We start from the raw sequence: 41,315 nt of genomic DNA, 5'->3' as shown, positions 1-41,315 counted from the left end.
TCCTTCTGGAACAGGCCCTCCTGCAGGCCGACCAGCGGGGTGCCGTGGGTCAGGTTGGCGAAGTAACCGATCTTCACGGTGTCGGCGGACAGCTTGACGGCACCCGGAGAAACCGGGGCGGCCGGGGCGGCGTTCGGGCGCGGGACGGACTTCGAACCGTAGCCGCAGGCAGTCAGCAGACCGCTCAGGCTCAGCACGACCGCCGCGACGGCCACGGCACGTCCGGCGCCGGGCCGGGGGCGGTTACGGGTGACGGGCCGGGGGCGGCTGTGCGGTGTGAGAGCCATCTGGGGTGTCCTCTGCTGGAACGGTCACGGGCTCGGCCGCGGCTACGGTGTCGAAGGCCTCGCCCGCCATGCCGGCGGTGAGGGTGGTGCCGTCGGCCGGGTCGATCAGCAGGAACGATCCGGTCCGGCGGTTGGCGCGGTAGTCGTCGAGGGCCAGCGGCTCGGCGGTGCGCAGTACGACGTGGCCGATGTCGTTGACGTGGAGTCCGTCGGTGCCGGTGCGCTGCTCCAGCGAGTCGATGTCGATCCGGTAGGTGATCTCCTTGACCAGTGCGCGCACCGTGCGGGTGGTGTGCTTGAGCAGGACCTTGTCGCCGGCGCGCAGTGGGCGTTCGTCGAGGTGTGCGACGGTGGCGACCAGGTCTTTGGTGGGGACGGGGGCGGGGTGGGCGGCGATCAGGTCGCCGCGGGAGATGTCGATGTCGTGGGTGAGGCGGACGGTGACCGATTGGGGGGCCCAGGCGATGTCCGTCTCGCGGCCGAGTGCGTCGATGCCGGCGATGGTGGTGGTGTGGCCGGAGGGCAGTACGGTGACCGCGTCGCCGGTGCGCAGGACGCCGGAGGCGAGCTGGCCGGCGTAGCCGCGGTAGTCGCGGTGCTCCTCGCTCTGCGGGCGGATGACGTACTGGACGGGGAAGCGGGCGGGTTCGGCGTCGGGGTCGGTGCCGACCGGGACCGTCTCCAGGTGTTCCAGCAGGGTGGGGCCGCCGTACCAGTCCATGTGGGCGGACGGTTCGACGACGTTGTCGCCGGCCAGGGCGGAGATCGGCACGGCGACGATGTCGGTGACGCCCAGCGAGGCGGCGTAGGCGGTGAACTCGGCGGCGATGGCGGCGAAGACGGGTTCGGCGTAGTCGACGAGGTCCATCTTGTTGACCGCGAGGACCACGTGCGGCACCCGCAGCAGGGCGGCCACCGCGGCGTGGCGGCGGGTCTGCTCGACGACGCCGTTGCGGGCGTCGACCAGGACGACGGCGAGTTCGGCGGTGGACGCGCCGGTGACCATGTTGCGGGTGTACTGCACGTGCCCGGGGGTGTCGGCGAGGATGAACCGGCGCCGGGGGGTGGCGAAGTAGCGGTACGCCACGTCGATGGTGATGCCCTGCTCGCGTTCGGCGCGCAGGCCGTCGGTGAGCAGCGCCAGGTCGGGGGTGTCCTGGCCGCGGCGGCGGGAGGCGTGCTCGACGGCCTCCAGCTGGTCGGCCAGCACCGACTTGGAGTCGTGCAGCAGGCGGCCGACCAGGGTGGACTTGCCGTCGTCGACGGAGCCGGCGGTGGCGAAGCGCAGCAGTGCGGTGGCGGAGGCCTCGCCGAAGGGGTTGTCGGCCGTCGGTCCGGCCTGCAGGTGAGTCGACATGTCTAGAAGTACCCTTCGCGCTTGCGGTCTTCCATCGCAGCCTCGGAGAGCTTGTCGTCGGCCCTGGTGGCTCCGCGTTCGGTGAGGCGGCTGGCGGCGATCTCGGCGATCACGTCGGCGATGGTCGCGGCGTGGGAGTCGACGGCGCCGGTGCAGGACATGTCGCCGACCGTGCGGTAGCGCACCAGCCGCCGCTGGACGGGCTCGTGGTCCTTGGGGCCGCCCCACTCGCCGGCGGTCAGCCACATGCCGTCGCGGGCGAAGACGTCCCGCTGGTGGGCGTAGTAGATCTCCGGGAGTTCGATCTTCTCGCGCTCGATGTACTGCCAGACGTCCAGCTCGGTCCAGTTGGACAGCGGGAAGACCCGGACGTGCTCGCCGGCCGCGTGCCGCCCGTTGTACAGGCTCCACAGTTCGGGGCGCTGGCGGCGCGGGTCCCAGGCGCCGAACTCGTCGCGCAGCGAGAACACCCGCTCCTTGGCGCGGGCCTTCTCCTCGTCGCGGCGGCCGCCGCCGAAGACCGCGTCGAACCGGTTGGACTCGATGGCGTCCAGCAGCGGCACGGTCTGCAGCGGGTTGCGGGTGCCGTCCGGACGCTCGCGCAGCCGGCCGTCGTCGATGAAGTCCTGGACGTGGGCGACGTGCAGGCGCAGGGAGTGCTCGGCGACGACCCGGTCGCGGTAGGCGATCACCTCGGGGAAGTTGTGCCCGGTGTCGACGTGCAGCAGGGCGAACGGCACCGGCGCCGGGTGGAAGGCCTTCAGCGCCAGGTGCAGCATGACGATCGAGTCCTTGCCGCCGGAGAACAGGATCACCGGCCGCTCGAACTCGCCCGCCACCTCGCGGAAGATGTGCACCGACTCCGCCTCCAGGGCGTCCAGGTGCGACAGCGCGTAGGGGCTTTCGTGGGTGCCGGTCGGGCGGTGGGTCGCGGTCGTCATGCCAGGCCCCTCTGGGTCAGGAAGGCGTGCAGCTCGGCGGCGGAGTCGGCCACCTCGCGGCCGCGTGTCTGGATGCGCAGCTCCGGGTCGGCCGGAGCCTCGTACGGGTCGTCCACCCCGGTCAGGCCGGAGATCTCGCCGGCGGCCTGCCTGGCGTACAGGCCCTTGACGTCACGCTCGGCGCACAGCTCCACCGGGGTCGCGACGTGGACCTCCAGGAACTCGGTGCCCTTGGCGGCGTGCAGTTCGCGCACGGCCGCCCGGGAGTCGGCGTACGGGGCGATCACCGGGGCGAGCACCTTGACGCCGTGGCCGGCCAGCTTCTCGGCGACGAAGCCGATCCGGGTGACGTTGGTGTGCCGGTCCTCGCGGGTGAAGCCGAGACCCTTGGAGAGGAACTCGCGGATCTCGTCGCCGTCCAGGACCTCGACCTTGTGGCCCTCGGCGCGCAGCCGGTCGGCCAGGGCGAAGGCGAGGGTGGTCTTGCCGGCGCTGGGCAGCCCGGTCAGCCACACGGTGGCGCCGCGCTCGCAGCTGGCGGCCCGGGAGGCCGCCTCCGCGGTGCCCCCGGCGGCCAGGGTGTCGGCTGTCGTCACGGTGGAGTCTCCGTTGCGGGAAGGGCTTCGTGGGGGTTCAGGGGCATGCCGACGCCGAACCGCGCGCGCCAGGAGGAGACGCGCGTGCCCACGGTTCGACCGTTCGGTGCTCAGGTCCGGCGCCCGGCCCGACGGTCGGTGCGCACGGCGAACGCCGGTGGGCACGGCGGTGGGCCCCAGCCTCACGGCGGGGTCGGGATCGCGCCCATCGGGCCGCTCAGTACCGCCCTGAACGCAGGTGAGCGGCAGCGACGCTCCGTCTTCGCCCGTGCATGAGGAATCCCCGCCCGCAGATCTGGCGCATGGCGCTCCATCCGGTTCGAGCTGTCCCGAGCGGTGACGACCGCGATCGTCCGCCCGCACCGAATCCTGAGGCTGCGGTTGCTCCGGTCCGGTGCGTGGGGGCCGGACCAGGGGTCAGAGTTCGTCGTGGGGGCGGCCGAGCGTGGCTGCGACACCGAGTTCGTCGAGGTGAACTGCCGCCATGGGACTGCCAGTTCACTCTCACGAGTCGGGTGGCGACCAGCTCTCCTCAGATGCCAGGAGGGCACGCTACCGGATAGTACGATCGCGGAAAAGAGGGTGGACGCGCGGCCGGAGCGGACCGTGGACACAGCGGGAATCCGGGCGATTCCCCTTGCAGATCCATTGACATGTACGCGCGGTGCGGGTCTAACCTGACGTCCTTACTGCTCGGTAGTTTTCAGGTTGGACCGGATCGCGGGATGGCGCCATGCCCCTCCCCCCGCTGCTGAAGGAACACACCCTTGCCTGCCACCCCCCTCGCCCTCACCGTGGCCAATCTGCTGCTCCGGCCGGGCTTCGGCGCCCGTCGCAACCCCGACCGGGTCTTCGACCGGATCATCGCGGCAACCCCGCAGGCCGCCGGCGACCGGCCGTTCGCCGACGACTTCCGGCTGCTGCTGCGCGACTGGTCGAAGGACGCCGGCCTCACCCCGGTGGGCTGGGCGTCCGGGCAGGCCCACGTCCGCAGGCAGCTCCGCAACCGGGCCCGGATCCGCGCACTGCTGTCCCAGCACCCCGCGATCGAGCAGGAGCCCATCGAGCGGCCGGTGTTCGTGGTGGGCCTGCCGCGCACCGCCACCACGCTGACCCACGGCGTGCTGTCCCTCGCGGCCGAGCACCGCTGCCCCCTGCTCTGGGAACTGCTCACCCCCGGCCTGGAGCCCACGGCCGCCGACCGGGCGAAGGCCGTCACCGCCGCACGCCGGATGGTCGGCGCGATCGACCTGTTCGCCCCGGGCTTCCGCGACATCCACCCGCTCGACCCCGAGGGCCCCGACGAGTGCACCTTCGCCCTCCCGCACACCGTCATGCCGCTGTCCCAGGTCCGCATCGCCGGCTTCCCCGCCCGGCACCACGAGCGGGACTTCGTCCCCGACTACCGCTACCTCAAGCAGGTCTTCCAGGTGCTCCAGTACGGTCGCCCCCGCCGCCGCTGGGTGCTCAAGTCACCCATGCACCTGGAGAACCTGGACGCGCTGCGCACCGTCTTCCCGGATGCCACCGTCGTGTGGACGCACCGCGACCCGGTCACCGTCGTGGCGTCCTTCTGCAGCCTGGTCGAGCACGGCATGGCCATCACCGTCCGCCCCCTCGACCTGCACGGAATCGGCGCCACCTGGCTGGACGTGCTGAGTCGAGCCATGGCACGGGGCCTGGCGGCCCGAGCCTCGATCCCCCCGGAGGCACTGGTGGACGTCCCCTACTCCTGGCTCGGGTCCAACCCCGCCGACGGCGCCCCCAGACTCTACGAATCCATCGGCGCCCGCTGGACGAGTGCCACCGCAGCCCGGCTTCCCGAGATCACCGCCCGCCCGAAGGGCACCCGCGCGCACAGCTACGACCTCGCGCGCTACGGCCTCACCCGGGAAGGCGTCCAGGCCGCGTTCGCCGACTACAACAACTTGCGCACCGAGGTCGATCAGAACTGACGCCCGGGCCGCGGCTTGGCCGGCTCCGGGAAAAACCGGGTGACCCGGGGGCGGGTGAGGGGTCAGGATCGGCTTCCGGTCACGCCCGCGGCACAGCGCCGCGGGCGGTGACGAACGGTCCACGGGAGGGACGGGATCATCAGCAGCGGTATCGGACGGGCGGCCGCCCGGCAGCGCCCCGGCAGGGCGGCGGCGGCCGCGGACGGATTGAAGCTGCACCGGCGGGTGCTGCGCCTCGACGGCCGGGAGTACACGGTGCTCGGGCTGCGGCCCGGCACGACGGCGCGGTTCGCCACCAACCGCTACCACGGGACCTGGCACCTGCTGTCGGACCGGGCCGGCGCGCAGTTGCTGGCCCGGCTGCTGTGGGGGCTGTCGTACGAGCGGCATCCCGGGACCCTGGTGGTGATCGACCGGCCGTTCCTGGATCCGACCCCGTTCGAGGGGGAGGCGAGCGATCCCGTCGTCCTGGTGCCGCGCGGGCTGACCCCGCTGGCCGACGGCGCGGCCCGTGCGCTGCGGCGGGCCCTGCCGCTCGCCCCGCCGCCGGCGGGCACCGTACGGTGGCGGACCCACGGTCTGGACCTGGCGCTCGCCGACCCGGGCGGCTGGGACGAGCGGGTGCGCGCGCAGTTCCGGCGCGAGGGCGACGACGGCAGTACGGTGCTGCGGCGCGGCGGACTGGTCATGGTGTCGGCCTCGCCGCGGGCGCTGCGCGAGTGGGCCGTGGACGCGGCCCGGCTGGGCGACCGCGGCCCGTACGAGATGGACTACACGTTCCTGGGCGAGGGGTGCGATGCCCCCGGCGAGGTGCAGACCTTCCGGCGCTACCGTTCGATGGTGTCCAGCGCGGTGGTGGCCCGCCGCGAGATCCTGGCCGAGGACACCGGCCGCGACCTGCCGCAGTCGGTGCGCGAGCGGATCTGGCACCGCTCCGCGGAGGTCCGCCGGCGTACCCGCCGCCCGGCCCGACCGACCCGGCCCGCCCCCGCGCCGGTCGCCTGAACGCGCGGCCCGGGGGCGGGACCGGACGGGACGTCAGCCCGCGAGGCGGTACTTGGTGGACGGCACCCCGCTGGTGTAGCTGCAGTCGAAGGTGCTCATCGAGGCCGTGGTCGTCCAGCCCGAGGGGGCGAAGCAGGCCCACAGACCGTTCACCGGCTGCTTGATGCGGTACGTGGTGGACGGCACCCCGGCGTTCTGGCTGCACGCGGAGCCGTAGCTGATCAGGTCGTAGGTCCAGCCGGGCTTGACCGTACAGGCCATCATGCCGTCGACGGCGGTGCGCAGCCGGTAGCTCGCCGCCTGCGGGCCGATCTGGGCACAGGCGCTGCCGAGCGAGACGTAGTCGTAGACGAAGCCGTCGACCGGGGTGCAGGACATCACGCCGTCGGCGGGGGTGCGCAGGTGGAAGACGGTCGAGGTCCAGCTGGAGCCGCCGCTGCACTGGCGGGTCTGCTGGACCTGGTCGTAGGTGTAGCCGGCCGGGACGCTGCAGGCCCAGGTGTTGTCGAGGCCGGCGGCGCCGGCCTGGGTGGGCGCGACGGCCAGGTCGGCCAGCAGCAGCGCCGCCGCCGCGACGAACGCGAGGGCCAGCCTGGGGACGATACGGGTGATGCGGGTGAGGTTGCGGAGCGGGCGTATGGCGCGCATGGGTCTCCCCGGGACGTCCGATCGGTGTGGTGGCGATCGGAGTTGGCGGTGATCGTGAATCGATCTTCACGCAGTTGGCGTGATCGATTACATGTCTAGCAAGGGATGATCACTTACTGACAGATCGTCATCGGCCGTTCACGGCGGCGGTTTCCGGCCATCCGGGCCGACGAGGCCGCGCGACCCGGGTGTCCGACGGAGTGGGCGGACCCCTGGGTGCACGGGCCGCAGATGCCCGGCCGCGGCGCCCTGAAGGCGCGGTCGCAGCCGTCGCAGTTCTGCATCGGCACCACGACCGGGCGCGGGGCCGGTTCGGGGGCGACCGGGGCGTTCCAGTGCCCGAGCCGGTAGGCGAGGATCCGGGCCGGGCGGCGCTCGAACACCGCGGGCAGGCCCGCGGTCAGGGTCTCCGCGACGGCCTCGCCCGTCGCCCCGCGGTTCAGCCAGTCACCGACGGCCGGTGCGAGGGCTGCGATCTCCCCCTCCGACAGCAGCAGTCGCGGATCGCGTCGGCGCAGCCCGGTCAGGAGCGCCCGGACCTCGCCGCTCGGCCGCGGGAGCGCCGGGCGCGCGGCCACCGCCCGCGGGGCCGGAACGGCACGGGCGACCGGCTCGACCGGCTCGACCCGCTCGGCCGCCTCGCTCGGCGGCCGGGACTCGCAGTGGCCGGCCGGCCGCCAGGCGCCGGGAAGGTTGACCGGAGCGAGCGGGTGCTTGCGCCCCCCGCCCGAGCCGGACGGCGGCGGCCGGTCGGGGTCAGGATCGGGTCCGCGGTCGCGGTCGCGGTCGGGGTCCGGCCCGGTCGCGGGTCCAGGGACGGCGCCCGGGGCGGGAGTTGGGTCCGGTGCCGGCGCCGGGCGGAGGTCCGGCGCGGGCTGCACCGGCTCCGGCACTGACACCGGCACCGGCACCGGCTCCGGCACCGGCTCCGGGACTGACACCGGCACCGGCACATCGTGGAAGTAGGTCCGGGTACGGATCCGGCCGCCGCCGACGCGTTCGACCCGCCGCTCCAGATAGCCGTCCTGCACAAGCTCGTTGAGAGCCCGGGCGAGCAGGATCTCGCCCTCGCTGAAGTGCGCGGCGAGCGCCTTGATCGAGACCGGTGCGCCGTCCGGCAGCGAGAGGATGTAGGCGGCGACGCCCACCGTGACCGCACTGCCGCGCCGTTGGGCGAGGCAGTTCGCGAGGACGGTGAAATTCGCCGTCAGACGCGTGCGGACATGCACGACACCCGCCGCGGAAATGCCGTGGTGCGCGTTAGACTTTTCGTCAGCCATGGGGAAGGACTCGGTTCCTACGTGGTCAGGCCCTCGATCGGGAATGCCATCCCGGCCGAGGGCCGAATTGCGTTCCGGCCATGCATTCCGGGCGGTCGGCCAGAGCGTACCCGCACCGAACTCGCCCGCGCGCCCAACTCACCCGTTGGGGTGATCTGTTGAGATGATCTTCCGGGGTGGGGGGTGGGGTTGGGTGGGAGTTCTTACTTCCGGGTTCTTTGAACCAATGCGTCGTGCCGCACCGGGACGCGGCCGGCCACGCCCCGGCCGCTCCGGCGGCCGGGGCGCCGGGCTCAGGACAGCACCTTGGCCTTGGCTTGCTGATATTCCTGTTCCGTGATATCGCCGCGATTCTTGAGTTCGGCGAGTTTGGCCAACTCCTCGACATGGCCGCCCGTTCCGCCCGTTCCGCCCTCGGCGCCGGGCGTCGATCCGGCGGTTTCCCGGATGTAGCTGCGGAGTTGCTCCTCCTGCTTCTGGGCCTGCTTGAGGCTGCGCTCGCCCATGCCCTTTCCCCTGACGATGAGGTAGATGAAGATGCCCAGGAACGGCAGCAGGACGACCAGGATCGCCCAGGCGGCCTTGGCGCCACCGCTGAGCGAGTCGTCGCGGAACACATCGTCGAGGACCCGGATCAGCAGGAAGATCCACAACACCCAGAGGAAGATCTCCGCGATGGTCCAGAACAGATTGAGCAGGGGATAGTCACCTGCCAGCGATGTTGCGATCATGGTGTGCCTCCCTCGGACGGCGGCGGTAACCCCACTGGCACTGCCGGACCGTGGCGATCCGGACGCGTATCCACCGCGGAGCTGCGCGGTGCCCGCCTCCAGGCCGCACGTCCGCCCGGGGCGGGCCCGGGACGGTCAGGATCCCGCGCGGTGCCTGGGCCGTGGCACCGCCGTCTCCCGGCGTCCACCTCCGGCTCCTGGTCTCAACTCTGCGCCGACGCGGGCCGCACCGCACGGGAGAGCCGGAACGAAGGCGCCCGCACCCGCCCCGCGTACGGGCGCCCGCGGCCCGCGCATCACCGTGGACGGGGCGTGTGCGAGGCCCGCGCGCCGTACGATCGGGGCATGTCCAAGCTCGCTGACTCTCCGCTGTCGCTGTGGTCCAAGGACTCCGTGCTGTCGATCGGCTCGGTGGGTTCGGTGCTCTCGATCGGGTCGACCGGTTCGGTGCTCTCCGTCGGGTCGGTCGGCAGTGCGCTGTCGGTGGCCTCGATCGGGTCCGCGCTGTCGGTGCTCTCGGCCGGGTCCTGGCTGAGCGCCGGATCGGTGCTGTCCGCCCAGTCCTGCTGGTCGGTGCTGTCCTGGCGCTCGCGCGGCGGGTTGCTGGCGGCGGGCGCGGTCGCGGTCGTGGCCGGCGCGGCGCTGCTCGGGGAGCACCGCCGGGGCGGCCGGTAACGCGCCGTACACCCCGCCCTGCCCCGGACCCGGCGGCTCGGCGGTGCGGGCGCGGGCTCCCGGTCGTAGGCTGCCACGGGGGCTCCAGGCGGACCAGGGAGGCACCGGATGGCCGACGAACGGATCCCGGGGATCAACCCCGCCGCAGCGCCGAGCGGCGAGGGCTGCGCGCAGTGCCTGGCCGGTGACGGCCCGGGCTGGTGGCTGCACCTGCGGCGGTGCGCCGAGTGCGGCCAGGTCGGCTGCTGCGACTCCTCGCCGTCCCAGCACGGCACCCGGCACGCACGCGAGTCCGGCCACCCGTTCCTCGCCAGTTTCGAGCCCGGCGAGAGCTGGCTGTGGAACGTCGAGACCGAGGAGTACTACGACGGCCCCGAGCTGTCCGGCCCCGCCGCGCACCCGGGCTCCCAGCCCACCCCCGGCCCGGCCGGGCGGGTCCCCGAGGACTGGCGCGACCACCTGCACTGAGCCGCGGGGCCGCGGGGTGCACCCGGTCCCCCGGCGGCCCGGGCGGCCGGGCCGCACGGCACAATCGCTGGCATGCAGCACATCCTCGTCATCGGAATCGGCGCGGGCGACCCCGACCACCTGACCCTCCAGGCGGCCAAGGCGCTCGCTCGCACCGACGTCTTCTTCATCCTCGACAAGAACGAGGAACGCCAGGACATGATCCGGCTGCGCCGGCAGATCCTGGCCGAGCACGCCAAGCCCGGCCACCGGGTGGTCGGCGTCCCGGACGCGGAGCGGGACCGCACCACCCCGGCGTACACCGCCGCCGTGGACGACTGGCGCCACCGCCGCGCCGACCTGGTCGAGCGGCTGATCGCCGACCACCTCGGCCCCGACGAGACCGCCGCGTTCCTGGTCTGGGGCGACCCCAGCCTGTACGACAGTGTGATCGCGGTGGTGGACGAGGTGCTGGCGCGCGGCACCGCCGTCTTCGAGTACGAGGTGATCCCGGGCATCAGCAGCATCTCGGCGCTCGCCGCCCGGCACCGCACCACGCTGACCCGGGTCGGCCGCCCGGTCCAGGTCACCACCGGGCGCCGGCTCGCGGAGGGCTTCCCCGCCGAGGTCGACGACGTGGTGGTGATGCTGGACGGGCGCTCGGCGTTCGCCACGATCGACCCCGAGGGCCTGGAGATCTTCTACGGCGCCTACCTCGGTACCCCGGACGAGATCCTGGCCGCCGGCCCGCTCGCCGAGGCCGCGCCGCGGATCCGCGAACTGCGCGAGCAGGCCCGCGAGCGCAAGGGCTGGATCATGGACTCGTACCTGCTGCGCCGTACCACCGGGGAGCCGGGCGGAGCGGCGTAGCTCCCGCCGCAGCCCCGGCGGACGGCCCGGGCCACGGGCCTGACGGCCGGTCAACGGCACGCGGTGGCGGGCCGGACGGGGTCGGTACGTGCCCGGGACCGGACCCCGGTGCGGCCGGGGCCGCCGTCCGGCGCGGAAGGCGGGACGGCGGCCCCGGTGGGACCCGTCGGCGGGTCAGCCGCGCGGTGCGCCCGCCCCCGCCGGCACCGGCTCCGGCTCGGCCGCCGCCCGGGCGGCCACCGGCGCGGCCGTCGCGACCGGGCCGCGGCGGGCGGCCTCCAGCAGGCGGTCCGCCTCGGCCTGGATGGCGTCCTTGTCGCCGATCTCCGGGTCCGGCACCGCGTCCGGCAGCAGGTCCTCGATCAGCCGCAGCGGCCGGTAGGCCAGGCCCAGCAGGCCCCAGACCGCGAGCGCGAGGCCGACCAGGACCAGCAGCAGTCCGGCGCCGCGGCCGGGGCCGGTGCCGAGCAGCGGGCCGAGCGAGTCGGCGAGGGCGCCGCCGGGCCGCATCAGCGGTTCGAAGACGTGGTCGGAGACCGGGCCCGCGGTGAGGAAGCCGAGCGGCATCATCGACATCGCCAGCATCTGGTTGGTGGCCAGCACCCGGCCCTGGAGCTCCATCCCGACCTTGGTCTGGATCAGCGCCATCCAGTGCGAGTTGAGGATCATCAGGGCGGCCCAGAGGACGAACAGGCCGCAGGCGACGACCACCGGCTGCGGGCGCAGTCCGGCCAGGACGGCGGCCACGCCGACCACCGAGGTGAAGCCGATCATGCCGACCGCCCGGCGCCGGGTGCCGCCCCACAGCGCCATCACCAGGGCGCCGGTCATCGCGCCGACGCCGCCGACCGCGGTCACCACGCCGAGCCGCACCGACGAGCCGGAGGCCAGCACCATCGGGGTGACCAGCACGGTGGCGACCGCGAAGAGGTAGTTGAACACCACGAAGAAGGCCACCATGGCGACCAGGCTGTGCCGTCGGACGATGTACCGCCAGCCGCTCACCACCTCGCGCAGCAGCGGCTCCTCGCGCTTCTCGAACATCGCGTCCGGGAAGCGCACCAGCAGCAGCGCGCTCACCCCGGTCAGGAAGGTGGCCATGTCGAACAGCACCACGCCGTGCAGGCCGATCAGCGAGACCAGCACGCCTCCGGCCAGCACCGCCATCATGTCCCCGGCGCCGGCTCCGAGTTGGGTGAGGCCGTTGGCCTGGCCGAGGTAGCGCTTGGGCACCAGCTGGGTGATCGCGGCCAGGTAGGCGGGGCGCTGGAAGGCGGTGCAGGCCGAGCCGAGGCAGGCGACCACGTACACGTGCCAGAGCTGGAGTCCGCCGGTCCACAGCAGGACGCCGAGCGAGAGCATGCCGGCCGCCGCGACGGTGTCGGTGATGATCATGATCTTGCGGCGGTCGGCCCGGTCCGCCACCGCGCCCGCGATCGGCAGCAGCAGCACCGCGGGCAGCACCGCCACCACCGAGATCATCGCGAAGTCGAAGGCGGAGCCGGTCCGCTGGTAGACCCAGACGCCGAGGGCGAAGGTGGACAGCGCGGTGCCGATCATCGACACGAACTGGCCGATCGCGACCTTGGCGAAGGTGCCGAGGTCGGGACGGGCCGCGGCGGCGGCCGGCGGCCGCTGGTCCCGGGCCGGCGGCGCGTCCGCCCAGTCGGCCAGCACCCGGGCAAGTTCGCCGGCCTGGTGCTTGAGGAAGTAGTGCCCGGCGCGCGGGATCACCGCCAGGCCGACCCGCTCGCCGAAGTGCTCCCACTCGGCGTACCGCTCCTGGTAGAGCAGGGTGGCGCGGTCCTTCTCGCCGACCACGCACAGGATCGGCGCCGCGATCGGGGCCGGGCGCTGGTCGCCGTACGCCCGGGTGTAGAAGTCCTCCGCCTGCCGTACGTCGTGGCGCAGCGCGCGGACCAGGAAGTCCTGTTCGGCCGCGTCGTAGACGTCGGTGAAGCCGCCCATCGCGCGCAGGAAGTCGAGGTAGGCGCGGTTGGAGAGCATCCGGTCGCCGGGCAGCCGCCTGGCCACCCATTCGGCGAACCGCCCGGGGAGCCGGGCGGCCGGGAAGGTGCCGCCGAGGACCACGCCGCGCAGGTCGCCGCCGGCCGCCTCCACCCGGGAGCCGAGTGCGGTGGCCAGCGCGCCGCCGAGGCAGTGGCCGTAGAGCAGCACCGGTCCGTCGATCTGCTCGGCGATCTGCCCGGCCAGCAGGTCGGCCAGGGTGTCGAGGTCGACCAGCGGGTCGTCCGGGCGGCTCGGGTCGTGGCCGGGCAGTTCGACGGCGTACAGCCGGTGGCCGGCCGGCAGGGCGTCGGCCAGCGGCTGGAAGGTGACCGGGCTGCCGCCCCCGTACGGGACGCAGACCACCGTCAGGGTGGCCGGCGCGGCGGACCGGGTGAGCCGGTGCAGCAGGCTGCGCGGGCCGTCCTGGCCGGTGCCGGCGGCGCGGGCGTCGAGGAGGGCGGCGAGTTCGCGCACGGTGGGGTGCTGGAACAGGTCGATCACCGATAGGCCGTCGCCCAGCAGGCGGACGGTGTGCACCGCGCTGAACGAGTCGCCGCCGAGGGCGAAGAAGTCGTCGTCGGCGGCGACCGCGTCGACGGCCAGCACCTGGCGGTAGGCGCCGGCGACCCGGTGTTCGTTCTCGGTGGCGGGTTCGGCGCCGCCGGACGGCTGCTGGGCGGCGGCCGGTTCGGGCAGCGCGGCGCGGTCGACCTTGCCGTTGCCGGTGAGCGGGAGGGCGTCCAGGACGACGAGGGCGGCGGGCACCATGTAGTCGGGCAGCCGGGTGCGCAGCGCGGCCCGCAGCGCGGCGGGGTCGACCGGCCCGGCGGCGGGCACCACGTAGCCGGCCAGGGTGCGGGCCGCGCCCTCGCCGCGGGTGACCACCACGGCTTCGCGGATCTCCGGGCGGGCCGTCAGTTCGGCCTCCACCTCTCCGGTCTCGACCCGGAAGCCGCGGATCTTGACCTGGTGGTCGGCCCGGCCGAGGAACTCGATCGCGCCGTCGGGGCGGCGGCGGACCAGGTCGCCGGTGCGGTAGGCGCGGCCCTGCGGGAGCTCCACGAAGCGTTCGGCGGTGAGGTCGGCCCGGCCGTGGTAGCCGCGGGCCACGCCGCCGCCGGAGACGTACAGTTCGCCGGGCACGCCGACCGGTACCGGGCGGCGCCGGGCGTCCAGCACGTGGGCACCGACGTTGCCGAACGGCCGGCCGAGCGGCGCGCTCGCCGCGTCGCCGAGCTCGGCGGGGACGGGCGCGCCGAGCATCGAGACGGTGGTCTCGGTCGGCCCGTAGTGGTTGTGCAGGGTCAGCCCGGGCCGGGCGGACCGGATCCGGGCCACCAGGTCGGGGCGCAGCGGCTCGCCGGCGCAGATCAGCAGCCGGCCGGGCAGGACGTCGGCGAGCCGGTCGCCGTGGGCGGCGAGGCCCTCCAGGTGGCTGGGCACCAGCTTCACCGCGTCGATCGGGTGGGCGGCGAGGTAGGCGGCGAAGGCGTCCGGGTCGGTGGCCTGGTCGCGGGTGAGCAGGTGCAGGCAGCCGCCGGTGGTGAGCGCGGCGAAGACGTTGGTGGTGCCGAGGTCGGCGGCGAAGGTGGAGACCAGCGCCCAGTTCCACGGGCCCGTGCCGGGCCCGAGGCCGATCCGTTCGCGCAGGCCGTGCAGGTAGTTGCGGTAGTTGCGGTGCTCGACGGCGACGGCCTTGGGCGCACCGGTGGAGCCGGAGGTGAAGAGCAGGTAGCACAGGTGCTCGGGGCGGACCTCCACGGCGGGCGGCCCGGAGGGCGCCGCGGGCGCGGTGGCGAGGCCGGGCAGCACGGCGGTGGGCGCCGCGCCGTCGATCCGGGCGGCCAGGTCGGCGGTGGTGACCACGGCGGCGGCGCCGGCGGTCTCCAGCAGGGCGCGGATCCGTCCGTCCGGGTAGAGCGGGTCCAGCGGCAGGTAGCCGCCGCCGGCCTTGAGGATGCCGAGCATGCCGACCACCAGGGCGGCGGAGCGTTCGGCGAACAGGCCGACCGGCCGGTCGGGGCCGACGCCGAGCGCCACCAGGCGGTGGGCCAGCTCGTCCGCGCGGGCGTCGAGCTCGGCGTAGCTGAGGACGCCGTCGGCGCCGCGGACGGCGGGTGCCTGCGGGGTGCGGCGGGCCTGTTCCTCGATCAGCCCGTGCAGGGTGCCGGTGAGGTCCCAGTCGCGCGCGGTGTCGTCCCAGGCGGTGAGCAGGCGCTGTTCGGCCGCGGTGAGCAGTGGCAGCCCGGCCAGCGGCCGGTCGGGGCCGGCGGCCATCGCGTCCAGCACGGTGGTCAGGTGGCCGAGGACGCGGCGGACGGTCTGCTCCTCGTAGAGCTCGCTGCGCCAGAGCAGGTCGCCGGTGAGCTCGGCGCCGGTGTCGACCACCACCAGCGACAGGTCGAACTTGGCGGTGCCGGTGCCGATGTCCAGCCACTCCACCTCGACGCCGGGCAGCGCGGGCCGGGCGGCGGCCTGGTTCTGCACGTTGAGCATGACCTGGAAGAGCGGGGTGTGGGCGAGTTCGCGTTCCAGTCCGAGGGCGTCGATCAGCCGCTCGAAGGGCAGGTCCTGGTGGGCGAAGGCGCCGAGGGTGACGTCCTTGACCCGTTCCAGCAGTTCCCGGACGGTGGGGTCGCCGGACAGGTCGGTGCGCATCGCGAGGGTGTTGACGAAGCAGCCGACCAGCGGTTCGGTCTCGCTGCGGGTGCGGCCGGCCACCGGGCTGCCGACGACCACGTCCTCGGCGCCGGTGTAGCGGGACAGGACGGTCTGCAGCGCGGCCAGCAGCACCATGTAGACGGTGGTGCCGGTCTGTTCGGCCAGCGCCCGGATCCGGCGGGAGCGTTCGGCGCCGAGCTCGACGGCGATCCGCTCACCGCGGGTGCCGGCTACCGCGGGCCGCGGCCGGTCGGCGGGAACGGTGACGGTCGCGGTCGCGCCGCGCAGCCGCTCCTGCCACCAGGTCTGCTGCCGGGCGAGCTCCTCGGTCTGCGCGGTCTGCTGCCAGTGCGCGACGTCGGCGTACTGGACGGGCAGGGCCGGGAGTTCGGGCGTACGGCCGGCCAGCCGGGCGGCGTACGCCTGCGCCAGCTCGTCCCAGAGCACCCCGATGGACCAGCCGTCGGCGGCGATGTGGTGCACGACCAGGCTGAGCACCGATCCGTCCGGGGTGCGCAGCAGGGTGGCGCGCAGCGGCAGGCCGGCCGCCAGGTCGAACGGGCGGGCGGCCTCGGCCGCCAGCCAGGCCTCGGCCTCGGCGGCCGGCAGCTCGACGGTGGCGAGGGCGAAGCGTTCGGCGTCGTGGACCTCGGTCAGCACCTGGCCGTCGTGGGACGGGTAGCCGGTGCGCAGCACCTCGTGCCGGCGCACCACGTCGGTCAGCGCGGCGGCGAGTGCGGCCCGGTCGGGCTCGCCGGTGATCCGCAGGGTGAGCGGTATGTGGTAGGCGGCGCTGTCCGGTTCGTACTGCGCCAGGAACCACATCCGGCGCTGCGCGAAGGACAGCGGCGCGGCCGTTCCCGCCGGGCGCGGGGTGATGGCGCGGGCGGCGGGCTCGGCGGCCCGGGCCCGGGCCTGGGCCAGGCGTCTGCGCAGCAGTTCCTGGCGGCCGGGGGGCGCGGCGGGTGCCGGGCCGGGTACCCCGGTGGTCTCCTCGATGGTCATCGTGTCTCCCCCGTGTGTCCTGTGGTGCCGAGCTCGGCGTCGACCTCGCCGAGCAGGATGTCCTCGATCCGCCGGGCCAGCACGGTCAGCGTGCGGGCCTCGAAGACGGTGCGCAGCGGCAGGTCGATGCCGAGGATGTCGCGGACCCGGGCGACCAGCCGGGTGGCGAGCAGCGAGTGGCCGCCGAGGGCGAAGAAGTCGTCGCCGCGGGCGACCGTGTCCACCCCGAGGACCTCCTGCCAGAGTTCGGCGAGCAGTTCCTCGCACTCGCCCTCGGGGGGCGCCCCCGCGCCGCCGAACTCCGGGTCGGGCAGGGCGGCGCGGTCGATCTTCCCGGACGGGGTGGTCGGCAGGGCGTCCAGCACCATCACGACGGCGGGCACCAGGTGGTCGGGCAGCCGGGCGGCGAGGTCGGCGCGCAGCTGCTCGCCGGTGCGGCCGTCGGTGACGGCGTGCGCGACCAGCACCGGTCCGGCGCCCGACTCGCGGAGGGTCACCGCCGCGTCGGCGACCCCGGGCAGGCCGGTCAGCTGGGCCTCGATCTCGCCGAGCTCGATCCGGAAGCCGCGCAGCTTGACCTGCCGGTCGGCCCGGCCGTGGTAGTCCAGCCGGCCGTCTCGGCGGCGGCAGGCCAGGTCGCCGGTGCGGTACATCAGGGCGCCGACGGGGCCGCCGGGCTCGGGGACGAACCGGTCGGCGGTCAGCTCGGGGCGGCCGTGGTAGCCGAGTGCCACCCCGGCGCCGGCGATGCACAGTTCGCCGAGGCCGTTGACGGGGACCGGCCGGCCGGCCGCGTCCAGCAGGTGCAGCCGGGTGTTGTCGATCGGGTCGCCGAGCGGCATCCCCCCGCCGCGGGCGGCGAGTTCGGCGTCGATCCGCTGGGCGGTCGACCAGACGGTGGTCTCGGTCGGGCCGTACAGGTTCCACAGTTCGCGCGAGCGCCGGAGCAGGGCCCGGGCGAGGTCGGCGGTGAGCGCCTCGCCGCCGCACAGTGCGAGCAGGCCGGGCCGGCCGGGCCAGTCGGCCTCCAGCAGCAGCCGCCAGGTGGCGGGGGTGGCCTGCAGCACCGTCACGCCGCGGCGCTCCAGCCAGGCCGCCAGGGCGTGGCCGTCGGTGGCGGTCGCCCGGTCGGCGATCTCCACCCGGGCGCCGGTGACCAGGGGCAGCCACAGTTCGAGGCCGGCGATGTCGAAGGTGACGGTGGTGACCGCGGCGACCACGTCCCGGGCCGTGATGCCGGGTTCGCGGGCCATCGAGCGCAGGAAGTTGACGATCGCCCGGTGCGGGACCGACACGCCCTTGGGGGTGCCGGTGGAGCCCGAGGTGTAGAGCAGGTAGGCGGGGTCCTCGGGGCCGGCGGCCGTCGCCGGGGTGTCGGGTTCGGCGGTGTCCTGGTCGCCGTCCACCAGGACCAGGTCGTCCCGGCCGGCGAACAGTTCCTCGCCCGCGCTCGCCCGTTCGCCGACCAGCAGCGGCGCGCCGGCGTCGGCGAGCACCGCCCGGTTGCGGGCCGGCGGCTGGTCGGGGTCGAGCGGCAGGTAGGCCGCGCCGCTGCGCAGGACGCCGAGCAGGGCGAGCGGCAGGGCCCGGCCGCGCCGGACGGCGACCGCGACCAGGGTGCCGGGCCGGGCGCCGCGGGCGCGCAGCAGCCGGGCCAGCCGGTCGGCGGCGGTGTCGAGTTCGGCGTAGCTGAGTTCTCCGTCGGCGGCCGAGACGGCGGTCGCGTCCGGGGTCCGGGCGGCCTGGGCGGCGACCAGCTGCGGCAGGGTGTCGGCCGCCGGCTCCCGTTCGGCGCCGCGGGCGGTGGTGACCGCGAGCTCGGCCTCGGTGAGCAGGGCGAGTTCGGCGATCGGCCGGTCGGGTTCGGCGACGGCGTGGGCGACCAGGGTGAGCAGGTGGTCGACGGCGGCCAGCACGGAGGCCTCGTCGTAGCGGCCGGTGCGGTACTCGGCGGACAGCAGCGGTCCGTCGGCGGGGAACTCCAGGAACAGCGACAGGTCGCTCTTGGCCGTGCCGTTGCAGACCTCGGCGACGAAGTCGAGCCGCAGGTCGTCGAGTTCGGCGACGGCGGCGGGGTGGTTCTGCACCGCGAGCATGATCTGGCCGAACGGGGTGGCGGTCACCCCGCGCGGCGCCCCGGCGTAGCGGACCTGTTCGCCGGCCGGGTGGCCGCAGTGGTCGGCGGCGTCCAGCACCACCGGCCGTACCTTGCGGACCAGTTCGCGGAAGGTGTCGGTGCCGCGGACGTCGAGGCGCAGTGCCACGGTGTTGGTCAACGGGCCCAGCACCTGCTCCAGTTCGGGCAGCGGCCGGACCGCGAACGGGGTGAGGACCGCCACGTCGGTGCGCCCGGTGTAGCGGTGCACGACGGCGCCGAGCGCTGCCAGCAGCGTCATGTACAGGCTGGCGCCCTCCTCGGCGCCCCAGCGCTCGACGGTGCGCAGCAGGGCGGCGTCGAGGCGGCGGGCGGTGCGCAGGCCGGTCAGGTCGTGCGGATCGGGGTGCGGGCGGTCGCCGGGCAGGTGCTGGTCGGTGTCGAGTCCGGCGAGGCGGCCGGCCCAGCGTTCGGCCTCGGGGCGGCCCGCCTCGATGACCTGCCACTGCCAGCGGGCCACGTCGGAGAGCTGCAGCTCCGGGTCGCGGGCCTCGCCCCGGTAGGCGCGGCCGAGTTCGTCCAGCAGGACACCGTTGGCCCAGCCGTCGATGGCCGCGTGGTGCACTGTGATCAGCAGTTCGTGGTGGCGTTCGCCGATCCGCAGCGCCACGGCGCGCAGCATCCGGCCCTGGGCGAGGTCGATCGGGTGGGCGGCCTCGGCGCGCAGCGCGGTGTCGATCCGGTCCTCGTCGGCGCCGGGCAGGTCGAGCACCGGGACGTCCACCGGGTAGGCGGGGCGGACCTCGGCGGTGAGCTGCTCGCCGTGGCCGGTCAGGGCGGTGCGCAGGACCTCGTGGCGCCGTACCAGCTCGGTCAGGGCCCGGCCGAGCCGCTCCGGGTCGAGGGCGCCGGTGGCGCGGATCCGCAGCGGGACGTTGTAGACGGCGGTGCCGGGCGTCATGGCCTCGTGCAGCCACAGTTCGCGCTGGAAGGAGGTGGCGAGCGCGGGCAGTGCGGGTTCGCGGCGGGGCGGTTCGACCGCGGGGCCGGTGGCGGCGCCCTGGGCGGTCCGGACGGCGAGCGCGGCGACGGTCGGGGCGGCGAAGAATTCGCCGAGCGGCACCCGGACGCCGTACTCGCGCTCGATCCGGGCGAGGACCGACAGGGCGAGCAGCGAGTGGCCGCCGAGGTCGAGGAAGACGTCGTGGACGCCGACCTGCGGCACGCCGAGCACGGAGCTCCACAGTTCGGCGATCCGGGTCTCGGCCGGGGTCCTGGGGGCCACGTAGACGTCGCTCGCGGTGCGGGTGCGGGCGGCGAGCGGCATCGCCCGGCGGTCGGCCTTGCCGTTGGGGGTGAGCGGGAAGCGCTCCAGCACCTCGACGGCGGCGGGCACCATGTAGCCGGGCAGCGCGGCGGCGCAGCGCTCGCGCAGGGCGGCGACGGTGGGGCGGGCGCCCTGGTCGGGTTGGACGAAGGCGGCGAGGTAGTCGCCGGCCTCGTCGCGCTGGACCACGGCGACGGCGGCCTGGACGCCGGGGTGGCCGGAGAGCACGGCCTCGATCTCGGCGAGTTCGACCCGGAAGCCGCGGACCTTGACCTGGTGGTCGGTGCGGCCGTGGGTCTCCAGGTTGCCGTCGGGCCGCAGCCGGACCAGGTCGCCGGTGCGGTAGTGGCGCTCGCCGTGGAGGGTGACGAAGCTCTGTTCGGTGAGGTCGGGGCGGCCGTGGTAGCCGCGGGCCAGGCCGTCGCCGGCCAGGTAGAGCTCGCCGACGGTGCCGGCCGGGACGGGCCGGCGGTGCTCGTCAAGGATGAGGCCGGTGGTGCCGGGCAGGAAGTGTCCGAGCAGCGGCTCGAAGTCCTGGTCGCGGCCGACCAGCCACCAGGTGGAGTAGACGGTGTCCTCGGTCGGTCCGTACAGGTTGTACAGCCGCTCGACCTGCGGCTGGGCGTAGACCTGGTCGGCGAGCCGGCGGGACATCGGCTCGCCGGCGGTGTTCACCACCCGGACGCCGGGGGGCAGGCCGCGGCCGCCGCGCAGCAGCGCGCCCATCGCGCTGGGCACGGTGTTGACCAGGGTCACCGCGTCGCGGGCGGGCAGTTCGGGCAGTGCGAGGACGTTCTGGGCGAGGATGACGGTGCCGCCGACGGACAGCGGCAGGAAGATCTCGTACACCGAGAGGTCGAAGCAGATCGAGGTGCCGAACAGCACCCCGGCGACGTCCTCGGGGCCGAGCAGTCCGGCGGCCCAGCGCAGCAGGGCGTTGACGCCGTGCTGGGTGACGGCGACGCCCTTGGGGCGGCCGGTGGAGCCGGAGGTGTACAGCACGTTCGCGAGCGCGCCCGGTCCGGCGGGCGGGAAGGCGGGCGGCTCCCCGGCGGGGCGGGGGTCCTCGAGGTGGAGCAGTTTGGCCCCGGCGCCGGCCAGCAGGTGTTCGTGGGCGCGGTCGGTGATCACCACGGGGGCCTGCGCGTCGCCGATCACCAGCTCCAGCCGGTCGCGCGGGTAGGCCGGGTCCAGCGGTATGTAGGCTCCGCCGGCCCGCAGCACCGCCAGTACGGCGGCCACCAGGCCCGGGGTGCGGGGCAGGCAGACGCCGACCAGGGTGCCGGAGGTCACCCCGGCACCGGCCAGGGCGGCGGCCAGTTCCTGCACCTCGGACCAGAGTTCGCGGTAGGTCAGGCGGTGGTCGCCGTCGACCAGTGCGGTGCGGTCGGGGGTGCGACGGACCTGCGCTTCCACCAGGTCGGCCAGCGACATGGCCGGGTCAAGCGAAGGAAGTCCGATCGAACTCATCAACTCTCCTGAGGTGTGGCCCTGTTGCGGCTTGTGGCCGGATTCGGGGCGGTGCGCCATGGGAGATGGTGGGGGAAAGAGATGAAGATGACCAGTACATTGCCGTCACCTGTTCGATATGCCGGAAAGGTCACCCGGCTCAGCGGTTCAAAATGACGTGTCCACGGCTATTTCTCTGACGCAGCGTCAATATCCGCATACTGCCGGTCCTTCGCCAGCGACTCGGCGAGCCTGGTCAGCAGGTGGCGGAGGTTCGCGGCGTCCTGCTCGGCGGACTGTTCGGGTGCGGGGTTCGTCTGGGACATGCGCGAAGGCTAGGGGTCCACTCTCAACGGCCGATAAACGGGTCGGGTCGAGTTCTGGCATGGACCTTACATTTCCTCCATCGGTCGACGACCGGACTGACGAATCGTCCATTCCCCTACCGGATATCGGAGTTACCGGAACCGGTCGTTGACACCGGCCCGGGGCAGCCGGTCTAATGCGGTCGTGCCGCCGACCGGCCCGGACCCCGGAGCGGCCCGATCCCCAGGGAAGCGCAGGTGGCCATGGACCAGGACGGCGATCCGCTCGCCCTGAGCATCTCCCGGGCCAAGGCGCTCCACGACCAGGACCCGACCTGCCGGTCGCTCGGCATCTCGCTCGGCGACGTCGGCCCCGGCCGCGCCGTGGTGCGGCTGCGGCTGACCGCCGAGATGGTGAACGGACACGGGATCGCCCACGGCGGCTTCCTGTTCCTGCTGGCCGACGCCGCGTTCTCGTTCGCCTGCAACACCCACGGCCCGGTCACCGTCGCCCAGGGCGCCCAGGTGAGCTTCCTGCAGCCGGCCGCCGCCGGCGACGAACTGACCGCCGAAGCCGTCGAACGCACCCGGGTCGGCCGGCACGGCGTCTACGACGTCACGGTCCGCAAGGCCGACGGCACGGTGGTGGCCGAGTTCCGGGGCCAGAGCACCATGCTCTCCGGCCGGCCCGGGACCGCCGGCTAGTCCCGGCTCTGCTGCGGCCAGCGCGCCGAACGCCCCAGGGCGGCGAGCAGCCGCTCCAGCGGCGGCACGGTCCCCGGCACCGGCAGCGCCGGGCGGAACCCGGCACCCGGACGCAGCCGCCGCGGGGTGTCCGGGACCTCCCGCTCGGCGATCACCGCGACCTCCGCCACCAGTTCCGGCTCGAAGTCGACCGGCGCACCGATCGCCACCGCCACGTCCCAGCTGTGCACCAGGTAGTCCAGCAGGTGGTACGAGACCGCCTGCCGGGCCGGGAAGGTGCGGGCGTCGTTGATCCGCGGCAGCCAGAACCGCCCGTCCAGCACCCCCGGCGCACCGAACGCCTCCACCACCCGCTTCGCCGAGGCCCGGTAGTCGGCCACCGGCCCGGCCCCGGTCGCCCGGTACTCCCAGACGCCGCGGTCCTCGCGCTCCCCGTCGGCCGCCGCCGCGAAGCCCAGGTTCTCGGCCGTCATGTGCTCCACCAGCCGCCGCACGTCCCAGTCGGCGCACGGCGTGGGCAGCTCCCACTGGCCGTCCCGGATCCGGTCGACCGCCGCCACGCTGTGCCGCATCGCCAGCCGGTGGAGTTCGAGCATCGTTCAGGCCTTCCTGCCGGGCCGCTCCGTCCACCAGCGGCGGCCGGACGCGGGGAGGGTGGAGATCGGGTCGTAGCTCGGGTACCTGCGCCCCAGGACGTCGGACGCCGCCTCGGCGGCCCGGGCCTCGGGCTCGGTGCGGTAGTTCTTGGTCCAGTAGGAGATGCCGCGCTCACGGTCGTACTCGACGGCCTGGTGCACCCAGCGCTTGCCCACGTGCGGCACGTCGTTGACGATCCGGGGGGTGGCATACCCCGGCAGGTAGCCCATGATGCCCTCCTGGAGCCGCTGCGCCTCGTGGAGCGCGATCCGCCAGTGCTCGGCGTTGGGGATCATGTCGCACAGGTAGAAGTAGTACGGCAGGATGCCCGCCTCGCCCTGGAGCGCGAGGCACAGGTCCAGCAGGTCCTCCACCGAGGCGTTCACCCCGCGCATCAGCACGCCCTGGTTGCGGACGTCCCGCACGCCCGCGTCGAGCATCGCCCGGGCCGCCTCGGCCACCAGCGGGGTCACCGACTGCACGTGGTTGGCGTGGGTGTGCACCGCGAGGTTGACCGCCCGGCGGGCGGCGACCGCCGCCACCCTGGCCATCCCCTCGGTCATCTCGGGCTGCAGCCAGTGCTGCGGCAGCCCGACCAGCGCCTTGGTGGCGAGCCGGATGTCGCGGACCGAGGAGAGTTCCAGCAGCCGCATCAGGAAGCTCTCCAGCTGCCGCCAGGGCACGTTGGCGACGTCACCGCCGGACACCACCACGTCCCGGACGTGCGGCATCCGCTTGAGGTAGTCCAGCATCTGCTCCTGGCGGTCGGCCGGCCGCAGCACCAGCCGGGCCTTGGTGACCTGCGGCGTCGAGTTGCCGACCAGGTCCATCCGGGTGCAGTGCCCGCAGTACTGCGGGCAGGTGGAGACCAGTTCGGCGAGCACCTTGGTCGGGTAGCGGTGGGTGAGGCCCTCCACCACCCACATCTCGGCCTCGTGCAGCGAGTCGCGCTCGGCGAGCGGGTGGCTGGGCCACCGCGGGTCGCGGTCGCAGCGCACCGGCAGCAGGTAGCGGCGGACCGGGTCGGCCAGGAACGCCGCGGTGAACTCGGCCGGCCGCAGCGCCGCCGCGGGCGCCATGGTGTTCAGCATCTGCGGCGGCACCAGCATCGACATGGTCGCGAACTGCTCCCGGTCCGCGGCCAGTTCCTGGTAGAAGCGGTCGGTCAGCAGACCGCCCACGACGGCCCGCAGCTGCGCCGGGGTCTTGACGCAGTGCGCCCGCTGCCACTGGGCGTCGCGCCACTGCGCCGCGGTGACCTCGCGCCAGCCCGGCAGCCGACGCCAGTCCGGTTCGATCAGCGGGGTCCGGACGTACCGGTACGGCTGCCGGGCGGTGTGCTCGTTCATCGGTCGGGGCTGTCCGGAGCACCGGTGAACAGCGTCGCGAAGCGGGTGCGCAGCTCGCGCTTGAGCACCTTGCCGGTCGGCCCGAGCGGGAAGTCCGCGCCGTCCCGGGCGATGCTGACCGCGGCGAGGGCGGGCAGCCCGGCCACGCCGAGCGCCTTGTCGGCGGCCTCGTGCACGGTCCGCTCGTCCGCCCCGGCCGCGGCGGCCTGCAGCCGGACCACCGCGATCGGCACCTGGCCCCGGCCGTCCGGGCCGGGCACGCCCACCACCGAGCAGTCCTGGACCAGTTCGGCGCAGTCGGCGAGCAGCACCTCCTCGACCGGGAGGCTGTAGAGCGGCCCATCGGCGGTGTCGATGACGTCGACCGTCCGGTCCAGGTGGTAGAACCGGCCGTCGGCGTCGCGCCGGGCCACGTCCCCGGTCAGCCAGTAGCCGGCCAGCTCGAAACTGCTGGTCAGCCGCGGGTTGTTCCAGTAGCCGGGGGTACGCGACGGGGTGACCACCCCGAGCAGACCGACCTCGCCGTCGGGGAGTTCGGTGCCGTCGCCGGAGAGCACCGCGGCCTTCAGCACCACCTCCAGCGGCCGGCCGACGCAGCGGTCGTCGCGCTCCGTCTCCGGCGAGGTGACCTGCCCGAACAGCGCCATCCCCATCTCGGACGAGCCCAGCCCGTCGATGAACTGCGAGCCGGCCAGGGCCGGTTCCTCCTCGCGCTGCTGCGGCAGCAGCCAGGGCCTGATCAGCCCGGCCGGCCGCTCGCCGAGCGTCACCAGCCGGCGGATGTGCCCGTAGTGGGCGCTGTCGCCGGTGTTGAACCAGGAGTGCACCTTGGCGGCGCCGGCCACCGGCAGCTCCCCGGTGGCCAGTTCGACGAAGGTCCGCGGGAAGGAGGCGACCATGGTCGGCTGGAACGCCTCCATCACCGGCTCGACGACGGTGCGCCGCCAGTCCCCCATCACCACGGTCGGCAGGCCCAGCAGGGTCGCGGTCAGGAAGTAGCTCAGACCGCCCGCGTGAGTGTGCGGCATCAGCGACATCAGCCGGTCGTAGGGCTCCGCCGGAAAGCGCTCCATCCGGGGCTGCTTGCCGTCCCAGAACTGGCGGTGCGCCAGCATGGTGGACTTGGGGGTGCCGGTGGTGCCGGAGGAGTGGATCAGCGCCACCACGTCCTCGGGGGCGTGCCGGTACGGGTACTCCTCGGGCAGCGCGGCCGACTCCGCGTCGAAGGCCTGCACCTCGGCGGTGAGCGCGATGAACCGCGGCCGGCGCTGCGGGTCGGCGCGGTAGGCGGCGGCGAGCCGGGTGGGGTCGTCGGCGACGATGCCGACCACCCCGACGTGGTCGAGGTAGCGGACCATGATGTCCGGCCGCATCGCGTCGTTGACCAGGGCGGGTACGGCGCCCAGCGCGGTGAGCGCGAGGAAGTGCAGCAGCGGCTCCAGGCCCTCGGCGACCACGATGCCGACCGGCTCGCCGGGGCGCACCCCGTTGGCCCGGTACCACCTGGCGTAGCGGTCCCGCAGCGCGGCCAGGTCGAGCAGGCTGTGGCCGCGCAGCACCACCTGGCCGCGGTGGTCGGTGTGGTGGCCGTAGGCGAACGGCACCGCCCGGTTGGGGTTGAGCGCGAGGGCGTGGTCCAGGAAGTTGCCGGCGCCCAGGGTGGGTTCCGTCATCAGCTGCCGGCGCACCTCGAGCGGCGCCACGGGGCTGGTTTCGTGCATCGTGATCTCCCAACAGTTCTGTTGCTGAACGGAGTTCGGTGCTGGACGAAGGTCGGTGCTGGACGAAGGTCGGTGCCGAACGGACGTCAGAGCTGGTGCAGGTCCGGGTAGCGGTCCAGGAGTTCGGCCGCCACCCGGTGGCCGGAGCGGACCGCGCCCTCCATCAGGCCGAAGAACTCGGTGCTGGTCTCGGTGCCGGCCCAGTGCACCCGCCCGTACGGGGCGGCCAGCCGCGGCCCGAGGGCGGTCCAGTCGCCGGGGCCGAGCAGCGCCGCGTAACACCCGCGGCTGTACTCCTCGTTGACCCAGTCGGTGATGTGGCAGGCGAGCGGCTCGGGCAGCTGCGGGAACAGCCGGGCGGCCTGCGCGAGCGCGGCGGCGCGCTGCCCGGCCGGCCCGAGCGCGGCGAACCGGTGGGCCTCGGCTCCGGTGACGAAGCCGGTGAGCACCCCGGGCCCGCCGTCGGGCGGGGTGTCGTCCACGGTGGACAGCAGCGGACCCTCGGCGTTGACCGACCAGCCGGACAGGCCGTGCTCCCGCCAGTACGGCCGCTCGTACACCAGCTGGACCTTGACCGCGCAGCCGCGCGCGGTGCGGTCGGTGCTGCGCCGGGCGGCCGGGTCCCGGACGATCCCGTCGGCGAGCAGCGGCGGCAGCGCGACCACGGCGGCGGCGGCCCGGGTGGATCCGCCGGCGGAGTGCACGGTGACCCCGTCGGCGTCCTGGTGGACCGCCCGGACCGGGTCGGACAGCCGGAGCCGGCCACCGAGCTGCCGGGCGAGCCGTTCGCACAGCTGGTGCGCGCCGCCGGCCACCCGGTCCTGCTGGGCGCCGCCCTCGAAGGCGTTGAGGTAGCGGGTGCCGCCGCCGGAGCGCAGGTAGAAGGCCAGGTGCAGGACGGAGATGTCGGCCGGGTCGGCGGCCATCATCTCACCGAGGAACAGCGGGAAGAACAGCCGGGCGTCGGGGTGGGTGAGGTGGCGGTCGGCCCATTCGGCGGCGGTGAGCGCGTCCAGCCGCTCGGCGTCCGGGGTCAGCCAGGGGGCGTCGGTGCGGACGGTGGCGGTCACCTCGTCCAGCAGGTCGAACAGGCCGCCGAGGGCGACCGCGTTGAGCGGCGGGAACCGTCCGGCGCTGGTGCCGTCCGCCGCCGGGCCGAGTGCGAACCGGCTCTGGCCGGCCATCTCGGTCGGCGCGGTCTTCAGGCCGTGTTCCGCGAGCAGGCCGTGCAGTTCGGTGTGCCGGTCGCCCAGGTACGCGGCGCCCGCGTCGACCCAGCTGCCGGGTGCGACCTCGATGCCGCGGGTGCGGCCGCCGACCCGGTCGCGGGCCTCCAGCACGGTGACCCGGACCCCGGCCCGGGCCAGGTCCACCGCGGCGGTGAGCCCCGCGAGGCCGGCGCCGACGACGATCACGCTCACCGGGCCGCCCCCGCGACCTTCGCCGCCAGCGACTCGGGGGTGGGCGCGGCCAGGAAGTCCTCGAAGGTCAGCTCGACCCCGCTCTCCCGGGCGACCGCGCTCAGGACCCGGGTGGCGATCAGCGAGTCGCCGCCGAGGTCGAAGAAGTCGCAGTGCGGGGTGATCCCGTCGGTCTCCAGCACCCGCCGGAAGATGGCGGTCACCGTGTCAACGCCCATCGTTGCCCTCCTCCTCGGCAGCGGCGGCACCCTGCCGGCGCTGCGTCAACTCCGTCTCCTCGGGCGTCCGCCCTTCGTACTGCCGGTGCGTGCCGGCCCGGTCGAGCTTGCCGCTGGAGGTGCGGGCGAGCCGCTCCACCAGGGCGATCCGCCCCGGCACCAGGTGGCCGGGCACCCGGGCCGTCAGGTGGCGGCGCAGGCCGGCCGCGAGCGCGGCGGTGTCGGCGCCCGGGGCGGGGACCACGTACGCCACCAGGGCGGTCCGGCCGGCCAGTCGGGCGCCGGTGACGGCGGCGCCCGCCACCTGGGGGTGGGCGGTGAGGTGGGCCTCGACCTCGGCGGGGTCGACCCGGATCCCGCGGATCTTCAGCTCGCCGTCCAGCCGTCCGCGGTGGAGCAGGACGCCGCCGGGCGCCCGTTCGACCCGGTCGCCGGTGCGGAACCAGCGGTCCTCCCCGCTGCCGAACCGGGCCTCGGTGGCCTGCGGCAGGCCGCGGTAGCCGAGCGCCAGCGCGGGGCCGCCGATCATCAACTCGCCCTCCGCGCCGATCCGTTCGAGGACGTGCGGGAGCGGCAGGCCGATCGGCACCCGGTCGCCCGGCCGCCACGGCCGGCCCAGGGCCAGGGCGCGCGGGCCGTGCAGGTCGACGGCGTGGGTGATCAGGGTGGTCTCGGTGGATCCGTAGGTGTTGACCAGCCGGACGTCGCCGGTGGCCAGCGCGCACCAGTCGGCCAGCCGGGCCGGGTCGGCCGCCTCACCGCCGATCACCACCAGCCGCACCGACGGCGGCAGGGCCGCCCGGTCCTCGGTGAGGTGGCGGACCAGTTCGTGCCAGTAGGCGGTCGGCAGGTCGAGGACGGTGATCCGCTCGCGCTCCACCATCCGCAGCAGGCGCGGGAACGAGCCGCTGTGCGCCTCGTCGTCGAGGACCAGCGCGGCGCCCGCGGTGAGCGTCGGGAGGATCTCCTCGAAGCAGGTGTCCCAGTTGAGCGAGGCGAACTGCAGCACGCGGTCGGCCGGGCCCAGGTCGAACAGCTCGCGCAGCGCGCCGACCACCGTGGTGATCGCTCCGCGCGGGGTGACCACCGGCTTGGGGTCACCGGTGGAGCCGGAGGTGAAGAGGATGTAGGCGGGGGCCTGCGGGCCATCGGGCTCGTCGGGGCCGTCCGTGCCGCGGGGGGTCAGCAGGTCGGTGAAGTCGACCGGCTCAACGCCAGATTTCCCTTGCGGAACCGTTTCTGCATCGATCACGAGGTGACAGCCCGCGGCCGCCACCATGGCCCGCTGCCGGGCAGCAGGGAAAGCCGGGTCGACCGGACAGTATGTGCCGCCCGCGGCCAGCACCCCGAGCAGCTCGGCGACCACGCCGGGAGAACGGGAAGTTCGGACACCAACCACGCCCGGTCCGGCCCCCAGGCGCAATGCCGCCCGCTGGACCAGCCCGTCGAGCTGAAGGTAGCTCAACGGACGGCCATTGTGAACGACCGCGGTACGGTCGGCATGACTCTCGACAATTTGCGTGAACGCGTCAATTAGATCCGGGGTGACCGGACCGACGCCAGGAGTCCCTAAAATGACCGCTCTCCCCTGCTGATCCGCCGAACGCGCCATTGCGTCCTTCGCAATTCAGGGGGACTGTACCGGCGGGGAGGGGTGGCCACAACGGGTTGAATGTTGCCAATCTTTCACGTCAATTCACTTGCCCCGCACCGCAGTCGGACCAATTCGGAACCGCGCGCACGCAAAGTCTGACACTGCGTCATCCGGCCAGGTCACCACCGCGGCCGGACAGCACGGCGCCCCGCCCCCCGACGGTCCGGGAGCGGGGCGCTGGGCGCTGGGGCGGGCGGCTCAGGCCGGGCTGCCGCCGGCCTTCGCCGGGGCGACCGGGCGGGCGCCGCCGCTCGGCCGCAGGAAGAGCAGCAGGGTGGGCACCAGGTACGCCACCCAGACCACCGTCTGGGCCACCGACGGGTCGGGCTGGAAGTTGAACACGCCCTTGAGCAGGGTGCCGTACCAGCTGTCCTTCGGGATGGTCGAGCTGATGTCGAAGGCCATGTCGTGCAGGCCCGGCAGCCAGCCGGCCTCCTGCAGGTCGTGCACGCCGTAGGCGAGCACACCGGCGGCGACCACCACCAGCATCGCGCCGGTCCAGGTGAAGAACTTGGCCAGGTTGATCTTCAGCGCGCCGCGGTAGAACAGCCAGCCCAGCACCACCGCGGTGAGCAGACCGAGGACCGCGCCGACCAGCGGCCGCACCCCGTCACCGGTGGCGGCCACCGCCGTCCAGATGAACAGCGCGGTCTCCAGCCCCTCCCGGCCCACCGCCAGGAAGGCGGTGGTGACCAGCGCGAAGGTGCCCATCGCCAGCGCCGCGTCCAGCTTGCCGTGCAGCTCGGCCTTCAGGTGGCGGGCGGTGCGGCGCATCCAGAACACCATCCAGGTGACCAGGCCCACGGCGATGATCGACAGCGAGCCGCCGAGCGCCTCCTGCGCCTCGAAGGACATCTGGGTGGAGCCGTACTGCAGCACCGCGCCGAACGCCATGCTGATCAGCACGGCGGCCGCGATGCCGGCCCAGACCGGTGCCAGCCGGTCCCGGCGGCCGGTCTTGACCAGGTAGGCGATCAGGATGCAGACGACGAGGCTGGCTTCCAGGCCCTCGCGCAGGCCGATCAGGTAGTTGCCGAACACGGCGGTCTCCTCAGGGGGTTGTACGGGGCGGGGTCAGCCGAACAGGGCCTGGCCCCACCACTCGCCGGGCTTGCGGATGCCGGGCGGGCAGGCGAAGTGCGCGGAACCGACGTGCTGGATGTACTCGTTCAGCTTGTCGGACGCGGCGAGGCGCTGCTGCAGGGGCACGAACGCCTTGCGGGTGTCGCGCTGGTACGCCAGGAAGAACAGGCCCGCCTCCAGCCGGCCGAGACCGTCGGTGCCGTCCGTGAAGGAGAAGCCGCGGCGCAGGATCATCAGCCCGTCGTTGGAGTCCGGGTGGGCCAGGCGCACGTGCGAGTCCTCGGGCATCGCCTTCAGGTCCGGGGTGTCCCGCTCCCGCTGCTTGCCGAACGGCGCGCCCTCCCGCTTGGTGCGGCCGAACACGCCCTCCTGCTCCCCCAGCGAGGTGCGGTCCCAGGTCTCGATGTGCATCCGAATCCGGCGGGCCACCAGGTACGAGCCGCCGGTGAGCCACTCGGGGCCCTCGCCCGGCGCGACCCAGACGTGCTTGTCCAGCGCGTCGGCGTCGGTGCCGGAGATGTTGTGGGTGCCGTCCTTGAACCCCATCAGGTTGCGCGGGGTCTGCGCCTCGGGGGTGGTGGACGAGGTCTTGCCGAACCCCAGCTGCGACCAGCGGACGTTGACCACGCCCATGCCGATCCGGGCCAGGTTGCGGATCGCGTGCACCGCGACCTGCGGGTCGTCCGCACAGGCCTGGACGCAGATGTCACCGCCGGAGCGGGCCGGGTCGAGGTTGTCGTGCGGGAACTTCGGCAGCTCGATCAGCGCCTCGGGCCGCTTGGCCTTCAGCCCGAACCGGTCGACGCCGTCCTTCTCGAACAGCGTCGGGCCGAAGCCCATGGTCAGCGTCAGCCGGGACGACGGCAGGCCGAGCGCCTCGCCGGTGTCGTCCGGCGGCGCCTCGGCCAGACCGCTGGCGCCGGTGCCGACCTCACGGCCGCCGGTCATCGCCGCGGCCGCCTTGGTCCACTCCTTGAGCATCCTGACCAGCGCGTCGCGGTTGGTGGTGACCACGTCGAAGGTCGCGAAGTGCAGCCGGTCCTGCACCGGGGTGGCGATCCCGGACTGGTGGTCGCCGTAGAACGGGATGTCACCGCCGGCCGCGGCCGGTGCGGGCTCCGACTCGCGCAGGGTGGCGGCGGCGACCGAACCGGCGGCCGCGGCGCCGAGCGCCACACCGGCACCGGCCCAGCCGATGACGGCGCGTCGGCTGACCGCGCCGCGGGGTTCGGCGCCGGGGGCGGCGGACTGCTCGGGTCCGGGAGTGGCGGCGCTGGGGGTCTCAGCGTTCATACCAGGGGTCCTTCGTGGGGTTCGGCGGGGACACGGCTGCCGTGACGGCCGTGTCGGCCGCCACGGCAGGGGTGGCGATGGTGGCGCGGATCAGCTGACGACGACGGCGGCGGCGAGCTTGGACAGCGGCTCGGCCAGCGCGTTCACCGAGTCGGCGAAGGTCTTCCGCTCGGCCTCGGTGACCTTGTCGTACGAGGTGTAGACGTCACCCTGCTTGTACTTGGCGAGCAGGGTCTGGATCGCGGCGAACTCACCGTCCAGGGTCTTGGCCAGCTCGGCGTCCTTCTCGGCGGCGACCGGCTTCAGCAGGTCGTACGCCTTCTTCGCGCCCTCGACGTTGGCCGCGAAGTCGGACAGGTCGGTGTGGCTGTAGCGGTCCTCCTCACCGGTGACCTTGCCGGTGGCGACCTCGTCCAGCAGCTCCTTGGCGCCGTTGGCCATGCTGGTGGCGGTGATCTCGGCCTGCGGGATCTTCTTCTGCCAGTCGGTCAGGTCGGCGACCAGCTGGTCGGCGAGCTTCTTGTCGGCGTCGGTGATCGCGTTGTCGGCCCAGAGGGACTTCTCCAGCTTGTGCCAGCCGGTCCAGTCCTGGCCCGGCTCCAGGCCGTCCTCACGGGTGTCGGTCTTCGGGTCGACGTCGCCGAAGCTCTCGGCGACCGGCTCGGTGCGCTCCCAGCCGACCCGGGAGGGGGCGAACAGCGACCTGGCCTTCTCGATGTCGCCGGCCTTGATCGCCTCGGCGAACTGCGTCACCACCGGGATGGTCGCGTCGGCCTGCTCCTGGGCGTACTTGTGGTACGCGGCCACGGCGTCCTGCAGGCGGGTGTCGGCCTTGGCCTGGCCGCTGTCGCCGGTCACGGTGATCTTCTGGCGGATGCCGTCACCGGTCATGCCGGGCTTGCAGGCGATCTCGTAGCTGCCGGGCTTGATCTCGGCGGAGATCTCCACCTTGGTGCCGGGGCCGATGTTCTCGCGCTCGGTGACGATCTTGTCGCCGGCGGCGTAGACGTAGACCTCGGTGGCCTTGCTGCCCTTGTTCTGGACGGCCAGCTTGACCTGGCCACCCGCGAAGGTGGTCTTCGACACCTCGCAGGCCGTATCGGAGGCGTTCACCTGGACGGCGTCCGCCGAGGAGGCGTCGTCCTTCTTGGAGCAGCCGGCCAGAGCGGCTCCGACCACGGCGATGGAGAGCAGTGTGGCTGCGGCGGAACGGCGACGGGCGGACATGTGAGCTCCACGGGCGAGGGTGTACAGAAAGATGACAGGTACAGGGCAGCAAAAAGGACGACCGGGCAGATGCGCGACCCCCCGGTCGTCCAGTTAGCTGAGGCATACCTTAGATAGCCCCCGGCGAGCCGTCCACATCGCCCCCTGCCCGGCCCGAGGGTTTTACCAATTCGTGGCCATCGGCCCACCCCGGTGCCGAACCGCACACACCCCGGCACACCACCTCCACCCCGCGGGCGACGGCCGCCCCGGCGGCCCCACGCCCGACCACCCGGCCGGCGCCGCCCGCCCGAGCGCGGTGCGACCGGCGTCACAGCCACCCGCGGGCCCGGCGACCCTAGGGTTGGGAGGGCGAAGACAAAGACAGGCCTGGCAAGGAGGCGTGGTGACGGCACATCAGCTGATCGGCCGGATCGTGGACCCCGGCAGTTTCGTCCGCTGGGACCGGCCGCTCGACGCCCGGCCCGCGGACCCCGGCTACCGGGCCGCGCTGGCCCGCGCCCGGGAGCGCAGCGGCCTCGACGAGGCAGTCACCACCGGGCGGGCGCTGCTGGCCGGCCGGCCGGTGGCGCTGATCGCCTCGGAGTTCGCCTTCCTGGGCGGATCGATCGGGGTCGCCACCGCCGAGCGGATCACCCTCGCCGTGGAGCGGGCCACCGCCGAGCGGCTCCCGCTGGTCGCACTGCCGGTCTCCGGCGGCACCCGGATGCAGGAGGGCGCCGCCGCGTTCCTCTGCATGGTCCGGGTGACGGCCGCCGTCCAGGCCCACCAGGCCGCCGGGCTGCCGTACCTGACCTACCTGCGCAACCCCACCATGGGCGGGGTGTTCGCCTCCTGGGGCACACTCGGCCACCTGGTGCTGGCCGAACCGGGCGCCCGGCTCGGATTCCTCGGCCCCCGGGTCTACGAACAGCTGCGCGGCGAACCGCTGCCGCCGGACGTCCAGCTCGCCGAGACGCTCGCCGCGCGCGGACTGCTGGACGCGGTGGTGCCGCAGGAGCGGCTGCGCGAGGTGCTGCGGCTGGCCCTGGACGTCCTGGCCGGGACGCCCACCACCGAGCCCGCGCCACCGGCGCCCGCGCCGCGGCCCTCGCCGCCGGACCCGTGGGACGCCGTCCGCCGTACCCGGCGCACCGACCGGCCGGGCGCCCGGCAGCTGCTGGACCACGCCGGGCAGGGGGTGCTGACGCTGGCCGGCGAAGGCGCGCTGGTACGGGCACTGGCCAGGTTCGGCGGCCGGCCGGCCGTGGTGGTCGGTCAGCAGCGTCAGGACGGCGACGCCCCGCGGCCGTTCACGGCGGCCGAGCTGCGGTTGGTGCGCCGCTCGGCCCGGATGGCCGAGCAGCTCGGGCTGCCGCTGGTGACGCTGGTGGACACTGCGGGCGCGGAACTGTCCGCCCGGGCCGAGCTGGACGGCATCGCCGTCGAGATCGCCCAGTGCCTGGCCACCCTGGTCGGGCTGGCCACCCCGGTGCTGGCGGTGCTGCTCGGGCAGGGCTCCGGCGGCGGGGCGCTCGCCCTGCTGCCGGCCGACCGGGTGCTCGCCGCCGAACACGCCTGGCTCGCCCCGCTCCCGCCCGAGGGCGCCTCGGCGATCGTGCACCGCGACGGCGACCACGCCGCCGAACTGGCCCGCGCCCAGGGCATCGGCGCCGCCGACCTCGCCGCGGCGGGCCTGGTGGACCAGGTGATCGCCGAACTCCCGGACGCCGCCGAGGAGCCCGCGGCCTTCTGCGCCCGCGTCGGCGCGGCCGTCGCCGCCGCCCTCACCGACCTCGCCGCGCAGCCCCACCCCGGCCGCCTGCGCACCCGCGCCCACCGCCACCGCCACCTCGGCGGCCCCCCACCCACCGACGCCGGGTGACCGGCCAGGCCGGTCAGGTCAGGTCAGGTCAGCCGGTCACGGACATCGCGCTCCCGCAGCTCGGGGAGCACCCGCGCGACGGTCGCGAAGTCGCCGTCCACGTGCAGCACGGTGAGGTCGTGGTGGACCGCTGCCGCTGCCACCAGGAGGTCGACGACCCCGGCGGAACGGTGCTGGCCCTTCTGCGTGAGCTTGTACTGCGCGGTGTCCACCCAGTCCCAGGCGTCCTTCGGAACGCCGACCGCCGGACCGAACAGGTCGAACAGGTCGTTCTCCAGCTCGTCCCGGTGCGCCGGGCCCGTCGCCGAGTACAGGAGCTCGACCCTGGTCGGCTTGCTGATCCTCACCAGCCCCGATTCGATGGGCCCGAGCCAGCGCCTGCGGACGTCCGCGTCCTGCATCAGGTGCACGAATCCCGAGGTGTCGATCAGAAAACTGTCGATCATCCGCGATCCTCCCCGGCCCGCTTGCGGGCTGTGTAGGCCCTCAGGGTCGGCTCGAACTCTCCGAGGGCGGCACGCCGGGACAGCTTCTCCAGCGCCTCCAGCCGCTTCAGCCGCTGCACGTAGTCGGCCAGGGCGCCGTTGATCGTGTCCTTCTTCGTGCTCGTCCCCATCAAGCGCATGGCCTCCGCGAGGATCTTGTCGTCAACATCGATGTTGGTCATGCTCACCGTGGCACCTCCGTTGATGATGTGGCAAATTCATCCACATCATCAACGTTACCCATGCGTACGTCCGCACACCAGCCGGAATCGGGAGGCTCCGGCCCGCCCTGCACGCCGTCAGCCGTGGTCCGCGGCGGAGGTCCGCAGTTCGGGGGGTTCGCCGCTGAAGGTGATCCGGCCGCGGCGCAGCACGTGGACGAAGGTGCCGGGGCGGTCGAAGGCGGGGGGCAGGGACTGTTCGGCGAGGACCACGGTGCGGCCGTCGGCGGCCAGGCCGAGCAGCAGGCGGTGCAGGCGGTCGACCACCGCGGGGGCGAGGCCGCGGGCCGGTTCGTCGAGCAGCAGGACCGCCGGGCGGGCGGCCAGCGCCCGGGCGAGGGCGACCAGTTGCCGCTGGCCGCCGGAGAGGGCGCCGGCCCGGCGGTGGGCGAGCGGCGCCAGTTCCGGGAACCAGTGGTCGACCGGGGCCGGGCCGCCGAGGGCCAGGTGTTCGGCCACCGTGAGTGAGTCGAAGACGGCCCGCTCCGCCGGGACCAGGGCGGTCCCGAGCCGGGCCCGCCGGTGGGCGTCCAGCCCGGTGACGTCCACCCCGCGAAGCCGTACCCGGCCGGCCGTCGGGCGCAGCGAGCCGGCCAGGGTGTGCAGGGCGGTGCTGCGCCCGGCGCCGTTGCGGCCGAGCAGGACGGTGATCCGCCCTTGCGGGCAGGCCAGGTCGATGCCGTGCAGCGCCTCCAGCAGCCCGTACCGGGCCCGGACGCCGCGCAGTTCGGCCCCGGCGCTCATCCGGCGCCCCACAGTGCGGTGACCGCGGGGTCGGCGAGGACCGCGCGGGCGGGGCCGCTGAGCACCATGCGGCCGGCCGCGAGGACGTAGGCGGTGTGGGCGAGGCCGGCCACGAGTTCGGGGTCGTGCTCGACCAGCAGGACGGCCAGTCCGTCGGCGGCCAGTGCCCGCAGCACCACGGCGAGGTGGCGGGTCCGGGTGGTGTCCAGGCCGGCGGTCGGCTCGTCCAGGAGCAGCACGCGGGGTTCGGCGGCGAGGGCGCGGGCGAGTTCCAGCAGCCGCAGCGCGCCCGCGGGCAGGGCGGCGGCGGGCAGGTCGCGGACGGTGTCGAGGCCGAACAGCCGCAGGGCGCGGGTGGTGGCGGCGCGGGCGTCGGCGCGGCCGTGCGGGGGCAGGCCGAGCAGTCCGCGGGCGGTGCCGGCGGTGTGCTGCTCGGCGCCGATCCGGACGTTCTCGCCGACCGTCAGGCCGGGGAAGACGGCGGGCTGCTGGAAGGTCCGGGCCAGGCCGAGCCTGGCCCGGGCGTGGTCGGGGCTTCGGGTGACGTCCCGGCCGTCGAGCAGGACGCGGCCGGCGTCGGGTCTGGCCCGGCCGCTGAGGCAGTCGAAGAGGGTGCTCTTGCCGGCGCCGTTCGGGCCGACCAGGGCGGTGATCCGGCCGGGCGGCACGGTCAGGTCGACGCCGTCGACGGCCCGGGCGCCGCCGAACCGCCGGACCAGTCCGTACGCGGCGAGGCCCGCGCTCATCCGCCGCCCCGCCCGCCCCGCCCGCCCCGTCCGGCCGGCCCGGCGCGCAGGCGTTCCCCGAGCGGGCTGAGCACCGGGCGGCCCGCGGCGGGGCCGCGGGCCCGGGCGAGCCCGGCCAGGCCGCCGGGGAGCCGGCCGACCGCCACCGCGCCGGCGCCGACCACCACGGCGGAGACGCCCTGGCCGAACAGGGTGTCCAGCACGGTCAGGGCCGCGGCGGCGACGACCGCCCCGGTGGCGCTGTCCACCCCGGCGACCACCGCGGCGGCGAACCAGAGCAGTCCGCGCACCGGGTCGTAGGCGTTCGGGTCGAAGGACTGGCCGGCCAGGGTGGTCAGGGCGCCGCCGAGGGCGGCGAGCCCGGCGCCGGTCATGAAGAGCAGCAGTTTGAGGCGGGGGACGTCGACCCCGGCGGCCGAGGCGGCGTCCTGGTGGTCGCGCAGTGCGGTGAGCGCCCGGCCGAGCCGTCCCCGGTGCAGGTTGCGGACCAGCAGCAGGGCCGCGGCCAGCAGCAGCAGTTCCAGCGCGTACAGGGTCCGGTCGCCGCCTGGCAGTTGGGCGCCGCCGAGGTCCAGTCCGTCGGTGGCGTACGGCTGGTCGAACACCAGCCGGCTGAGGGCGGTCCCGACGGCCAGCGTGGTCAGGGCGAGGGCGAGGCCGCGGCGGCGGATCGCGGGCCGGCCGAGCAGCAGGCCCAGCGGTACGGCCGCGGCGACGGCCAGCAGCAGGGCGGGCAGCGGCGGGAGGGCGGGGAGGCCGGGGACCTGACCGGAGATCAGCAGGGCGGTGCCGAGGCCGCCGAGCCCGGCGTACCCGGCCTGGCCGAGCGAGACCTGGCCGCCGTAGCCGGTCACCACCACGGTGGAGAGCAGGACCAGGGCGAGCGCGGGCACCGCGAGCGCGTCACGCAGGTCGTCGGCGCGGAACCAGAGCGGCAGCAGCAGCAGAACGGCGCAGGCGGCCCGGATGCCGCCGGGGGTGCTGCGGCCGGGCCGCGGGGCGAGTCCGCGGTCGTCGGCGAGCGCGGTGCGCCACGGCAGCAGGGCGGCGGCCAGCAGCGCCACCACGAACAGGTTGGCCTGCAGGGCTTGGGCGAGCGGCAGCAGCTGTCCGGGCGGGTGCCAGCGGGTGAGTTCGCTCTGCACCACGCCGAGCGCGAGTCCGGTGGCGACGGCGACCGGCAGGCTGCGCAGCCGCGCGGCGACGGCCACCGCCATGGTCTCCAGCACCAGCAGCGGCAGCCCGTACGGGTCGAGCAGCAGGTCGGGGGCGAGCAGGACGCCGACCAGCCCGGCGGTGAAGGAGCCGAACGCCCAGCCGCCGGCGGCGACCCGGTCGGCGTCGATGCCGGTCAGGCCGGCCAGCGTGCGGTCGTCGACCACCGCGCGCATCCGTACGCCGACGGCCGTGCGGCGGTTGACCAGGCCGACCGCCGCGGTGAGCAGCAGCACCCCGGCGAGCTGGACCAGGGTGTCCAGGCGCAGCGGGTGGCCGCCGGGACGGGCGAGGACGGTGGCCGGGGCGAGGGCGGGTGCGTCGCCGAACGGGGTGGTGCCCCAGACCAGGACGGCGAGGCCGATCAGCAGCACGAAGACGCCGACGGAGGCGACCAGGGTCTCGGCGGCGCCGGCGCCGCGGCGTTGCAGGGGCCGGAAGACGGCCACCTCCAGCAGGACGCCGAGGGCGGGCGCGGCCAGCAGCAGGCAGCAGGGCGCGGCGAGGGCGAGCGGCCAGTGCCGGACCACCACCAGTTCGCGCAGCAGGTAGGCGATCAGCATCGCCTGGGCGCCCTGGGCGAGGTTGAGCACGCCGGTGGCCGTACGTGACGATCAGTCCGACGCCGCTGAGGGCGGCCGCGCTGCCGACCGCGAGACCGGCCAGCAGCAGGTCGACGCCGAGCGAGAGGGTGTCCGGCACGGCGTCAGCCGCCCGCGGCGGGCGGCGGTCCGGGGTCGCAGACCGGGCAGGGGGTGAGGGCGCGTTCGCGGACGGTCGCCGCGTCCACCGGGACGGCCTGCGGTTTGCCGGTCACCAGCGCGCAGTCGGGGCGGTGGTACAGGGTGCCCTCGGGGACGGCCAGCGGCGGGCCCGCCGGGGCGGGGGCGGTGTCGGGGCGGGGGTCGGTCCCGTCGGTGAGCAGCGCGTACAGCTGGTCGATCCGGGAGTCGGCCGGCCGGTCCCGGGGGCCGGGGGCCCGGTTGCCGAGCAGCAGGGCGCCGGCCGCGACCAGGGCGGTGCCGGGGGCGGTGGCGGAGGCGAGGTAGGGCAGCTGGCGGGCGGTGAGGGACTCGCCGGACACGCCGTACCAGCCGAGCAGGCAGAGCAGCAGCCCGGCGACCAGCACCGGCCAGCCCGGGTGCTCGCGCAGGGCGCGGGCGGCGGTCCGCAGGTACGGGCGGGGCATGGCACCTTCCGTGGGTGGAACTCTATCCGACATGGGGCTTCTGGGTGGTGCATGATGGTTTGTCCGGTGATCGTCCCTCATAGTGGCCCGTGCGGCCTGTTGCGCCGCGCCCGGCCCGACCGGCCGGGCAGCCAACCGAGCGACCGGGACCAGGTCGGGAAGACGCGGTGAGAGAGCCCATGCGCACCAGCCACAGTGACCACCGGCCGGCAGCCGGAGCCGGTCGGCAGCTCCCCCCGGACACCCGGGCGCACCGGGCCCGGCCGCACCGGGCCGCCGCCCTCCGGCTGACCGGCGCGGCGCTGGCCGTCGCGCTGGCGGCCGGGTGCAGCAGCAGTAGCAGCGGGAGCGGCAGCAGCGCCTCCGCCGCCCCGTCCGTGTCGATCTCGGTCTCCGGGCCGTCGGCCTCGGTGTCGATCGAGCTGTCCCCGTCGCCCTCGGCGACCGGCAGCGCCCCCGCCGACGTCGCCGGCTCCACCACCCAGGTGACCACCAACTGGGAGAAGTTCTTCGACCCGGCCACCTCGCTCGCCGACAAGTCCGCCCTGCTGGAGAACGGCGAGCAACTGGTCCCGGTGCTCCAGGGCTTCGCCTCGGACCCGCGGGTCGGCCAGGTGAAGGCCAAGGTCACCAACGTGGCCTTCACCTCGCCCTCCTCCGCCACCGTGACCTACACGCTCTCGCTGCAGGACCAGGTGGTGCAGCAGGACGCCACCGGCCAGGCCGTCCTGGTGGACGGCACCTGGAAGGTCTCCACCTCGACCCTGTGCGGACTGGTGACCCTGGCCGGGAGCGCCTCCGCGGTGCCCGGGTGCAGCTGAGCCGGCGACGGCGGGCGGCGGCGGCCGGGCGGCGCCCGGCGGCCGCCGCCCTCGCACTGCTGCTGCTGCTCGCGCCGGCCACGGCCTGCGGCAGCCGGCTGCCGCGCAGCGCGTTCGGCTCCACCGGCGGCGCACCCGATCTGGCCACCGACACCGGGGTGAGCGCCCGCGAGATCACGGTCGGCATCATCACCTCGCTGACCAGCCCGGTGGGCGGGGAGGCGCTGGCCGGTCCGCGCTACGGCGCGCTCGCCTTCTTCCGCGCCCAGGCCGACCAGGGCGGCCTGCACGGCCGCACCGTCCGGGTGGTGACCTGCGACGACGGCGGCAGCGGCCTCGGCAACCGGGACTGCGCGCACCGGCTGATCGACCAGGAGCACGTGTTCGCCCTGGTCGCGGGCAGCGTGCTGGACTACGCCGGGGCGCCGTACGTCGACGCCCACCAGGTGCCCGACGTCGGCGGGCAGCCGATCACCACCGCCTACGACCGCTGGCCGCACCTGTACAGCATCTACGGCTCCGCGGCGCCCCGGGACGGCCGCTCGGTCGGCTGGGACGGTGTCCTGTACCAGAGCACCGAGGTCTACCGCTTCTTCAAGGAGCGGCTCGGCGCCCGCAGCGCGGCCGTGGTCTCGTACAACCAGGCCGACTCGGCGCGCTACGCCCGGCAGTTGGAGGAGGGCCTGCGGGCGGAGGGGTACCGGGTGCTCAGCCAGAGCGTGGACCTCGCGCTGCCCGGTTTCCAGACGGTCGCCGCCGCGATGAAGGCCGACGGCAGCGAGCTGCTCTTCGACGCCATGGACAGCCGCGGCAACGCCGCCCTCTGCCAGGCGCTCGACGCGGCCGGGGTCCGGCTGACCGCCAAGGTCACCAACGTGCAGAACTGGTCCGAGACGGTGCGCACCGACTACCGGGACTCCCCCTCCTGCCGCAACGACCTGTGGGCCACCTCGTCCTCCCGCAACTACGAGGACACCGCGCAGCCGGCCGTCGCCGCGTTCCGGGCGGCCATGGCGCGCTACTACCCGGAGCGCGCGGGACAGCTCTCCGCCTGGGAGCTGGAGGGCTGGGCGGCGGCC

33 protein-coding genes and 1 pseudogene (1 of these 34 only partly in view) are annotated in these 41,315 nt (G+C 74.4%); 9 read left to right on the top strand and 25 right to left on the bottom strand.

Annotated elements, in window-relative coordinates; translation table 11 throughout:
- The 4 genes and pseudogenes from AB0D08_RS04050 to cysC form a co-directional block, all read right to left on the bottom strand.
- Window positions 1-215 (bottom strand): annotated as a pseudogene (locus AB0D08_RS04050) (sulfate ABC transporter substrate-binding protein); the annotation flags it as partial.
- Between the two features lie 28 nt (window positions 216-243).
- Window positions 244-1,644, bottom strand: a complete 1,401-nt coding sequence (locus AB0D08_RS04045) for a GTP-binding protein (protein ID WP_359886143.1) — start codon at window positions 1,642-1,644, stop codon at window positions 244-246.
- A gap of 2 nt (window positions 1,645-1,646) precedes the next feature.
- Window positions 1,647-2,585 (bottom strand): sulfate adenylyltransferase subunit CysD, encoded by a 939-nt coding sequence (cysD, locus tag AB0D08_RS04040; protein ID WP_359886142.1) that lies wholly within the window; start codon window positions 2,583-2,585, stop codon window positions 1,647-1,649.
- Window positions 2,582-3,163, bottom strand: a complete 582-nt coding sequence (cysC, locus tag AB0D08_RS04035) for an adenylyl-sulfate kinase (RefSeq protein ID WP_359886148.1) — start codon at window positions 3,161-3,163, stop codon at window positions 2,582-2,584. Before cysC ends, cysD begins: the two co-directional genes overlap by 4 nt.
- A gap of 785 nt (window positions 3,164-3,948) precedes the next feature.
- On the opposite strand from cysC, the gene AB0D08_RS04030 reads away from it, so the two are divergent.
- Both AB0D08_RS04030 and AB0D08_RS04025 read left to right on the top strand, forming a co-directional pair.
- Window positions 3,949-5,136, top strand: a complete 1,188-nt coding sequence (locus tag AB0D08_RS04030; RefSeq protein ID WP_359886141.1) for a sulfotransferase — start codon at window positions 3,949-3,951, stop codon at window positions 5,134-5,136.
- Window positions 5,137-5,343: 207 nt separating this feature from the next.
- Complete coding sequence (locus AB0D08_RS04025) at window positions 5,344-6,141, top strand: hypothetical protein (RefSeq protein WP_359886140.1); 798 nt, start codon at window positions 5,344-5,346, stop codon at window positions 6,139-6,141.
- 33 nt (window positions 6,142-6,174) lie between these two features.
- Here AB0D08_RS04025 and AB0D08_RS04020 read toward each other — a convergent pair whose 3' ends face one another.
- The 3 genes from AB0D08_RS04020 to AB0D08_RS04010 form a co-directional block, all read right to left on the bottom strand.
- Window positions 6,175-6,789, bottom strand: coding sequence for a hypothetical protein (locus AB0D08_RS04020; protein WP_051814229.1), 615 nt, complete (start codon window positions 6,787-6,789; stop codon window positions 6,175-6,177).
- Between the two features lie 113 nt (window positions 6,790-6,902).
- Window positions 6,903-8,018 carry a hypothetical protein gene (locus AB0D08_RS04015; protein WP_359886139.1) on the bottom strand — a complete coding sequence of 372 codons (1,116 nt, stop codon included), beginning with the start codon at window positions 8,016-8,018 and terminating at the stop codon, window positions 6,903-6,905.
- Between the two features lie 344 nt (window positions 8,019-8,362).
- Entirely contained in the window at window positions 8,363-8,800 is a 438-nt protein-coding gene (locus tag AB0D08_RS04010) for an SHOCT domain-containing protein (protein WP_033820055.1), read from the bottom strand.
- A gap of 345 nt (window positions 8,801-9,145) precedes the next feature.
- Between AB0D08_RS04010 and AB0D08_RS04005 the strand changes: the two genes are divergently transcribed.
- The 3 genes from AB0D08_RS04005 (at window position 9,146) to cobF (ending at window position 10,792) form a co-directional block, all read left to right on the top strand.
- Complete coding sequence (locus tag AB0D08_RS04005; protein WP_033820056.1) at window positions 9,146-9,475, top strand: hypothetical protein; 330 nt, start codon at window positions 9,146-9,148, stop codon at window positions 9,473-9,475.
- A 108-nt stretch (window positions 9,476-9,583) separates the two neighbouring features.
- Window positions 9,584-9,943: a UBP-type zinc finger domain-containing protein gene (locus AB0D08_RS04000; protein ID WP_359886138.1), complete on the top strand. Its 360-nt coding sequence runs from the start codon at window positions 9,584-9,586 to the stop codon at window positions 9,941-9,943.
- Between the two features lie 72 nt (window positions 9,944-10,015).
- Entirely contained in the window at window positions 10,016-10,792 is a 777-nt protein-coding gene (gene cobF / locus AB0D08_RS03995) for a precorrin-6A synthase (deacetylating) (protein WP_033820058.1), read from the top strand.
- A gap of 174 nt (window positions 10,793-10,966) precedes the next feature.
- Here cobF and AB0D08_RS03990 read toward each other — a convergent pair whose 3' ends face one another.
- From AB0D08_RS03990 to AB0D08_RS03980, 3 genes are all read right to left on the bottom strand, one after another.
- Window positions 10,967-16,468 carry an amino acid adenylation domain-containing protein gene (locus AB0D08_RS03990; RefSeq protein ID WP_359886137.1) on the bottom strand — a complete coding sequence of 1,834 codons (5,502 nt, stop codon included), beginning with the start codon at window positions 16,466-16,468 and terminating at the stop codon, window positions 10,967-10,969.
- Window positions 16,465-21,360, bottom strand: a complete 4,896-nt coding sequence (locus AB0D08_RS03985; protein WP_359886136.1) for an amino acid adenylation domain-containing protein — start codon at window positions 21,358-21,360, stop codon at window positions 16,465-16,467. The genes AB0D08_RS03990 and AB0D08_RS03985 overlap by 4 nt, the downstream gene beginning before the upstream one ends.
- 167 nt (window positions 21,361-21,527) lie before the next feature.
- Window positions 21,528-21,665, bottom strand: coding sequence for a hypothetical protein (locus AB0D08_RS03980; RefSeq protein ID WP_359886135.1), 138 nt, complete (start codon window positions 21,663-21,665; stop codon window positions 21,528-21,530).
- A gap of 243 nt (window positions 21,666-21,908) precedes the next feature.
- On the opposite strand from AB0D08_RS03980, the gene paaI reads away from it, so the two are divergent.
- Entirely contained in the window at window positions 21,909-22,349 is a 441-nt protein-coding gene (gene paaI, locus AB0D08_RS03975) for a hydroxyphenylacetyl-CoA thioesterase PaaI (protein ID WP_051812772.1), read from the top strand.
- Here paaI and AB0D08_RS03970 read toward each other — a convergent pair.
- The 9 genes from AB0D08_RS03970 to efeO all read right to left on the bottom strand — a co-directional run bounded on the left by AB0D08_RS03970 (window position 22,346) and on the right by efeO (window position 32,951).
- A complete protein-coding gene (locus AB0D08_RS03970) occupies window positions 22,346-22,945 on the bottom strand; it encodes a TIGR03086 family metal-binding protein (RefSeq protein WP_033821309.1) in 600 nt (199 codons plus the stop codon). The genes paaI and AB0D08_RS03970 overlap by 4 nt on opposite strands.
- A 3-nt stretch (window positions 22,946-22,948) precedes the next feature.
- Window positions 22,949-24,334 (bottom strand): lysine 2,3-aminomutase, encoded by a 1,386-nt coding sequence (locus AB0D08_RS03965; protein ID WP_033821308.1) that lies wholly within the window; start codon window positions 24,332-24,334, stop codon window positions 22,949-22,951.
- Complete coding sequence (locus tag AB0D08_RS03960; RefSeq protein WP_359886134.1) at window positions 24,331-26,055, bottom strand: class I adenylate-forming enzyme family protein; 1,725 nt, start codon at window positions 26,053-26,055, stop codon at window positions 24,331-24,333. The genes AB0D08_RS03965 and AB0D08_RS03960 overlap by 4 nt, the downstream gene beginning before the upstream one ends.
- 86 nt (window positions 26,056-26,141) lie before the next feature.
- Window positions 26,142-27,476 (bottom strand): FAD-dependent oxidoreductase, encoded by a 1,335-nt coding sequence (locus AB0D08_RS03955; protein WP_359886133.1) that lies wholly within the window; start codon window positions 27,474-27,476, stop codon window positions 26,142-26,144.
- A complete protein-coding gene (locus tag AB0D08_RS03950) occupies window positions 27,473-27,694 on the bottom strand; it encodes an acyl carrier protein (RefSeq protein ID WP_033821305.1) in 222 nt (73 codons plus the stop codon). Before AB0D08_RS03950 ends, AB0D08_RS03955 begins: the two co-directional genes overlap by 4 nt.
- The gene (locus tag AB0D08_RS03945) at window positions 27,684-29,306 is read right to left on the bottom strand and encodes an amino acid adenylation domain-containing protein (protein WP_359886132.1); all 1,623 of its coding nucleotides are present in this window, start codon (window positions 29,304-29,306) and stop codon (window positions 27,684-27,686) included. The genes AB0D08_RS03950 and AB0D08_RS03945 overlap by 11 nt, the downstream gene beginning before the upstream one ends.
- 240 nt (window positions 29,307-29,546) lie before the next feature.
- A complete protein-coding gene (efeU, locus tag AB0D08_RS03940; RefSeq protein WP_063794393.1) occupies window positions 29,547-30,389 on the bottom strand; it encodes an iron uptake transporter permease EfeU in 843 nt (280 codons plus the stop codon).
- 33 nt (window positions 30,390-30,422) lie between these two features.
- Window positions 30,423-31,724, bottom strand: a complete 1,302-nt coding sequence (efeB, locus tag AB0D08_RS03935; protein WP_359886131.1) for an iron uptake transporter deferrochelatase/peroxidase subunit — start codon at window positions 31,722-31,724, stop codon at window positions 30,423-30,425.
- Window positions 31,725-31,814: 90 nt separating this feature from the next.
- Window positions 31,815-32,951, bottom strand: coding sequence for an iron uptake system protein EfeO (efeO, locus tag AB0D08_RS03930; RefSeq protein WP_033821303.1), 1,137 nt, complete (start codon window positions 32,949-32,951; stop codon window positions 31,815-31,817).
- 385 nt (window positions 32,952-33,336) lie between these two features.
- Between efeO and AB0D08_RS03925 the strand changes: the two genes are divergently transcribed.
- Entirely contained in the window at window positions 33,337-34,815 is a 1,479-nt protein-coding gene (locus tag AB0D08_RS03925; RefSeq protein ID WP_359886130.1) for a carboxyl transferase domain-containing protein, read from the top strand.
- Window positions 34,816-34,838: 23 nt separating this feature from the next.
- Here the strand turns inward: AB0D08_RS03925 and AB0D08_RS03920 are convergent, their stop codons facing one another.
- The 6 genes from AB0D08_RS03920 to AB0D08_RS03895 all read right to left on the bottom strand — a co-directional run bounded on the left by AB0D08_RS03920 (window position 34,839) and on the right by AB0D08_RS03895 (window position 39,415).
- On the bottom strand, window positions 34,839-35,258 hold the full coding sequence (locus tag AB0D08_RS03920; RefSeq protein ID WP_033821311.1) for a PIN domain-containing protein: 420 nt from the start codon (window positions 35,256-35,258) through the stop codon (window positions 34,839-34,841).
- Window positions 35,258-35,488, bottom strand: a complete 231-nt coding sequence (locus AB0D08_RS03915; protein ID WP_033821301.1) for a type II toxin-antitoxin system VapB family antitoxin — start codon at window positions 35,486-35,488, stop codon at window positions 35,258-35,260. The genes AB0D08_RS03920 and AB0D08_RS03915 overlap by 1 nt, the downstream gene beginning before the upstream one ends.
- Before the next feature lie 111 nt (window positions 35,489-35,599).
- The gene (locus tag AB0D08_RS03910) at window positions 35,600-36,265 is read right to left on the bottom strand and encodes an ATP-binding cassette domain-containing protein (protein ID WP_359886129.1); all 666 of its coding nucleotides are present in this window, start codon (window positions 36,263-36,265) and stop codon (window positions 35,600-35,602) included.
- Window positions 36,262-37,011, bottom strand: coding sequence for an ATP-binding cassette domain-containing protein (locus AB0D08_RS03905; RefSeq protein WP_359886128.1), 750 nt, complete (start codon window positions 37,009-37,011; stop codon window positions 36,262-36,264). The genes AB0D08_RS03910 and AB0D08_RS03905 overlap by 4 nt, the downstream gene beginning before the upstream one ends.
- On the bottom strand, window positions 37,008-38,819 hold the full coding sequence (locus AB0D08_RS03900; RefSeq protein ID WP_359886127.1) for an ABC transporter permease: 1,812 nt from the start codon (window positions 38,817-38,819) through the stop codon (window positions 37,008-37,010). Before AB0D08_RS03900 ends, AB0D08_RS03905 begins: the two co-directional genes overlap by 4 nt.
- Window positions 38,820-38,932: 113 nt before the next feature.
- Window positions 38,933-39,415, bottom strand: coding sequence for a hypothetical protein (locus tag AB0D08_RS03895; RefSeq protein ID WP_359886126.1), 483 nt, complete (start codon window positions 39,413-39,415; stop codon window positions 38,933-38,935).
- Between the two features lie 179 nt (window positions 39,416-39,594).
- On the opposite strand from AB0D08_RS03895, the gene AB0D08_RS03890 reads away from it, so the two are divergent.
- Both AB0D08_RS03890 and AB0D08_RS03885 read left to right on the top strand, forming a co-directional pair.
- Window positions 39,595-40,236 (top strand): hypothetical protein, encoded by a 642-nt coding sequence (locus AB0D08_RS03890; protein ID WP_359886125.1) that lies wholly within the window; start codon window positions 39,595-39,597, stop codon window positions 40,234-40,236.
- A protein-coding gene (locus AB0D08_RS03885; RefSeq protein ID WP_359886147.1) for an ABC transporter substrate-binding protein crosses the window boundary here: on the top strand, window positions 40,233-41,315 show its 5' portion. 276 nt of this gene lie beyond the right edge of the window; only the first 1,083 of its 1,359 coding nucleotides appear in the window; its start codon is at window positions 40,233-40,235; the stop codon falls past the right edge of the window. The genes AB0D08_RS03890 and AB0D08_RS03885 overlap by 4 nt, the downstream gene beginning before the upstream one ends.

The organism is Kitasatospora sp. NPDC048540 (genome assembly GCF_040651175.1).
Classification (GTDB): domain Bacteria; phylum Actinomycetota; class Actinomycetes; order Streptomycetales; family Streptomycetaceae; genus Kitasatospora.
The sequence above is the reverse complement of the archived record's forward strand: the minus strand, read 5'-3'. Positions and strand labels throughout refer to the sequence as shown.

Coding starts and splice junctions, on each gene's coding strand:
- AB0D08_RS04045 (WP_359886143.1), bottom strand. CDS start 1,644: ATGTCGACTCACCTGCAGGCCGGACCGACGGCCGACAACCCCTTCGGC.
- cysD (WP_359886142.1), bottom strand. CDS start 2,585: ATGACGACCGCGACCCACCGCCCGACCGGCACCCACGAAAGCCCCTAC.
- AB0D08_RS04020 (WP_051814229.1), bottom strand. CDS start 6,789: ATGCGCGCCATACGCCCGCTCCGCAACCTCACCCGCATCACCCGTATC.
- AB0D08_RS04010 (WP_033820055.1), bottom strand. CDS start 8,800: ATGATCGCAACATCGCTGGCAGGTGACTATCCCCTGCTCAATCTGTTC.
- AB0D08_RS04005 (WP_033820056.1), top strand. CDS start 9,146: ATGTCCAAGCTCGCTGACTCTCCGCTGTCGCTGTGGTCCAAGGACTCC.
- AB0D08_RS04000 (WP_359886138.1), top strand. CDS start 9,584: ATGGCCGACGAACGGATCCCGGGGATCAACCCCGCCGCAGCGCCGAGC.
- cobF (WP_033820058.1), top strand. CDS start 10,016: ATGCAGCACATCCTCGTCATCGGAATCGGCGCGGGCGACCCCGACCAC.
- AB0D08_RS03990 (WP_359886137.1), bottom strand. CDS start 16,468: ATGACCATCGAGGAGACCACCGGGGTACCCGGCCCGGCACCCGCCGCG.
- AB0D08_RS03985 (WP_359886136.1), bottom strand. CDS start 21,360: ATGAGTTCGATCGGACTTCCTTCGCTTGACCCGGCCATGTCGCTGGCC.
- AB0D08_RS03980 (WP_359886135.1), bottom strand. CDS start 21,665: ATGTCCCAGACGAACCCCGCACCCGAACAGTCCGCCGAGCAGGACGCC.
- paaI (WP_051812772.1), top strand. CDS start 21,909: ATGGACCAGGACGGCGATCCGCTCGCCCTGAGCATCTCCCGGGCCAAG.
- AB0D08_RS03970 (WP_033821309.1), bottom strand. CDS start 22,945: ATGCTCGAACTCCACCGGCTGGCGATGCGGCACAGCGTGGCGGCGGTC.
- AB0D08_RS03965 (WP_033821308.1), bottom strand. CDS start 24,334: ATGAACGAGCACACCGCCCGGCAGCCGTACCGGTACGTCCGGACCCCG.
- AB0D08_RS03960 (WP_359886134.1), bottom strand. CDS start 26,055: ATGCACGAAACCAGCCCCGTGGCGCCGCTCGAGGTGCGCCGGCAGCTG.
- AB0D08_RS03950 (WP_033821305.1), bottom strand. CDS start 27,694: ATGGGCGTTGACACGGTGACCGCCATCTTCCGGCGGGTGCTGGAGACC.
- AB0D08_RS03945 (WP_359886132.1), bottom strand. CDS start 29,306: ATGGCGCGTTCGGCGGATCAGCAGGGGAGAGCGGTCATTTTAGGGACT.
- efeB (WP_359886131.1), bottom strand. CDS start 31,724: ATGAACGCTGAGACCCCCAGCGCCGCCACTCCCGGACCCGAGCAGTCC.
- efeO (WP_033821303.1), bottom strand. CDS start 32,951: ATGTCCGCCCGTCGCCGTTCCGCCGCAGCCACACTGCTCTCCATCGCC.
- AB0D08_RS03910 (WP_359886129.1), bottom strand. CDS start 36,265: ATGAGCGCCGGGGCCGAACTGCGCGGCGTCCGGGCCCGGTACGGGCTG.
- AB0D08_RS03905 (WP_359886128.1), bottom strand. CDS start 37,011: ATGAGCGCGGGCCTCGCCGCGTACGGACTGGTCCGGCGGTTCGGCGGC.
- AB0D08_RS03895 (WP_359886126.1), bottom strand. CDS start 39,415: ATGCCCCGCCCGTACCTGCGGACCGCCGCCCGCGCCCTGCGCGAGCAC.
- AB0D08_RS03890 (WP_359886125.1), top strand. CDS start 39,595: ATGCGCACCAGCCACAGTGACCACCGGCCGGCAGCCGGAGCCGGTCGG.